Source organism: Streptosporangium sp. NPDC002607 (assembly GCF_053592655.1).
Map to the genome: position 1 here is coordinate 204,325 of NZ_JBSFWD010000008.1, position 56,994 is coordinate 261,318.

The window sequence follows — 56,994 nt, forward strand, 5'->3', positions numbered from 1 at the left end:
AGTGTGGCCGGTGAGGGGGGTTCCGATCAGGCGGCGCGTGCCCACATCCCACAACCGCACCATGTCGCCACTGGCACTGGCCAAGGTCTTGCCGTCCGGGCTGAACGCCACCGAGATCACGCTCTCAGTGTGGCCGGTGAGGGGGGTTCCGATCAGGCGGCGCGTGCCCACATCCCACAACCGCACCATGTCGCCACTGGCACTGGCCAAGGTCTTGCCGTCGGGACTGAACGCCACCGAGATCACGTTCTCGGTGTGGCCGGTGAGGGGGGTTCCGATCGGGCGGTGCGTGACCATGCCCCACAGTCGGACCGTCCTGTCTTCACTGGCGCTGGCCAGGGTCTTGCCGTCCGGGCTGAAGGCCACCCAGAAGACCTCGCCGATATGGCCGGTGAGGGGAGTTCCGATCGGACGGCGCGTGACCACGTCCCACAGCCGGACCGTCCTGTCGGTGCTGGCGCTGGCCAGGGTCTTGCCGTCCGGGCTGAAGGCCACCCAGAAGACCTCGCCGATATGGCCGGTGAGGGGAGTTCCGATCGGACGGCGCGTGACCACGTCCCACAGCCGGACCGTCCTGTCGGTGCTGGCGCTGGCCAGGATCTTGCCATCCGGGCTGAAGGCCACCGAGGTGGCGAAGCTGGTGTGGCCGGTGAGGGGGGTTCCGATCGGACGGCGCGTGACCGCGTCCCACAGTCGGACCGTCCTGTCTTCACTGACGCTGGCCAGGGTCTTGCCCTCCGGGCTGAAGGCCACCGAGAAGACGGACTCGGTGTGGCCGGTGAGGGGGGTTCCGATCGGACGGCGCGTGACCGCGTCCCACAGCCGGACCGTCCTGTCGGTGCTGGCGCTGGCCAGGGTCTTGCCGTCGAGGCTGAAGGCCACTGAGATCACGTCCTCGGTGTGGCCGGCGAGCGGGGTTCCGATCGGCCGGCGCGTGGCCATGTCCCACAACCGCACGGTGTCGTCCCAGCTGCTGCTGGCCAGGGTCTTGCCGTCGGGGCTGAAGGCCACCGAGGTAACGTCCTCGGTGTGGCCGGCGAGCGGGGTTCCGATCGGCCGGTGGGTGGCCGTATCCCATAGCCGCACGGTGGCGTCGCTGCTGGCGCTGGCCAGGGTCTTGCCGTCGGGGCTGAAGGCCACCGAGTAGACCTCACCGATATGGCCGTGGAGGACTCCACGGCCGGGCCTGCCAATTGCGGTGAGCAGGCCGACGCGGGTTTCGGGTGTGGGGGCGATGCGCCAGGCCGCTGCCGCCAGGAGTGTGGAAGTGACAGGATCTGCCGTGCCGAGGATTTCGCTCTGTGCCGCCAGCTGGCGGGATAGCGCCAGGGTGCGCTGGTGGTCAGCGTCGTTGGCGGCGTTGATCGCGGCGGCAGCGGCGATGATAGCGATGATGAGACAGCCGACCAGGGCGGCGAGCGCGGATTGGCGCAGGCGGGCGGTGCGCCGTGCGGCGTGAGTGCCGGCTTTGAGGAACTCGTGGGCGACCGTATCAAGGGGACGATACCGAATGGGGTCAGCGTCCCACTGTTGCTTGACCTCCTGGGCAGCGGTCAGCCGGGTGCCTTGGTAGAGGAACGCTAGATCGCGGCCGTGTCGTAGCCACTGGGCTGCGTCTTCGGTGAGCTGCTGGCGGAGGAGAAGACCGGCGCGGTCGGCGTCGATCCATTCACGCAGGCGGGGCCAGGCGCGGATCAGCGCCTCGTGGCTGATCTCGACGGCGTCGGCGTCGACGGTGAGCAGCCGAGCGTTGACGAAACGCTCCAGCGCCTGCCGGGTCTGCTCCCGATCGGAAACATCGGGAGCAGAGGTCAGTAACTCGGTCAGGGGAACCCGGGTGCGGGTGTCGTTGGCGCCTTCGCCCAGGCGTATCAGGCGGGGCAGAAACTGGCGGGCGGCGCGCTGGCCAGGCAGGTCCAGGCCGGTCAGGGTGGCATCGGCGGTGTTGGCCAGGGCCCGGTTGATGCCGCCGGTGGCCAGGTAGCCGGTCACGGTGAGCGTGGCGCCCTCGCGGCGCTGCCAGGTGGACAGCAGGACGTGCGACAGCAGCGGCAGCACACCGCTGGGCTCGGACGCCTCCAGGTCGGCGCCGAGGTCTTCCAGCAGCAGGTCGACCAGGCCGGGCTGCAGGGTGAGCCCGGCCAGGCGGGCGGGTCCTTCGATGGCCTGGCGTAACTGCGCGACGCTCATCGGAGTGACCACCACCGGATGTTCCAGGGCGGTGGCCAGTTCGCTGTAGCCGACGCACCGGCCGAAGAAGTCAGCGCGGATGCCGATGACGACCACCGCGACCGTACAGGCCGCATGCAGTGCGGCCAGGAAGGCCTGGCGCTCCGCCTCGTGCGGGCACAGGGTGAACAGCTCTTCGAACTGGTCCACGATGATGACCCGCTGCCCCGGCCCGGTGAGCACATCCCGCAGACGGCCAGGGTCGCTCATCAGTTGCTGCCGCAGGTCGGCCGGAGGGGAACCGTCCAGGGGCGCGAGCCGGTCGGCCAGGGTCGTGAGCGGGTCGCGGCCGGGGGTCATCACCAGCACGCCGACCCCGGCGGCACGCTCCAGGGCAGGCATCAGCCCAGCGCGCAGCAGCGAGGACTTGCCCGCCCCGGACGGCCCGACCACCATCAACGGTCGGGCGCCGGCCGGCTGCGCGGCGACCCGGTCGGCCAGGGTGCGGGTGAGCTCGGCGCGGCCGAAGAAGAACTCCGCATCGTCCGGGCCGAAGGAGGCCAGCCCACGGTAGGGGCTGACCTCCCCCACCTGCCCGGCCGCACCCCCGTGGTGGGCCGGGTTGACGGCCAGCAGTTGCCGGTCGCCGAACCCGGTGGCCTGCCGGCGCGGCGCGGCAAAGCCCTGCTCGGTCAACGTGCGCGACAGCGACCGGTAGAGGCCGTCCACGCTCAGATACGGCCCGGCCGCCGGGTCGCCGCCGGCCAGCACCGTGATCAACGCTCCGGAGAAGGCGGTGTGCCGCTGAGCGTCCGGCGCCCACGCCGCCTCATCCCGCCCGGCCGCGGCCAGCACGTAGCTGCCGTGCTGGGTGGCGGCGAACACCTCATCCAGCCCAGAGCGCCCTGCGCTTCGGGCTCGCCCGGAAAAGCAGCAGTCCAGCACGATCAGCACCAGCGGAGCCCGGCAGGTGGACAGCACCTCGTTCACCGTCGAGTACGGCAGCGCCTGGTGGCCGGCGATGCCCTGGGTCAAATCCACACTCGCGCGGGTGGCCAGATGCAGTTCCCCGCGCGGGCTGATCAGACCGTGGCCCACGTAGTAGAAGACCAGCACATCCTCGGCTTGATCGGCGGCCCGCACCAGCGCCGCGCCGAACTCCTGCGGATCCCTTGGATCCACCACCGTGGTGAGATGGGCCGCATCCAGCCCGGCCCGCTCGATCAGGCAGCGGCCCACGTCGGCGACCGTCCGCGCGACCGCGGGCACCGGGCCCAGCCGTGACCCGGCCACATGAGCACCCGATCCGACCAGCAGCACCCGGGCGCCGGGCCGGGCCAGCATCAGCTCCGGCGGCCCATCCGCTCCCATCAGGAACCCTGGGCGCCATCGGTGTCGGCAGCGGCGGCGTCGGTGAGGACCTGGGTGAGCTGCTCGGTGAGGGCCTTGGCCGCCGCCGCGTCCAGGTCCTTGACGCCCTTGGCGGTCACCTCCATGCTGGGCTGCCCCTCGCCACGGCTGAGCTTGACGCTCACCTCACCACGACGCGATCGCAACCACGCGACCAGCACGGTCGCCGTTGAGGCGAACGCCCCTCCGGCGCCCAGCGCCATCTGCAGCCCCTCGACGACCGGACCCAGCGCACCCGGCTCGGGGTCACCTTCGACGATCCGCACCCGCCCGCGCAACTCGGGCTCCTGCGACAGCCAGGCGTACAGATCCCGCACCGTGTCCGCAGAATTCTCGCCCTCGACACTCAGCCGAACGACCACGAGCACTCCCCTATTTTATTAATGGCCCCCCGCGCCGACTCCGCGCTGTATGCGACTGGTTTCATCCGCGTACAGCAGATATCCGGAATCTACTCTGATAGCCCGGAGCAGTACACGCTTCCGCTCTATCCGGCACACCGACCGGACACCGGCAGGCCCATAATTCGGCGCTGAGTTCTGACGCGTCCTTTCTGGCCGGCGAAGCTGACGGCGAAGAGCCCCGACCGGTGGTTCGGAAAAGCAGGCGGGCGTTGCGCCGCCGTACGGCCCACGCTCCCGCAGCGCGCTTAACCGCGCTCGGTGGGAACTCGATCGCGGCCACCTGCACCCACCGGCCCGCACCGGTCATGCCGGGACGGGGAGAACAGCCTCGACCACGGTGCCGCCGTGCTCGCCGTCACGGATCGAGCAGGTGCCGCCCACCTCGGCGGCCCGTTCGCGCATCGTCGACAGGCCGGAGCCCGAGCCCCGAGCCGGCGCGCCGACGCCCACCCCGTCGTCGGTGACCCGCACCCGCAGGTCGCCCGCCCGCTCCAGCGCCACGGTGATGACCTCCGCACCGGAATGACGCCGGGCATTGGTCAGCGCCTCCTGCACGATCCGGTACGCCGCGACCTCCACCGCGGGTGGCAGCCCCTCCAGGCTCCCCCCGACGGTGACCGGCACCTCCACCGCCAGCCGCCGGATCGACTGCTCCAGCCCGACCGCGTCCAGCGTGCGGGGCCGGAGGCCCTGCACCAGCTCCCGCATCTCCCCGTTCACGGCGTCCATCCCCACCCGGAGGTCGGACAGCAGCTGATAGGCCAGGTCGGGGGAGTGTCTCAGGGATCGCCGCGCCGCCTCCAGCCCGATCGTTATCCCGGTCAACCGGCTCCCCAGCCCGTCGTGCAGGTCCCGGTGCAGCCGCCGCCGCTCCTCCTCCCGCGCCCCGGCCGCCCGTTCCCATGAGCGCCGCAGGTCATGAGCCATCTGTACGGCATGCGCGACGTCGGCGACGATCGGCACCAGGACGGCCAGCATCCGCCGCTCGTACGCCCGGGGGAAGCGCCGCGCCCCGGGCGGGCCGAGGAGCAGCGTCCCGGCGGGTTCACCGTGCCACACCAGGGGGACCTTGCGAGGGTCGTCCCCGAGCTCGCCGACGATGTGGCTCTCCTCGGTCTCGACCGCCGCCCCGGTCACCGCCAGGCCGTCGGCCACCGCCCGCACCGCCGCCTCCAGCGCCTGGGCGGGACCGGCGTGCTGGATCTGCCGCCGCAGGGCTTCGGCGTGCACCTGCGGGTCGCCGCTCCTGCCGTACAGGAACCGGTCGAGCAGGCGCTGCAGGCGCCGCTGGACGGGCAGGAACGACAGACCCGCGAAGATCGCCGCGACCACGCCGAAGAGCTCGCCGTAGTCGGCCAGGAAGAGCCCGGTGAGCGCGCCGACGGCCAGGTACGCCGTGGCGACGAAGACCACCAGGGCGCCGCCGACCAGGGCCCGGCTGACAAGCGTGTCGATCGAGTAGAGCCGGTAACGGAGTACGGCGATGGCCACCGCGATCGGCACGGCCGCCTCGCCGATGGTGTCCAGCCAGAGGTAGTCCCAGCCGAGGATCTCGTTGAAGGCGAGGTTGTCGAACGCCACGACGGGCGCCAGCCAGGCGATCTGCCGCCGCACGTCCGGGTCGGCGCGCCAGAACCGGATGAGCAGCACGAGCAGGCTCACCCAGAGCAGCGGCCCGCAGATCGCGGCGGACACCTGGTACAGGCTCGCGAGCGGCCCGGCGGACTCGTGCAGCCGCGGGATGGCGATCACCAGCAGGAGCAGCTGCCACGAGATCAGCGCCAGGTAGACCCAGCGCCATCGGGGCCGCAGCAGGCCGGCGTCCGGATGCGCGAGCGGCAGCATGAGCGCCGTGCAGGTGGTGACGGCGCTACGGAAACAGAGGAGCCAGTAGAGCGGCGGCGGGAGCGGCACCGCCCCCTGCCCGTACACCTCGTACAGGGAGATGGCGAGCGTCACCCAGCCGTTGGCCGCCCCGACCAGCAGGAGCAGCCAGCCGACGATCAGCCCGGGACGGCGCAGCACGATCAGCATGCCCAGCGGGGTGCTGAGCAGTGCCTGGACGCGGGCGGTGTCGCCGATACCGGGCGGCCGGGGGTTGATCGCGAGCTCGATGACCACGTGCGCGGCCAGCGCCGCGAGGCCGAGCGCGCCCAGGGACAGGGCCACGACCCGCACCGCGTAGTCCGCTTTCCGCCCCATGGATCCCCCCAGAAGGGGATTCTGGGGCCTGTGCCGACCTGTCAGCAAACTCTGACGACCAGGTCAGGCCCCGAGTCGCGATCTTCGGCCGGCGGCAGTGACGAAACGTCTGGTAACCCGTGCTGCCCGGGTTCCTGCGCGACCACCTCCGGCACGTGGGGGAGATCGCCGTCCGCCAGGACTCCGGATTGGATCGTCTCCCCCGGCATCACACGATTCGGGGCGGCTATTCCTGGTCCCAGGTGACCTCGAGCCGGTGCACGCCATAGATGTTCATGTTGTGGCGCAACGGAACGTCCTTGGCCGGGACGGCCAGGCGGAGGGTCGGGAACCGGCCGAACAGCGCAGGCAGCGCGACCCGCATCTCGACCCGGGCCAGCTGCTGGCCGAGGCACTGGTGGATGCCATGGCCGAAGGCCAGATGCCCGGCGGCCTGCCGGCTCAGGTCGAGGGTGTCCGGGTCGGGGAACTTCTCCGGGTCGCGGTTGGCGGTCTGGACCGCGAGGGTGACCGTCTCGCCCGCCCTGATCAGGTGCCCGTCCAGCTCGACGTCCTCCAACGCCGCCCGGACGTTGGTGTGCGTGATGGTCAGGTAGCGCAGCAGTTCCTCCACCGCCCGGTCGACGCCGCTCGGGTCGGCGCGCAGTGCGGCGAGCTGGTCCGGGTGGTTCAGCAGGGCGAAGGTGCCGAGCGCGATCATGTTGGCGGTGGTGTCGAGCCCGGCACCGAGCAGGAACGCGCCGAGGCCGGCGACCTCCTCGTCGCTCAGGTCGCTCGCGGTCAGCTCGCTGAGCACGTCGTCGGTGGGGCTCGCGCGTTTGGCCTGCACCAGTCCACGCACGTACTCCTGCAGCGCGTTCCAGGCCGCGTACATCTCCTCCGGGGAGATGTACGAGGAGGTCAGCGCCTTCGCATGACGGTTGAAGGTCGCGCGGTCCTCGTACGGCACGCCGAGCAGTTCGCAGATCATCATCGCCGGGACGGGGTGGGCGAATGCCTCGACCAGATCCACGGACGGGCCGTGGTCCTCCATGGCGTCCAAGTGCTCGGCGGTGATCTGCTCGACGCGTTCGGTGAGCACCCGCATCCGGCGAACGGTGAACCTGCCGGTGAGCAGCCTGCGGTAGCGGGTGTGCTCGGGCGCGTCGATCCCGGTGAGATCGCCGACCGGCGCGGGCGGAAACTCGGTGACGCCCGGAATCGGCAGCGGGAAGTGCATGAGCTCGTACCGGGAGCTGAACCGGGTGTCGGCCAGGACCGCGCGAGTCAAGGCATGGCCGGTGACCAGCCGGCCGACGTGCCCGTCGGGATAGGTCATCCTGGTGATCGGGTTCGCCTCACGGATCCGGCCCAGTTCCTGTGGCGGATCGAACGGACACCCCTCGGGGCGGGTGATGGGCAGCGAGTCGACCGGCGAAATCCGTTGGTGCTGCATCGTTTCCCCTTGGCTCAAGTGCGGCTTAGCGGGTGGACTCGCGGTTGAACAGCTTCTTCGACCAGAGGTAGCCGCCGAGTGCGATGACGACGCACCAGCCGACCGCGATGACGGCGTTGTTCCCGATCGGCGTGCCCATCAGCAGGCCGCGCAGGGTCTCGATGAGCGGCGTGAACGGCTGGTACTCGGCGAACCAGCGCAGCACGGTGGGCATCGAGTCGGTCGGGACGAACCCGCTGCCCAGGAACGGCAGCAGCAGCAGCGGCATACCGACGTTGCTCGACGACTCGACGGTCTTGCTGGCCAGGCCGAATGCGACCGACAGCCAGATGAAGGCGAAGGCCATCATCACCAGGACACCGATGAGGGCGAGCCAGTCGCCGGGCCCCGCCGACGGCCGGAAGCCGATGAGCAGCGCGACGCCGACGACCGCCGCGATGCTGAGCATCGTCTGGATGAGGCTGCCGATGACGTGCCCGGTCAGGACGGACACGCGGGCGATGGCCATGGTGCGGAACCGGTCGACGATGCCCTCGGTCATGTCCATGGCGATCGAGATGGTGGTGCCCTGGACCGCGGCGGTGATCGTCATCAGGATGATCGCGGGGGTGACGTAGTTGACGTAATCCGCACGTCCGCCGGAGACGCCGCCGAGCCCGGCGCCGAGCGTGCCGCCGAAGACGTAGACGAACAGCAGCAGGAAGACGATCGGCATGCCGATGAGCTGCAGTGTCATGGACGGGTAGCGCACCATGCGCTTGAGGTTGCGGCGAAGCATCGTCGCCGAGTCGGTCAGGGCGTGCGACACGGTGCTCATCGTGCGGTCACCTTCTCCTTGTTGCCGGTGAGAGCGAGGAAGACGTCGTCGAGGTCGGGGGTGTGCACGCTCAGCGAGTCGACCTCGACCGCGTTCTGGTCAAGCCGGTCGAGCAGCGCCTTCAGTGACCTGAGGCTGCCGTCGTGCGGTACGCGCAGGGCGAGCGTGTCGCTGTCGCGAGATGCCTGGTCCACGACGCGCGCGGCGGATTCGAGGTCGCGCTCGTCGGCGAACCGCAGCAGGACGTGGCCGCCGGGAATGCGCCGCTTGAGCTCGTCCGCGGTGCCCTCGGCGACGATCTTCCCGTGGTCGAGCACCGCGATCCGGTCGGCGAGCTCGTCGGCCTCCTCCAGGTACTGGGTGGTGAGGAAGATGGTGACGCCACCCGCCACGAGCTCCCGCACGATCTGCCACATGGCGCGGCGGCTGCGCGGGTCCAGCCCGGTGGTCGGCTCGTCGAGGAAGATCACCTGCGGTGAGCCGACCAGCGTCATCGCGAGGTCGAGCCGCCGCCGCATCCCGCCGGAGTAGGTCGCCGCCGTCTTCTTGGCCGCATCGGCGAGGTCGAACTGTTCGAGCAGCCGGGCGGTCCTGCGCCTGCCCGCCTTCCGGCCCAGGTGGTGCAGATCCGCCATCAGGGTCAGGTTCTCCTGACCGGTCAGCAGGTTGTCGACCGCCGAGAACTGGCCGGTGACGCCGATCGCGGCACGCACCGCGTCCGGCTCGGCGAACAGGTCGTGACCCGCGATCCGCGCGCTGCCCCCGTCGGCGCGGATCAGGGTGGACAAGATCTTGACTGTGGTGGTCTTGCCGGCGCCGTTGGCGCCGAGCAACGAGAAAACGGTGCCACGCGGGACGTTCAGGTCGACGCCGTCGAGCACGACGTGCTCGCCGTAGGACCGGCGCAGTCCGGTCGCCGTGATCGCGGATTGGGATGGCATGGTCATTGTGAACCCCTTTCGAGATCTGGTCAGGAACGGCGGACGGTGATGTCGCCGAACGACGTGTGCGCGCGGACTTCGACGGTCTGCTCGGACTTCTGCGGTGCTTGGCCGAGGCCCTCCAGCGAGTTCTCCACCCGCCCGTAGGAGGTGTTCAGGTCGAGCCATGCGGCGGTGCCGGCGGCGACACCGATTTCGAGGTGGCCGGTCGAGGTGTGCAGCGTGACGGTGTCGCGCGTGACCTGGCCGATGCGAATGGTTCCGTTGGAGGTCTTGGCGTCCACCATGGCGTCGGCCCGGTCGACGGAGATGTCGCCGTTGGCCGAGCGCACCCGCAGTTCGCCGGTGACGGTGCCGATGTCGGTGTTGCCGTTGGAGTTCTTGATGACGGCGGTGCCGCCGATCTCGCCGATGTGCACGCGCCCGGTGCTGGTGGAGACATCGGCGTTACCCGCGACCGCTTCGACGGTGATGTCACCACCGGTGGTGTCCAGTCGAAGCGGCCCGGTCCCATCGAGGCGGAAATGCCCGACCGACGCCTTGAGCCGGCACTCCCCCAGCGTGCCGACGCCGCGCAGGTCGGCCACCGACAGGTCCGCGTGCACGTGCGAGCCGGTGGGAAGTTCGATCAGCACATCGACCGACCTGGTCTTCTTGGAGAAGTCGAGCATGCGGGCCTTTGGCCCGCGGACCGTCAACGTGCCGTTGGCGTACTCGACGCGCGTCTTGTGCGCGGCGTCCACATCGGACTCGTCGGACTCGTCGCTCGGCCGCACCTCGACGACGGTGTCGGTCCGGTCGCTCGCGATGATCTGCACGTCACCGACGGAGAGCTCGATCGTGGCGGAAATCGGTTCAGGCGTGGCGAAAACCGGCATGGCTGTCCCCTCAGAATGAGTCGGAAGAACATCCCCGCTGGTCGGAGATGTAGGAGGAAAGTGGTTCTGGGTGCCGGCGTGGGTTAGCGGGCCCAGCCGGTGTAGCGCTGCGCGTTGCGCTTGCCGCGCCGGTCGGAGCCGTGGTCGCTCTCCGGGGCACGCAGCGCGGTCGAGGCGGCCCGCACCAGCCAGGCGTTGAGTGAGCGGCCTTCCTTGCCCGCCGCCTCCTCGATCGCGGCCTTGAGCTGTTCCGGGAGGCGGACGTTGATCCGTGCCACCGGGCCGTCCTCGAAACTCGCCGCGGCGTCATCGGCCGACACCGCGCCCGGATCCGGGGTGTCGGCGAGTGGCTGCTCGGCCTGCCGAACCGTCACGACGAAGTCCGGGTCGCGTCCACGCAGGTGCACCTGGACCGAACCGGGGGCCAGGTCTCGGGTGATCTCGTCGGCGGCCGCCGACAACGCCTCGAGCAGGGTGAGCCGGATCGCCGACTCCATCGACACGGTCAACCGTTCGATCAGCGCGCTGGCGTCGCCATCACCGGTCTCGACGGCGGTCAGCAGTTCGCGACCGAGGGAGGCCACATATGGGGTCAGGTTCATGGCATCACTATGGCACACCATGGTGCCATCAGCAAGCCATATTGGCTCAGATTGGCACCACTCTGGCTCAGGCTGGATGTTCAACCGATCACGACACGACAGACCGACCCCGGAACTCGCACGTCAACTGCTGGAAAGCGGGGCTCCGCGAGAAGTCAGGTGTGAGTGAAGCACTTGCCGCTTGGCGACGCGGGCGTGACGGATAAACCTGGTGCGGCCGTGCCCTGCCCTCCAGCACGATGAGGTGATGAACGATCTGTCTGAACGGAGTGTGGACCGGTCGGCGTCCGCCCCCTGGCTCGACCGGATCCTGCGCGAGGGTGCCACCCCCGGGTTGCTGAGCGCCCTGGTCGAACGGCTCTCGCCGACCGACCTGCAGACGCTGCTACTGGAGGTCTACCGCCGCCGCGCCGCCGCCGTGACACCGGGTGGCCTGCTGCGGGCCTACGAGCGCAACCGTTTCACCGCGCCGTCGGCGCTGGACGCGGGCGAGCTGGCGCGCCTGGACGCGCTCGTGCACGGACGGCTGGCCCGGCATGGTTTCACCGGGCTGGCGCTGTCACCACTCTGCCCGCTGGGTACCAACTCGGCGGTGGCGACCGTGGACCAGCACAAGGTGGTCACCACCGTCCGCAACACCGAGGTCGTCGCGGACGCCACCAACGTCCTGGCCCTGGAATGCGCGGTACGCCGCCGGGAGTCGCTGCTGGCCGCCCCTCGGTCACGCCAACGGGTTCGGCTCGCCGCCGTCCATCGGGTGGTGCGCGCCCAGGCCTTCGCCGGGCCTGGCATGTCCGCGCACTTCGCGCTGCTGGCGCTGTGCACCGCCGGTCGCGCCGAGGGGTCGTTCACCTTCGAGACGGCGGCGCTGGCCGAGCAGATCGGCGTCCACCTCGACGTCCTGCGCGGTGCCCGCGAACTCGGCTACCAGATCTCCGCCGTACGGGTGCTCCTCACCGACCTGACCGAGGGACGGCATCGCCAGGCCCTACACGAACACGTCCTGAACCGGCTCGCACCGGCGCATCCCGACACCCCGTTCGCCTTCGACGACGACCGGGTGAGCGGCCGCGGCTACTACAGCGGCGCCTGCTTCGAGATCCGCGCCGCCACCCCCACCGGGGACGACCACAGCCTCGGCGACGGCGGATTCACCACCTGGACCGCCGACCTCCTCAGCGACGCCAAGGAACGCCTGCTCATCAGCGGCCTCGGCCTAGAACGCCTCTGCGGCCTGTTCCACCAGCACGCCGGATAGCCGCGATCGCCTTCCTGAGATCCCCGCATACGAGACACAGGCCGGTACGGCGCGGCTGAATCGCTCGCGGACGGCTTCCAGGACGAGATCGCGATGACAGCGGTGTTCGTCGGCCTCGAAGCACATGACCGCTACCGCCTGCCGCCGGGCTGCTTCCGCGATTCGGTCCAGGCATTCACCCGCGTCAGCGTTGACGAGCTGTCCGGCGGTCAGGTCAGGGCCAGTAGCCGGTCGCACTCCTGTAGCAGGCGTTGGCGGAGTGGAGCGGAGCGTTCGGTGAAGGCACGCTGGGCGGTCGCGTACTCCGCGCGACCTTCGGCGGTCTCCACCTGGATCGGCCGGTAGCCCAGGGCGCCCAGGTCGTACGGGCTGGCCCGCATGTCCACGGTCCTGATGTCGCGGGCGAGCGCGAAGCAGTCGGCGACCAGCTCACTGCCGATCAGCGGCGACAGCTTGTAGGCCCACTTGTAGAGGTCCATGTTGGCGTGCAGGCAACCCGGCTGCTCCAGTTCCCGCTGGCGTTCGCGGGTCGGCTGGATCACGTTGAGCGGGCGGGCGGGGGCGGTGAAGAAACGGAACGCGTCGAAGTGGCCGCACCGCACTCCGCGCTGGTCGACGATCTCCTCGATCCGCTCGGGGGAGAGCCGGAGCGGGAAGGAGGAGTGCCGGATCTCCGCCTCCGGCGTCCGGTAGACCATCGCCCACTCGTGCATCCCGAAGCAGCCCAGATAGGGCGGACGGCTCGCGGTGGCGGCCAGCAGCTCCCTCGTCCAGCCGATCGCTGCCGCGCGCTGCGGCAGGACCAGCTCAAGGTCCAGTACGGCGCCTTCCGCGCGGTCGCGGTAGTTCGGCCCGAAGGAACTCGCCCCCGCCAGGATCACCTCGGCCCCCGGATGCCATCGCAGCAGGCGTCCGGGCCGGAAGCTGTAGTAGGTGAACAGGAAGTCCTCGACCGGGTGGGCGACCCGCTCCCGGCCGCGGCGCAGATGCGGCTCGACCCAGGCCCCGACCCGGTCCCGATGCGCCGAGGCCCGGCCCCGCCACTCCCGCTCGCTCAGCACTTCCACCCCAGCATGGTAGGAAGCGCCGGCCGGTAAGTGGTAAACGGAGACTCTTCCCTCCCCGCAGTCGTAGATCATGGTTTGGCGGGGTCTGCCGCTCTCGCCCCGGAACCGGCGCCTGACTCCCACAGGTCACTCGTACCGGATGGACCGTCGCAGCCCGCACGGCCCGGAGCCGCCCGCCTCCTGACCTGATGCGGCCTCGAATCCGGCCTGTCGCGGGCGAGAGCCGCCGTGGCCTCGCCCGCGACAGGCGCCGCCGACGGCCCCGTTACGGGCGCGGGTCGGCCCTCGCCTCGCCGATGTCCGTACCGACATCGGGGAACGAGTGATGTTCGTGGGCGACGATCCAGCGGCCGTGCTCCTTGCGCAGGCCGAGCGTGAGCCTCAGGCGGTTCTCAGGCCGGTCGGCGAGATCCTCCCGCGTTCCGCAGCGCAGCAGGGCGTGCGCGTAGGCGATGTCGTCACCGGCGGTGACGTCCAGCGAGTCGATCTGGAACAGGGCTCCCTGTCTCTGCCAGTCGAAGAAGGGCGGCCACGACTCGCGGTAGGCGTCGATACCGCGTACACCCTCGTACGGTGGCGGCACGTCGAACATCACGATGTCCTCAGAGTGGTCCGCGAGGACGCCGCTCATGTCGCCCCTGTGGACCGCCTCGGCCCAGTTCTCGACCAGAATCCGGATCTGTTCCTCGTCAGCAGGCATTCTTCGGCCCGGTCCTTTCCGGTTGGTGATCCCGTCAGGACTACAACCCGCGCCGACCCGGAAAGTCATCGCGCGCCGCCGGATCGCCCTCAGCCAATCGGCCGAAACCGGTCAGCCGGGCAGCTCCGCCGGGAGGCCGAACACCGGAAACTCCGCGTCCAGGAAGGCGACCACCTCGGCGACCCTCGTACCGTTCAGGACGAGAAGGTCCAGGCCCGCCGCGACGTGAACGCCCCTGTCCTCGTCCCACAGGTAGGTGCCGAACGCGAGCTGCCCGTTCGCCCGCGTCGGCAGGAAGCGCCACCGCCGGTTCGACATCGCCTCGGCCAGGAACGTCCGGATGCCGTCGTGGCCCTCGTACCAGGCCGTCAACGGTGGCATCGAGTACCTCGCGTCGTCTGTCAGCATCGCCACGACGGCCTCGATGTCCCCGGCCTCCCACGCGGCCGCGTACCGCCGGGCCACTTCCCGCCGCGTCGTCTCGCCCATCGCGTCCAGGGTTGCCCGCTGGGTGGTCGCCGGAAGCAGGCCGTCGAGGACCTTTCTGGCCCGTTGCAGCGCGCTGTTGACCGCCGCGACCGTGGTGTCCAGCAGGTCGGCGACCTCGCGGGCCGCGAACCCGAGGACGTCGCGCAGCAGCAGGACAGCTCGCTGCAGGGCCGACAGGTGCTGCAGCGAGGCGACGAACGCGAGCTCCACGCTCTCCAGAACCACCACTCGAGCCTCCGGGCTCAGCTCCGCCGTCCAGCTCAGCCGGTGGTCGGGGTAGGGTTCGAGCCACATCGCCTCGACCGACGGCGCGCCTTCCGGGCTCAGATCGGTGGGAAGCTCGCGGCGCCCCCTGCGCTCGATCAGGGTCAGGCACCTGTTGGTCGCGATCCGGTACAGCCACGGCCGGATCGACCCCCGGTCCTCGAACCGCTCCAGGCTGTTCCAAGCCCGGACCAGGGTCTCCTGTACGGCGTCCTCGGCGTCATGGACGGACCCCAGCATCAGGTAGCAGTGCGCGTGCAGCTGATCCCGCAGCGGTCCGACCAGACGTCCGAAGGCGTCGCCGTCACCGGCCTGGGCCGCGATCAGGAGTTCCGCCGCAGTGGACCTGTCCGTCCAGCCGTGATTCATCCGTGCTGATCCCCCGTTCTGGCCCACCGGAGCCAGGGTATGGCAGGAAAACCAAGGTGGAGTGGTGTGATCGCAGCCGACAATCCGCCCCTGAGAACCAGACCGGGAACTCACGGCCTTCACAGGGATCATCTGTCTCCCCGCCTTCTGGTTCAGACCCTCCGATAGCTGCGACCGAATAAACCAGTCGAAGTCGGATCGAACCAGCCGGGATCATGACTCCCATGACGTTCCGCAAGGACAAGGACAGAGACCGGTCCCGCCGAGAGATCCTCGCCGAGTTGCACGGCTCGCTGGATCGGCGGTACCGGCCCGAGGACGTCGCCGACCTGGTGCTGCGAGCACTGGACGGGCAGTTGTCGCGGCGCGAGCGTGTGGTGCTGGAGCGTGCGGCCAAGCACTCCTCCCGCCGCGAGGGCTGGTTCTCCTCGATGTCCACCGATTACGCGAGGCCGGTAGGTGGTGCCCGGCAGGTCGCGGCGGCGAGCCGCCTGTTCGAACGGTCGGTGGAGGTCGACCCCGACGATCCCGAATCGCTGCTGGAGTTCGCGGCGAACGTGGGGCGCGAGATCCGGTGGACGCCGGACCGCAGTGACTTCCTGGCCGACCGGCTCAACCGGGACGCCCGGAAGGCGGCAGGCATGGATCTGTCCAAGCGGCAGTACAACCGCCGGTTCAGGTTGCTGGGCCGGGTCGCCGCCAAGGCGGGCACGCTGAGCACCGAGCAGGACAAGCGGCGCCTGCTCATGGTGGGTGTCACCGGCTTCGGCGCGGACATCCCAGTGGAGCGGTTCATCACCGACGTCGACGCCGCGTGCTTCGTGGCGTACTACACCGCGCGGCGCAAGGTGCGCCGGGAGTTCAGCCTGTCCGGGCGGGAGAACCCGTTCGACGAGATCGCCCAGGTCCTGCTCAACCGATGCACGGACCGGAGCGACTGGTGGATGATCGCCCAGGCACGGACGACTCCTGACGTCCTGGAACGCCTGACCGACGAGGAGCGTGGACGGCTGCTTGGCCAGTGGTCGGCCGCCATGCGGCACAGCGCCGACGTACTACGCGCCCGCTGGAACCCCGGCACCGACCGCACCACGATGATCGTACGGCCCGGCGACGACTCCACCACATGGAACAACCTGGCGGTCGCCTACAACGCGGCTCGGGCCGGCTGGCTGGCCTGCCTGGCATCGCTGGACGCGCTGGAGTTGCTGGAGGTGGCCTGTCCGGGCAAGGTGATGCGCCTGATGGCCGCCGACCTGGCCGCCTGGCATCGCGGCACCGGCGGCGACGTCGACCCCAACACCGCGGTGTGGGCGGCGCTGCCGCCGCCCTGGGAGGTGCTGGACGGCACCGCGGCCTGCACGCGTGCCGTCGTGGAGGCGGCCTGCCGTACGGCCGGGCTGGACCCGGCGCGGACGGGCTGGACCGCGCCCGCGGCTCGACGTGGAGTGGCGGTGTTCCGGCCGACGCCCGAACTGGTGCACGGAGTGAGCATCGCCGATCCGGTGTGGGCGGCCCTGCTGCGGCGTGCCGGGATGTTCAGCGGCAGGAGTGTGAAGCCCGAACTGGCCGCCGACGTCCGCCACGGGCTGGCCTCCGGGGTGGTGGTCAGCGATCTGCCCGCCGCGGACCTTCCGGAAAAATAGGCCGGCGGCCCTGCCGTAGGTAAGCGGTGGCGCCGCCGGGCTTCAGATCGGATGAACGCCGGTGCTAGCCCGTCGACGACGCCGCCGTTATTTGGTGGCGTCCGCCACGCGGTATCGAGCACACTGGGGTGCGGCCCGCTGTAGTTCAGTGGTAGAACGCCTGGCTCTTCATCCAGGTGGGCGCCGGTTCGAGCCCGGCCGGCGGTGCCGTACACGATGGACATGGCCTCGCTGTAGCTCAGAGGTAGAGCGCCCGGCTCGGGACCGGGTGGACGCCGGTTCGAGCCCGGTCAGCGAGGCCCTCCAACGAACATTCCAGGTGGCCGGAGGGCTCGTCGCCAGGTTGGCCGGCAAACGAAGAAAGCCCAGGCCGACGATGCCGGCCTGGGCTTCTTGCAAGTGCGCCGCCAGGGACTCGAACCCCGGACCCGCTGATTAAGAGTCAGCTGCTCTAACCAACTGAGCTAGCGGCGCTTGCGACGGGGGTAACTCTAGCAGCAGCTCCGGCGCGACCGCACCTCGGTTGACCGCCACCCGGCTCCCCGCGCGAGGCTCGGGGCCGGGCCGTTCTCGGCTGTCCGGCCCCGTACACAGACTCGGGGCCGGACAGTCCCTCAACCGTCCGACCACGATCTTCTCGTGGGCTTCGCCATCGTCTTCCCCAAGACTCCGGCGGCCGTCCTGCTCCGGAATAGACTCGGGGCCGGACAGTCCCCCAACTGTCCGGCCCCGATCTCCTCGCGGGCTTTGCCATCGTCTCCCCCAAGACTCCGGCGGCTCCGCTCAGGAACGCGATCCCCCTCGCGTCCTTTTTCCGGTGAAAAGTCTCTGCAACGCTCCCCCCGGGCTTCGCAGACCCCTTGACCTGCAATAACACTACCTGGCTAAATGTAACGGGCGCGTCATCCAAAGGTTGATTTTGCGCCTACACCCAACCTTGACCCGGTATCACCGAAGCCTCCGTCAACCCCCGTCGGATACCCGAAAATCCGGCTTCCCGGAGGTAGATCGGCCTGCTTCGGACTCGGACCGGGAGCCGATCGGCCACCTCGGGCCTGGGTCAGGGGAGTTCGAGGCCGACCTCGGTCTCCTCCCGCAGTGCCCGGCTCACCGTGCAGTACCTCTCCTCGACGCGGTGGGCCACCGCGCGGAGCACCTCGGCGGCCTTCTCGTCGCCCTCGGGCAGCTCCACGTCGTAGCTGATGGTGATCGGCCCCAGCCTGCTCGCCTCGATCTTCTCCGCCTGAACGGTCATCGCCAGGCGGACCATGCGGTGGCCACGCTGGGCCGTCAGCGGCTCCACGGTGACGATGTTGCAGCCGCCGAGCGCCGCGAGCAGTAGTTCGACCGGGGTGAAAGTCCCCTGCTCGTCGCCACTGCCCATGGCGACCTCGGCTCCGCGGTCGTTGCGTGCCACGAACCCGTCCTCGGTCCGCTCCACCCTCACCTGCGCCATGACGCTCCTCCCCGGCCTTCCTCGATCTGCGGATCACCCTACAGAGGGAGGACGGCCGCCTCAGGCATCGGGATGTTTGGACAGGTATTCGATGTAGAACGGGCGCAGCGCGTCACCCAGCTCCCCGTGACCCGAGACCATGGCGTCACTGAGCAGGGCCGAGATCCGGCTGAGGTCGTTGGTCGTCTCGTCCTCGTGCCCCGATGACGCCTCCGCCGCCGGGATCAAGGAGAGCAACTCCCACAGAAAGCCGAGATCTCCGTGATGCACGGCGTAGTGGACCGCGCGATCATGCAGTTCCTGGGCCGATAGCGACTCAAGCTCATCCGTTTCCAACAGACCCACCCCCTCACGCCCCTTCTGCCCCGAGATTGTGACCATCATGCGCAATCGACGGTACGCGCAGTCAGCGCACCAGCCTGACCAGCATTTTTCCGGTGTTCGCGCCGCGGAGCATGTCGATGAACGCCCGCGGGGCGTTCTCCAGGCCGTCGACGACGGTCTCCATCGAGACGAGCCTGCCCTCGCGGAGCCAGGTGCCCACCTCGGCGACCATGTCGGGCAGCCGCGCCTGGTGGTCGGAGACGATGAATCCGCGCAGGGTGAGCCGTTTCCCCACGGCCAGGAAGAGGTTGTTCGGGCCCGGTACCGGCTCGGTGGCGTTGTAGACCGAGATCGCGCCGCACATCGCGACCCTGCCGTACGTCCTCAGCTCGTCGATGGCCGCCTGCAGGTGGTCACCGCCGACGTTGTCGAAGTAGACGTCGATCCCGCCGGGGGCCGCCTCGGCGAGCTGCTCACCGATCCGGCCGTCGCGGTAGTTGAAGGCGGCGTCGAAGCCGAGATCGCGGATCAGGTACGCGACCTTCTCCGGCGACCCGGCGCTGCCCACCACGCGCGAGGCGCCCTTCAGCCTGGCGATCTGCCCGGCCAGGCTGCCCACGGACCCGGCCGCGCCGGACACGAACACCGCCTCGCCCTCCTTGAATCGCGCGATGTCGAGCAGGCCCACGTACGCGGTGAGGCCGGTCATGCCCAGTGCTCCAAGGTAGGCGGAGAGCGGGACGCCCGGGACCTCCTCGACCTTGCGGGCCTGCCCCGCGTCGAACACGGCGTACTCGCGCCAGCCGTACCCGTGGGTGACGATGTCGCCGGGGGCGAGGTCCGGCGAGCGCGACACGACGACCTCGCCGACGGCCCCGCCGTCGAGGGGGGCGCCGATCCGGAAGGGCGGGGTGTAGGACTCGGCGTCGTTCATACGTCCCCGCATGTACGGGTCGACGCTCATGAAGAGGTTGCGGACGCCGATCTCCCCCTCCCCTGGAGAGGGCGACTCGACCTCGGCCAGCTCGAAGTTCTCCGGGACCGGCCAGCCCGAGGGCCGCGACGCCAGCCGGATCTCCCGCGACACCGTACGGCCGGCGGCACGCGCCGACGTCCCGTTCACGGCGGCGGTTCTCCCGGCGCCGGTGCCACCCCCGGCCCTCGTCCCGGCTCCCGTCTCCGGGACGGCTCCGGATCCGCCCCCGGTCCCGGCTCCGGGGGCGGGGCCGGGTCTGGGACCTGGCTTGGGGACGGGGCCGGGCTTGGGGCCTGGCTTGGGGACGGGGCCGGGTTTGGGAGCCGGGCCGGGGCTGGATCCGGGACCGGGCTTGGGACCTGGCTTGGGACCAGGGCCAGGCTTGGGAGCCGAACCTGGGCCGGCCCCGGGGCCAGGCTTGGGGCCAGGGCCGGGTTTGGGAGCCGGGCCGGGTTTAGGGGCGGGACCGGGCCTCGGACCCGGCTTGGGGACGGGCCGGCTTCCGGGTTCCGTCCCGCCTCCGGTGGGCTGATCTCCTGATCGGCCGCTGGATGGTCGGTCGTCCGACATGATGAGGCCCCCCTCGGCGATTCGCGCTTCTCATCTGGGACTTTCCCATCCGGTAGCGGTCCTCCTCGCGAGACGGCGACGCACCTGACAAGATCTCGCCACTTTCGTGACCGCATCTGGTCATGGATGCGAAACTTTACACGGAAGCCGGGACGCGGTCCGCCGCCCCGGGCGCCATCACCACCGTGCCCGTGGCGCTCGGTATCGATCGGATCAGCAGGCACTCAGCCGACCAGCAAAGTGTCTAGTGTCCGTATATATCCGCTTCGGGCGGCAGATCTGCCGCCCGCCCGACCATCCATGCGAGGATGCCCAAACGTGAAGATAATCATCAAAATACTGGTGGTGGCCGCCGCCCTGTGGGCGGCGACCCGGCTCGTGGACGGCATCACGGTGTCCGCGCAGACCCCCGTCAAGGAGATCGGCACGCTCCTCGCCGTCGCCCTGGTGTTCGGGATCGTCAACACCGTTCTCAAGCCCATCATCAAGACGCTCGGCTGCGCCTTCTACATCCTCACGCTGGGCCTGTTCGCCCTGGTCGTCAACGCCGGGCTGCTCCTGCTGACCAGCTGGATCGCCAAGGAGCTCAGCCTGCCCTTCCACGTGGAGGGCTTCTGGCCCGCGTTCTGGGGCGCGATCGTCATCGGCCTGGTCAGCTGGATCCTCGACCTGATCCTCGACGCGATCGTCGGCGACTGAGCCGATGGTCGTCCTCCTTGACGGCACCCACCTGACCTGCGAGCAGGTCGATCGGGCGGCTCACGGCTCCGGGGTCGCGCTGGGCTCCACGGCCCGCGCGCGGGCGGCATGGCGGACGGCCACCCTGCTCGAAGGGCCGGTGTACGGCCGGACCACCGGTGTGGGCGCCAACAAGGACGTGGAGACCGAGGCCGCCGGTCTCGGCCTGCTCCGCAGCCACGCGGGCGGCGCGGGACCGCGGATCGAGGAGTTCCGTGCCCGCGCCACCCTCGTCGTCCGCCTCAACCAGTTGCTCGCCGGTGGCTCGGGGGTCGACCCCGCACTCCTGCCGGTACTCGCCGCCGCCGTCAACCGGGGCCTGACCCCGCCGATCCGCACCTACGGCGCCATCGGCACCGGCGACCTCACCGCCCTGGCCACCACCGCGCTCTGCCTGGTGGGCGAGCTTGCCTGGAGACCTCCCTCCAGGAGCGCACAGACCGAGGGCGCACGAACCGAGGGCGCACAGACCGGGCCCCCCGCCGGAACGCGGGCCGACGAGCCCGTACCCCGGTTCGCGCTCGCCGCCGGTGACGCGCTGCCGTTCATCAGCTCGGGTGCGGCGACCCTGGCGGACGCGGCACTGGCCTGCCATCGCCTGGGAGTCCTGCTGTCCGCCGCCACCGCGGTCGCGGCCCGCTCCTTCCTGGCCGTCGAGGCCTCGCTGGAACCGCTCTCCCCCGTCGTGCAGCGCGGCCCCGAGCAGACCTCGATCGCGGCCGAGCTGCGCGACCTGGTCGGCGCCACCAGCCCGCGCCGCGTGCAGGACCCGTACGGCTACCGCGCCTTCCCGCAGGTCCACGGGGCCGCACTCGACGCTCTTCGCCACGCGGAGCGGACCGTCGCCGAGGAGATGAACGCGGCCCCGGAGAACCCGTTGATCGCCGACGGCCGGGCCTGGCACAACGGCAACTTCCACTCGGCGCGGGTCGCGCTCGCCCTCGACGCCCTGCGGGCCGCGCTCGTGCAGACCGCGACGGTGAGCGCCGCCAGGCTCGCCACCCTGAACGACCCGGCCCACACGGGGCTGCTCCCCTTCCTCGCCGAGCGCCCCGGCGGCTCCGGGGTGATGATCCTCGAATACGTCGCGCACTCCGCCCTGGCCGAGCTGCGCCATCTGGCCGCCCCCGTCACCCTGGGCGGCGCCGTGCTCTCCCTGGGAACCGAGGACCACGCGAGCTTCACCCCGCAGGCGGCCCGCTCCGCGCTCGCCGCCGTCGAGCCGCTGGAGATCGTCCTGGCCTGCGAGCTGGTGGCCTCCGTACGGACCCTGCGCCTGCGCGGCGTCCCCTGCGACCTGCCCCTCGATCCCGCGCTGGACGACCGCCCGCTGGACGCCGACCTCGATGTGGCACGCGGGCTCCTGCCCGGCCTTGCCGTTCGCTGACTCCCCGCCGGTCAGCCGACCGAGCCGCGCTCGTGGAGCTGGGGGGCCTGGACGATGCGGCGGCGGCGCGGGTTGCCGTCGGCGGCGGCCACCACCATCCGGACGGCGGCGCGGACGATGCCGTCGATGTCCCAGTCGACGGTGGTCAGGCCGGGGGTGAGCAGACCCGACATGGGGTGGTCGTCGTAGCCCATCACCGACACCTCCGACGGGATGACCAGCCCCCGTTCGGCCGAGGCCGCGTAGACGCCGTAGGCGATCGAGTCGGCGAAGCAGAAGAACGCCCGGTGCCCGGCGTCGAGCATCTCGCCGGCGACCCTGGTGGCGGATGCCGGCGACTGCGGGGCGGTGACCAGCTCGATGTCCAGATCCAGCCGCCCGGCCTCGGCCATGACGTGCACGTCGGCGGGTCTGTCGGGGGTGCTGGCCCTGGTCGAGGTGAGGACGGCCAGGCGCCGGTGCCCCCGCTCGCGCAGGTGTTCCAGGGCCAGGGTCACCCCGGCCCTGTTGTCGAAGACGACCTCGCCCGCGGCGCGCGCTCCGGCCAGCGCGTCACCGATCGACACCACCGGCAGCCCCTCGCACAGCTCGGCCCAGAGCGGTGCCGCGGGGTCGACCGGCTGCACGATCAGCGCGTCCACCCGCTGGTCGCGGAGCTGCCTGGCGAGCGTGTGCTCCCTGGCGGGGTCACCCGCGGCGTCCAGGATCAGGGCGTAGCGGTCGTTGTCCTTGAGCGCGCGGCCGATGCCGACGGCCAGCGCCTGCTGCCAGAGATCCTCCAGCGAGCCGCAGAGCAGGCCGATCATGCCGGTTCTGCCGCTGGCCAGCGCGCGGGCGATGGGATCGGCCTCGTAGCCGAGCTCGGCCGCGGCCTGGCGCACCCGCTCGATGGTCTCCTCCGAGACCTGCATGCCGCGCAGCGCGTACGAGACGGCGGCGGGTGACAGGCCGGTGGCCTTCGCCACCTCACGTATGGTCGCTCGTTTCCGAGGCTGGGGCATCGGACCAGCCTATTCCTCAGGACCTCTGGGAGCGCGCTCCAGGGCGGATCACATCTTTCCGGAGGTATTGACACAATAGTAGGTGAAACGGTTCACTGAAACGGTTCACTGAACCGTGTCACTGTTGGATGTACCATGGTGAGAGCGGTTACCTATATTGTAGGTAGGGAATACCTCGATAGTCCGGGAGGAGGACGGTTGTGACCGTCGACGTTCACCAGCATTTGTGGACGCCCGCGTTCGTCGACGCGCTCAGGCGCCGCACGGCCGCCCCCCGCCTCGACGGCTGGACCCTCCACACGGACGGCGAGCCCCCCTACCAGGTCAACCCCGCGGACCACGACCTCGCCGCGCGCCTCGCGCTGAACTCGGACCTCGCCCTGGCCCTGGTGTCGCTGTCCAGCCCGCTCGGCATCGAGTCGCTGCCGCCCGAGGACGCCTGGCCGATCATCGACGCCTACCACGAGGACGCCCTCGCCCTGCCCGCGCCGTTCGGCGCCTGGGCGGCGACCTGCCTCAGCGAGATCGATCCGGACAGGCTCGCCAGAAGCCTCGACACCCGGCATGCGGGGCGGAGGTTCGCCGGGCTCCAGCTGCCCGCGACCGCCGTGCGCGACGCCGCGGGCCTGGCCAGGGTCGCCCCGCTGCTCGACGCGCTCACCGAGCGCGACCTGCCGCTCTTCGTGCACCCCGGCCCCGCCCCCGAGGCCGAGGAGCCCGAGGGGGCCGGGGTGCCCGGCTGGTGGCCCGCCGTCGTGCCGTACGTGCAGCAGATGCACGCCGCCTGGTACGCCTTCGCCGCCTTCGGCCGGGCCCGTCACCCCCGCCTGCGGGTCTGCTTCTCGCTGCTCGCCGGGCTGGCCCCGCTCCACTCCGAGCGCCTGGCCAACCGCGGCGGGGAGGGCCGGGGGCAGGTCGACCCCGGCATCTTCCTGGAGACCTCCTCCTACGGCCCGCGCGCCATCGACGCGATCATCCGCGAACTCGGCGTCGACGTCGTGGTCAGCGGTTCCGACCAGCCCTATGCCGCCGCCCCGGACCCGGGACTCGGCGACGCCGCCTGGCACGCCATCGCGGTCACCAATCCCAACCGTCTGCTGAATCGAAAGGAGTCGCGTTAGTGAACCAGTCCCAGGGCCGTGAGAGCTGTGCGCTCCCGGCGACGACGGCCCCGAACGGCGAGATCGCCAGGCGAGTGGACAGCCACGGCTCCAAGCCGTCCGGCGGTGAGTCCTCATGAGCTACGAGGCCCTGCCCGCCCGCGCCCTCGACCGGCGCGAGCTGCTCGACCTGGTCAACGAGCTGGCCGCCGACCCCTCCCGGTGGGAGGACCAGGTCGAGTTCCCCGAGGAGGGGGGCCGCCACTACGCCTCCCTCTACCGTGACTCCCACGTCGACATCTGGCTGCTGTGCTGGCGGCCCGAGGACGACACCGGCTGGCACGACCACGACACCTCCTCCGGCGCGGTCCGGGTGGTGGCCGGGACGCTTCTGGAGTGCAACCCCCGGATCGGCGGCGAGCACCTGGAGACCATGATCTCCGAGGGCGAGTCCTTCTCCTTCGGCCCCGACCACATCCACCGGCTGAACGGCGCGGTGCACGGCAGCGTCTCGATCCACGCCTACTCGCCGCCGCTCTGGCGCCTGGGCCAGTACTCGATCAGCGACAGCGGCGTGATGCGCCGCGTCTCGGTCAGCTACGCCGACGAGCTGCGCCCGCTGGACGACGTCGAGCAGATGGTCGAGGTCGCCTGAGGCCGATGACACGGTCCGTCACCGGCCGACCGGTGACGGACCGATGTGGATCGTGTCAGAACACCCGCGCCCGCACCACCCTGGCCATGCCCGGGTCGTCGGCGAAGACGCCGTCCAGGCCGAGCCGGTAGAGCCTCTCCAGCCAGCCCATCACGTCGCCGGTGGCCCGGGGGAAGACCGGGCTGGCCGGGTTGCCCAGCCGGAAGTCCAGCGGAAGGTGTGAGTTCTCGTTCCTGACGGTCCAGGCGTGGACCTTCAGTCCCGCCTGGTGGGCGTCCCGGATGAACGTGGTGGGCGGCAGCAGGCGGCCGTCGGGTCCCGCCGGCACGATCCGCCGGGTGTCGACGCCGACGCCGTCCGCGTAACCGGCCACCTCACGCAGCCCCGCGGGGGTGACCATGGTGTCGTAGGTGCGCGGGTCTCCGGCCGCGATCCAGTCGTACGGGGCGCCGCCGGCGGCGATCAGCTGGATCAGCGGCAGCTCCGTCCGCTTGCTCAGCTCGCGCAGGTTGGCGGTCTCGAAGGACTGGATGAAGACCGGGGCGCCGCTCCCGCTCCAGCCGTGCCGGTCGAGCACCTCCAGCAGCGGCTCCTCCAGGGAGAGACCGATGGAGTCGAAGTAGCTCGGGCTCTTGGTCTCCGGGTAGACCCCGACCCCGTGCCGCCGTGCCAGCTCGACCACCTCGTCGAAGGTGGGAATCTGCGCGAGGCCGTTGAAGACGGCGTTCTCCGGGCGCAGGTCGGGGATGCGCTCCTCGGCCCTGAGGGTCTTCAGCTCGGCGAGCGTGAAGTCCTCGGTGAACCAGCCGGTGATGGACCTGCCGTTGACGGTCTTGGTGGTGCGGCGGTCCGCGAACTCGGGATGGTTCTCGACGTCCGTGGTGGCGCCGATCTCGTTCTCGTGCCTGGCGACCAGCACGTGGTCCTTGGTCGCGACCAGGTCGGGCTCGATGTAGTCGGCGCCGAGCGCGATGGCGGCCTCGTAGGAGAGCAGGGTGTGCTCGGGCCGGTGCGCACTGGCACCCCGGTGGCCGATGACGATGGGTTCGCGGACACGGGGCTCGGCGATCGCGAGTTCGGATTGTGGCAACACGAAGGCGACGGTACCGGTCACGAGGACCGCCAGCACCGCGACCTGAAACCTACGGATCATGCTGGGGACCGTAGGAGGCCCGGATGACCATCGGGACAACGACTCGCAAAGGAAGTCAGCCACAAGGACAGCGAGTCACAAAGACAACGGCCTCGGGGGCCTGGGGACGCGACCGCGGCGGCACCGGCCTGACGATCCTCCTGAAGCCCGCCATGAGATGCGGTGGCCTGATCCCAGGTAGGCACCGGTCACACGGGGTTGCCAAGCATGCGGCGCCCGAAGGCGCCATCCCCTCGTGCCCGCCTCGGATCCGAGTCGTGGAACGGGAGTCCGGAGGGGTCCGTGAGCGGGAGCCGCAGCACGAAACACGCGCCGCCGATGGGTGAGTCCTCGGCCCGGAGGGTCCCCCGATGGCCCTCGGCGATCTCGCGAGCGATCGCCAGGCCAAGGCCGGTGCCGCCGCGGTCGCGGCTGCGGGCCGCGTCCAGACGGGTGAACCGTTCGAAGATCCGTTCCCGGTCGGCCTCGACGATCCCCGCTCCGTCGTCGGAGACCGCCAGTTCCGCGGTGTGCGCGTCACGGGTGACCTCGACCCGCACCACGCGCTCCGCGTGCCTCTGGGCGTTGTCCAGCAGGTTGGTGAGCACCCGGGCAAGCTGGAGACGGACCGTGTTGACGTTCACCCCGGGTGCGAGCCGCAGCTGGACGTCGAGCCGGTCCGCCCGCCGGAAGACCTCCGTCCGGACCAGCTGTGCCAGGTCCACCGGCTCCCACTCGATCGGCGTGTTCTCCCCGGCCCTGGAGAGCACGAGCAGATCGGTGATGATCGCCTCAAGTCGATCGACGTCGCTCAGCGCGCGCCCGAGCACCTCCCCCAGGTCATGATCGCCGGGATGCAGTTGAGCCTCCTCAAGCTCCACGCGCAGCGCGGCGACGGGGCTGCGCAGCTCGTGCGAGGCGTCGGAGGCGAACCGACGCTGCTGCTGCAGCGCCTGCCTGAGTCGTTTCAGCGTGCGGGCGATGGTCTGGGCGACCTCGACACCGTCGGAGGGGTCGGGAGTCTCGTGGCACCCGTGCCCGAGGTCCGAAGACACGTCGAAATCATCGACGTGGTCACACAGACCGACCATATCCCTCATGTCAGTTTTTCCTTCCCGCAACCAGACCTTGGCAGTGTGCGGTGCGTGGTCACCACGCTAGGAGGGCGGCCGGCGGACCCGCCACCCCCAGGTGGGCCGATGACCACCCCCAGGTGGGCCGGATCGGCGACCCCGGCCGGACGGGACGCCTGCGCCTCGGGCCGCCCCCGCGGCTCGGCCGTACGCCTACCGGCCGGGCAGGAGACCCGTCCGGGTGGCCACGACGACCGCCTCAAGCTGACTGTGCACGCCCAGCTTCGCCATGACGTTCTTGACATGGCCGCGAGCGGTGTGCAGGCTCACGACGAGCCGTTCGGCGATCGCCCGGGGATCGAGCCCCTCCCCCATCAGCCCGAGGACCTCCAGTTCGCGTGCGGTGAGCCCCGCCCGGTTCTCACGGCCGTCTCGGGGTGGCGTGCCGGGTGAGGGGGTCCGCAGGAGCACTTCGAGCGTCTCGCCCTCAACCATGATGATCTTCTCGTCGACCGAAGCCCGGATCACTCTGAGGATGGCCGGGAACGTCGTGTCCTTGGCAAGGAATCCGGCGGCGCCCACCGCCGCGGCGGCCGTGAAGAGATCAGGAGTGGCGTCTCCCGTCAGAATGAGGACGCGGGTCTCCGGGTAAGCCGCCTTGATCCGCCTCGTGCCCTCGATTCCGTCGACGTCGGGCAGGTGGATGTCCATGAGCACGACGTCGGGGTGGTGTGCCTTCATGAGGGGTACGGCATCCTCAACCGTTCCAACGGCTCCCACACAGTCCAGATCCGGCTGGGCGTCGATCGCGATCTCAAGAGCGCCGGCAAGCGCCCGCTGGTCCTCGACCACGAGGACTCGGGTCATCGGATGCTCCTGCTCACTTGGACCGCGAACGCCTCCCGGCTCGTGGGCGGCCCCCCGCCGCCATAAGGTCTGCCGATCATGACCGGACCCGGGCCCATGGCCCCGCGGGCGAGTCAGGGGTCAAGGGCCGGGAACAGGCTGAACGGCCGACACATCCTGTTCAAAGGCCCTGCTCACGACGCTACTCGCGGCGCGGGGCGATGGGCAAGGCCGCCGGACCCGGTCACGGGGGTCTTCGTGCGGCGGGTGTGACCGCGGGGACTTATGAGTACGCGAGGTACCGGGGAAGGTCATGCTCACCTGATCCGGGTACGCACCCCGGCCTTTCCTCACCCCGATGGGGCACGGGCGGCTGCACATCCCGCGGGGCGCCGTTTGGGATCCGCGCAGGCTGGAGACGAGTTCCCAGGTGACCACCTACTCGTTCAGGCTGTATGTGGCCGGGAACACGGAACGGTCCAAGGCGGCGGAGGTGAACCTGCGGTTCCTCTGCAACGCCCGCCTGTCCGGCACGTACGAGGTCGAGGTCATCGACGCCGCCGAACGGCCCGACCTGGCGGAGGAGGGACGGATCCTGGCCACCCCGACGGTGATCAGACTCGCGCCGCCACCGCAGCGACGGGTGATCGGGGACCTGTCCGACCACGACCGCGCCGCAGTCGCCCTCGGCCTCCCGGTTCTGGAAAAACCGCCCTCGGAAAGGCCACGACGATGAGCGGCGGCGGAACGATCGAGCGGATGCCCACGGGGATCAACGGCTTCGACCATGTCGCCCTGGGCGGGCTGCCCGCCAACCGGTCCACGCTCGTGAGCGGCACGACCGGCAGCGGTAAGACACTGTTCGCCGTCGAGTTCCTCGCTCGCGGGATCATGCGTTTCAACGAGCCGGGGGTGTTTGTCACCTTCGAGGAGACATCCAGCCATATCCGGCGTAACTCGGCCTCGCTGGGCTTCCCCATCGAGCAGTGGGAGGACGAGGGGAAGTGGGCCTTCGTCGACGCGTCAATGGGCATCGGCGAGGAGGAGCAGGCCGTCGGGTCCTACGACCTCGGCGCGCTGGTGGCCCGCATCCAGCACGCGGTCCGCCAGACCGGAGCCCGCCGTGTCGCGCTCGACTCACTCGGCGCGATCTTCACCCGCTTCACCGGCGTCGAGACCATCCGCCACGAACTGGTCCGGATCGCCTCCATCCTCGAAACGCTCGGGGTCACCTCGGTGCTCACCGCGGAGCGGCCCGCGGAGTATGACGGCGTGACCCGCTACGGGGTCGAACAGTTCGTGCTGGACAACGTCATCATCCTGCGCAACGTCCTGCGGCAGGGGCGGCGGAGCCGTACCGTCGAGATCGTCAAGTTCCGCGGCGCCCCGCACCGTTCCGGGGAATGGCTCTTCACCATCGACCCGCAGGACGGGATCGTGGTCATTCCCCTCGCGTTCCTGGCGTCCTCCGGCCGCGCGTCACCGGACCGCGTCTCGTCGGGCAACGCCGAGTTGGACAAGATGTGCGGCGGCGGCTTCTACCGGGACGCGATCGTCCTGATGTCCGGCCCGACCGGCACGGGCAAGACGCTGGCGGGTCTGCGTTTCGCCGCCACCGCGTTCGAGGCGGGCGAGCGCAGCCTGCTCTGCACCTTCGACGAGACCCGTGAGCAACTTTTCCGCAACGCCGACGGCTGGGGCCTGGACATCAGGTCCATGCAGGCATCGGGCCTGCTCCGGGTCATCTCCGACTACCCGGAGGTGGCGTCGCCAGAGGATCACTTTCTCCAGCTCAGGCGGGCCATCGAGGAGTTCGGGCCCCGTCGGCTGGTCATCGACACGCTGTCCGCGCTCGAACGCGTCGTCACGCCACGGGCCCTGCTCGACTTCGTCATCGCGCTGGGAGCGGTCCTCCGCCAGAACGAGATCACGACACTTCTCACAGCGAGACCCACGGGGCGGCTCATGGCAACGGGCACGCCGACGACCGCGGAGATCGCCGGCTTCACCGACGTCTGGGTCCTGCTCCAGTACGTCGAGCGCGTCGGAGAGGTCCAGCGTGCGATCACCGTACTCCAGACGCGGGGTTCCGCCCACGACCAAGGCATCCGCGAGGTGACGATCGACGACACCGGCATGCACATCGGTGAGCCCTTGCGGGGCATCTCCCAGATCCTCACCGGGGACATCAGCCCCGCGACCCTGTGGGCACCCGGATCCGAGAGGACAGAAGGGCCGTCGGAGTGAGGATCGAAGGGGATCCCTCAGCCGAGGGCAGGTCCGCCGCGGGCTCCGAGCCGGGGCGGCCCGACGACGCGGGATCTCCGGGCAACATCAACCAGGTGATCGTGTCGGCCTCGGCGGACGGGATCATCGCGGTCGACGAGCAGGGAGTCATCCGGCTCTGCAACCCGGCCGCCGCGGAGCTCTTCGCCCGCCCGGCGGAGGAACTCATCGGCACCTTGTTCGGCTTCCCCCTCGTCGCCGGCGCGGCGACCGGGATCGACCTGATGCTGCCCGGCGGAGGCAGGCGGGTGGTCGAGATGCGGATCACCGCCACGACCCTGGAGGGCGAGCACCTCTACGTGGCGACACTCCGCGACGTCACACGCCAGAGGCACGAAGAGCGGGAGATGGAAGCGGCCCTGGATCGCCAGAACGTCGCCGTGGCGATCGCGGCCCACGAACTCCACAATCCCCTGGCGGCGATCAGCGTGCTGGTGGACGTGCTGCGTGACCGCCTGGTCGCGCTGGCCGAGGAGCAGAGGGCCGAGATCGTCGAGCGCATCGCCGATCGCACGGCTCGCCTCCAAGGGCTGGTCCGGAAGCTCCTCACCGCGTCGACGATCGACGCGAGGGGTGCGTCCGCCTCCCTGGAACGCGTCCCCGTGCTCGAATTCATCCTCGAGCGGCTGGGCGAGGTGGACGGGCGGCCCCAGGACGTGCACCTGTCCTGCAGTCCCGAGCTGGTGGCCAGGGTCGATCGCAAGGAGTTCGCGGCGATGCTGGAGAACTACCTGGAGAACGCCTTCGCCTATGGGCACCCGCCGATCGAGGTGTCCGCGTTCGGGCGGCCTGGCTGGGTCCAGGTCCGGGTGTGTGACCGGGGGGCGGGTGTGCCGGAGGATTTCGTGCCCCGGCTGTTCGAGCGCTTCAGCCGCGCGCCGACGGTCGAGCAGGAAACGGAGGGAACCGGGCTGGGGCTCTGGATCGTCCGCAACCTCGCCCGGGGCAACGGCGGCGACGCCTGGTACGAACCCGGCAAGGACGGGGGCGCCTGTTTCTGTCTCCGCCTGCGCCGAGAGCCGATGTCCTGAGCCGCTCCGCCGACCCCGAGGGGCGACGGGTCAGGCCAGGGAGGGGGAATCCTCGGCCGGCCGGGTTCCCGGCGGGGCGCCCGTACCGGCCTGCGTGACCGGTCGCCCCGCCAGGAACCCGGCCGCCAGTTGCAGGCCGCACGCGCCGAGCCCGGCCAGCAGCGGCAGCGTCCAGCCACCGGAGAACTGGTGGAGCGCGCCGACCAGGAGCGGCCCGAGCGCGGCCAGCACATACCCGACGGACTGGGCGACGGCCGAGAGCGCGGTCACCGAGACCGGGTCGGGGGCGCGGAGCGCGATGATGAGCAGGGCCAGCGCGATCGAGGCGCCCTGTCCCACACCGAGGACGATCATCCAGAGCCACGGGAGGGTGGCCGGGGCGAACAGCACACCGAGGTATCCGGCCACCGTGAGGAGGGTCGCGGCGGTGACGTACGGCACCTGCGACCGTGCGCGCCCGGCGAGGATCGGGACCGTGAACGTGGCCGCCACCTGGGCCAGGTTGGTGAGGCTGAGCAGGTATCCGGCCTGGTCGGCGGGGAGTCCCGCGTCCTTGAAGATCGTCGGTAGCCAGGCCAGCATGACGTAGAAGGTCAGCGACTGCAGGCCCATGTAGACGGTGACGTACCAGGTCACCCGGGTGCGGAGCAGCTGTGCGAACGGTCTGGGCGCGACCTCGGAGCGGGCGGGGCGGCGCAGTGCCTGGGGCAGCCAGAACACCGCGGCGGCCAGCGCCGGGATCGCGGTCATCGCGGTCACCTCGCGCCAGCCGTACCCGGTGGCACGCTCCAGCGGGATCATCAGCCCGGACGCCGCGGCGGCGCCCAGCACCAGTCCGGAGACGTAGATCCCGGTGAACAGGCCGACCCGCGAGGGGAAGTGCTGCTTGACCACGCCGGGCATCGCGACGTTCATGACGGCGATGGCCATGCCGGCGACGGCCGCTCCCGCGTAGAGCGCGGGGACGCTTCCCGCGCTGCGCAGCATCACCCCGGCGGCCAGGATCAGCAGCCCGGCCATGAGCGTGCGGTCCAGGCCGAAGCGGCGGGCGAGCAGCGGGGCGAGCGGGCCCAGCACGCCCAGGCAGACCACCATGGCCGTGGTGATCGCTCCTCCCCCGGCGGCGCTCAGCCCGAGGTCGCCCATGATCTCGTCCAGCACCGGGGAGACGCTCGCCAGCGCGGGCCGCAGGTTGAGCGAGGCGAGCACGAAGCCCGCGATGAGCACCACCCACGACACCCGCGACACACCGACCCCCCGCTCGACCATTGGCCAACTTTCCCACAGCCCGCTCGGTGAAGCGCTTCGAGGGGTGGGGCCCGGCACCCGTGCCGGGCACGCACCGATGAAGCCGCCACGGCAACGCGGTGGCTCACCGATCCTCGCATCGTCACCCAGCGGGTCTCGGTGAACGCCTCTATGTCAAGGAACGGTGGCCACCGGTTTGACCATCCGGACGGTGAGTCAGTATGTTCACTCAAAGAACATTCGTTCGTATGCCGAACATGCGTTAAGGGGGCGCGATGGCCACGGTGGTTCCGCTCGCCGAGGCGGTGGCCGATCTCGTGCACGACGGCGACAGCGTGGCGATGGAGGGCTTCACCCACCTCATCCCCTACGCGGCCGGGCACGAGATCATCAGGCAGGGGCGCCGCGATCTCACCCTGATCAGGATGACCCCCGACCTGATCTACGACCAGATGATCGGGATGGGCTGTGCCGGCAGGCTGGTCTTCTCCTGGGGCGGCAACCCCGGGGTGGGCTCGCTGCACCGCTTCCGCGACGCGGTGCAGAACCACTGGCCAGGCCCCCTGGAGATCGAGGAGCACAGCCACGCGGGCATCGCGAACGCCTACGTCGCCGGGGCCTCCGGGCTGCCCTTCGCGGTGCTGCGCGGTTACCGGGGCACCGACCTGCCCGGCAGGACCGCCAACATCAGGCCGATCACCTGCCCGTTCACCGGCGAGGAGCTGACCGCGGTCCCCGCGATCAATCCGGACGTCGCCGTGATCCACGCGCAGCGTGCCGACCGGCGGGGCAACGTGCAGCTCTGGGGCATCACCGGCGTGCAGAAGGAGGCGGTCCTGGCCGCCCGCCGCTCGCTGGTCACCGTGGAGGAGGTCGTCGACGAGCTGGAGCCGCGCCCCGGCGCGATCGTGCTGCCCGGCTGGGCGATCACCTACGTCTCCGAGGCCCCCGGCGGCTCCCACCCCTCCTACAGCGCCGGGTACTCCAGCCGCGACAACGACTTCTACCTCGCCTGGGACGAGATCAGCCGCGACCGGGAGACCTTCGCGGCCTGGATGAGAGAGCACGTGCTTTGACGACCGCCCCCTCCCACAGCGCCGGCTACACCTCCGACGAGATGATGACCGTGGCCGCGGCCCGGCGGCTGCGGGACGGCGGCTCGTGCTTCGTCGGCATCGGCCTGCCCAGCGTCGCCGCCAACCTCGCCCGCCGTACGCACGCCCCCGGCCTGGTCCTCGTCTACGAGTCCGGCACCATCGGCGCCAAGCCCGACCGGCCGCCCCTGTCGATCGGGGACGGCGTGCTGGCCGACACCGCCGACGCCGTCGTCAGCGTGCCGGAGATCTTCAACTACTGGCTCCAGCCGGGCCGGATCGACGTCGGATTCCTGGGCGCCGCCCAGATCGACCGGTTCGCCAACATCAACACGACGGTGATCGGCCCCTACAACGACCCGAAGGTCCGGCTGCCCGGCGCGGGCGGGGCCCCCGAGATCGCCACCTCCTGCCGCGAGGTGACGGTGGTCGTGCGGCAGAGCCGCCGCACGTTCGTCGACCGGGTGGACTTCGTGACCTCCGTGGGCTTCGGCTCGGGGCCCGGCGACCGCGAGCGCCTCGGCCTGCGCGGCAGCGGCCCCCGCACGGTCATCACCGACCTGGGCATCCTGGAGCCCGACCCGGACACCTGCGAGCTGGTCCTCACCCACCTGCACCCCGGCGTCACCCTCGACGAGGCCCGCGCCGCCACCGGCTGGGCGCTGGCCGCCGCCCCCGGCCTCCGCGAGACCGCGCCCCCGGCCCCGGAGGAGCTCGCCGCCCTCCGCGGGCTCACCGGCGGACGGCCGTGAAGAAGGCGGCGCCGGGTAGGTCAGCATTGCCCCCGGGGGCGCTGACTCCCGGGCCGCCGTGAACGACATTCGAGCCATCCGGAGGTGACCATGACCGCTCCCGCCACCGCCGGGCTGTTCTCCGGGATGTTCGCCAGGGGCGGGGCCGCCGCGCAGGTGTCGGACGTCGCGTGGCTGGCCGCCATGCTGGACGTCGAGTCCGCGCTGGCCACCGCGCAGGCCGGGATCGGACTGGTCCCCACCGAGGTGCCCCCGGCAGTGGCCGCGGCCTGCCGTCCCGAGCTCTACGACCTCGCCGAACTGGGCGCCGAGGCGGCTCGGAGCGGCAACCCCGTCATCGGCCTGGTCGCCGCCCTGCGGGCGCGGATCGAGCCCGGCCTGCGGCGGTTCGTGCACTACGGCGCCACCAGCCAGGACATCAACGACACCGCGGCGATGCTGCTCTCCCGCCGCGCCCTGGCCCCGGTCCTGGCCGACCTGTCCGCCTGCGCCGGGGCCTGCGCGCGGCTGTCGTCCGAGCACCGCGGCAGCGTCATGGCCGGGCGTACGGTCGGCCAGCACGCCGTACCGATCACGTTCGGGCTGAAGGCGGCGGGCTGGCTGAGCGCGCTGGACCGCTCCCGGACCGAGCTGGCGCGGGTGCCGCTGCCGGCCCAGTACGGCGGGGCGGCGGGCACCCTGTCGGTCCTCGGCGAGCGGGGCCACGAGGTGCCGCCGCTGCTCGCGGCCGAGCTCGGGCTGGCCGAACCGGTCGTTCCCTGGCACACCGACCGGACCCCGGTCGTCCGGCTCGCCTGCGCGCTCGGCACCGCCGCGGGGACGCTCGGCAAGATCGCGAACGATGTGAAGCTGCTGGCCCAGACCGAGGTGGCGGAGGTCGCCGAGCCCACCGGACCCGGGCGGGGCACCTCCAGCGCGATGCCGCACAAGCGGAACCCGGTGGGTTCGATGTCGGTACTCGCCTGCGTCCAGCGCGTACCCGGGCTGGTCGCCTCCCTCCTCGGCGGCATGGTCGCCGAGCACGAGCGCGCGGCCGGGCCCTGGCAGGCCGAGTGGGAGACGCTGGGCGAGTTGCTCCGGCTCACCGGCAGCGCCGCCTCCTGGCTGCGCGAGGTGCTGGAGGGCCTGACCGTGGACACCGCCAGGATGCGCGCCAACCTCGACGCGACCCGGGGGCTGCTGATGGCCGAGCAGGTGGTCGTCCGGCTCGGCGGCACCCCGCAGGACCGGCGGCTGGTGGACGCCGCCTGCGCCCGCGCCGCCGCCGGGGGCCTGACGCTGCGGGAGGTCCTGCTCGCCGATCCCGGTGTCCCCCTGACCGCCGAGGAGGTCGACGCGGCCCTCGACCCGTCGGGTGCCCTGGGCTCCGCCTTCACCTTCGTCGACCGGGCACTCGCCGCCCACCGGAACCTCGCGGAACCCGGCACGTGAGCGCGGGGAAGACCGGCGGACGAGCACGAGAGGAACCAGGGACATGAGCGCGGAGGAGAGCAGGGACATGAGCGGGTGGGAGACCGGGGACGCGACGCGCCGGGCCGTACTCGGTGACGAGCACGTGGACCGCGCCACCGCGAGCGCCACCCCGTTCACCGCCGACTTCCAGGAGTTCATCACCAGGTACGCCTGGGGGGAGATCTGGACCCGTCCCGGCCTGGACCGGCGCACCCGCAGCTGCATCACCCTCGCCATGCTGGCCACGCTCGGGCAGGAGCACGAGCTGGCCATGCACGTGCGGGCCGCGCTCCGCGTCGGTCTCACCGAGGAGGAGATCAAGGAGGTGCTGCTGCAGACCGCGATCTACGCGGGCGTACCCGCCGCGAACCGGGCGTTCGCGGTGGCACGGGCGGCGCTAGAGTTCGATCGGAACGAGGAGGACGGCGATGATCGAACCGGTTGACCGCGGCTCCGACCACGTGCAGTCGCTGGCGCGCGGGCTCTCGGTGATCAAGGCGTTCAGCGCGACGAGCCCCGAGCTGACGCTCAGCGAGGTCGCCCGCGCGACCGGCCTGACCAGGGCGGCGGCCCGCCGGTTCCTGCTGACGCTCGTCGACCTCGGCTACGTCAGGACCGACGGGCGGCTGTTCGCGCTCTCCCCCCGCGTCCTGGACCTCGGGTACGCCTACCTGTCCAGCCTCTCCCTGCCCGAGATGGCCGAGCCGCACCTCGAACGGCTGGTCGCCGAGGTGCACGAGTCGGCGTCGGTGGCCGTGCTCGACGGCGAGGACGTCGTCTACGTGGCCCGGGTGGCCACCACCCGGATCATGCGGGTGACCATCAACATCGGCACCCGCTTCCCGGCCCACTGCACCTCGATGGGCCGGGTGCTGCTCGCCTGGCTGCCCCCGGACGAGCTGGACGCCTACCTGGAGCGTGCCGCACTGCGCAGGTTCACCCCGAAGACCGTCACGACCTCCGAGGCACTCCGAGCCGAGCTGGAGCGGGTCCGCTCCCAGGGCTGGGCGATGGTCGACCAGGAGCTGGAGGAGGGGCTGCGCTCGATCGCCGTGCCGATTCGTGATCGCTCCGGCCGGGTGGCCGCCGCGATGAACATCTCCTCCCACGCGAGCCGTACCACCCCCGAGTCCGCCCGCCGCGACCTGCTGCCGCCGCTGCTCGCGGCGGCGGCCCGCGTCGAGGCCGACCTGCACGCGGCCGGGACCGCGGGAGGCACCACCCGGGCCTCCTGGAGAGAGTCCTCCTGAGCCGTTCCCACCCGCGGTCACGCCTGGCGGCTGTCGTACGCCTCGCGCGCCGCACCGATCTCGTCCACGGAGCCTTCGAGTAGATCGGCGAGACCGCGCAGACGCTCGGCGACGCGGGCGCCGAGCGGGGTCAGGGAGTACTCCACCCGGGCGGGTATCACCGTCAGCACCTCGCGGGTGACCATGCCGTCTCGCTCAAGGGTCTGCAGGGTCTGCGCCAGCATCTTCTCGCTCACGCCCGCCACCCGTCGCCGCAGGGCGTTGAACCGGTAACCGGACTCACCGAGGGCGAGCAGCGCGAGGATTCCCCACTTGCCGGCCACATCCTCCAGCGCCGCCCGGGAGGTGCAGTCGCGGGCGAACACGTCGCTGACGAGTTCGTCGGTGGGTTCACCGGTGTCGGGATCGGGGGCACACGCGTTCGGCATACCCCAAGGGTACAGAGTTCACAAAACAACCAGTACTGTATAAAAGTTAGTACTGCTGGCCGGTAATCACGGGCGACCCCCAGGAGAGATCATGACCACCTACGCCATCACCGGCGCCACCGGCCCCCTCGGCCGTCTCGTCATCGACGCGCTGCTCGCCGAGGGCGTCCCCGCCACCGACGTCGTCGCCATCGCCCGCACCCCGTCCAAGGCCGCCGACCTCGCCGCCAGGGGTGTCGTGGTACGCGAGGGCGACTACTCCCGGCCCGAGACGCTGCCCGCCGCACTGCGGGACGTCACCAACCTGCTGCTCATCTCGGGCAACGAGGTCGGCCGGCGGGTGCCCCAGCACACGGCCGTGATCGAGGCCGCCAGGGCCGCCGGAGTCGCACGCATCGCCTACACCAGCATCCTGCGCGCGGACACCGCCGAACTCTCCCTCGCCGCGGAGCACAAGGCCACCGAGATCGTGCTGCGCGAGTCCGGCATCCCGTTCACCCTGCTGCGCAACAGCTGGTACACCGAGAACCACACCGACCAGCTCGGCCAGTACCTTGAGCGCGGCGAGATCCTCGGCGCCGCCGGCGACGGGCGGATCGCCGCCGCCACCCGGGCCGACTACGCCGCCGCCGCTGCCGCCGCGCTGACCGGCGAGGGCCACGACAACGCCGTCTACGAGCTGGGCGGCACGCCGTTCACACTGACGGAACTCGCCACGACGATCACCGAGGTGACCGGGACGAAGGTCGTGTACCGCGACGTCACGGTCTCCGAGCTGGCCGGCGTCCTCCAGTCCGCCGGTCTCGACGAGGGCACCGCCCACTTCGTCGCCGGCCTGGACGGGGCCATCGCGCGTGGCGACCTCGACACCCCCGGCGACGACCTCAGCCGCCTGATCGGCCGGCCCGGCACACCGCCGGCCGACGCGGTACGGGCCGCCGCCTCCTGATCCGGGCGTGGGGTCCGGACGTGGGGTCCGGACGTGGCCGGACCCCACGGACCAGCCCGCAACGGACGACGGCTCGGACGCGAGTTCACCCGATCACTGTTGACAACGTTGTCAGTACGCTGTGCATGGGCGATGATCGAGTCGTGACAGAGAGTGTGCGAGGCCGTCCCACCATGAAGGACGTCGCGGAGGCGGCCGGGGTGGCGCTGAAGACCGTCTCCCGGGTCGTCAACGAGGAGCCGGGGGTCAACCCCGCCACGGCCGCACGGGTCACGGCCGCCATCGAGCGGCTCGGCTACCGGCGCAACGAGAGCGCCCGGGTGCTGCGCCAGGGCAGGACCGCGACCATCGGCCTGGTGATCGAGGACGTGGCCGACCCCTTCTACTCGGGGCTCAGCCGCGCGGTCGAGGACGTGGCGCTCCGGCACGGCTCGCTGGTGCTCAGCGGCTCCTCGGGAGAGGACCCCCGGCGCGAGCGGGAGCTGATCCTCGCCTTCTGCTCGCGCAGGGTCGACGGCCTGGTCATCGTGCCCGCCGGGACCGACCACGACTACCTGCGGCCCGAACTCGACGCGGGCATCGCCGCCGTCTTCGCCGACCGGCCGGGAGGGCTGGACGCCGACACCGTGCTCTGCGACAACGCGGGCGGCGCGTACGCGGGGGTGAGCCACCTGATCCGGCACGGTCACCGCCGCATCGCCTTCATCGGCGACAGCGCGTCCATCTTCACCGCGGGCGAGCGGCTGCACGGCTACCGCCGTGCCCTCCGCGAGGCGGGCCTGTCCTTCGACCCGTCACTGGTCGCGACCGGCCCGGCCGAGCAGGCGGGTCCGGCGTTGAACCGGATGCTCTCCGGCGATGCCCCGCCCACCGCGGTGTTCACCGGCAACGGCCGGATCACCGTGGCCGTGCTGCGTACCGGACACCGGCCGGCCCTGGTGGGCTTCGACGACTTCGAGCTGGCCGACCTGCTGGTCCCCGGCGTGACCGTGGTGGCCCAGGACCCGGTGCGACTCGGCAGGACCGCCGCCGAGCTGCTGTTCCGCCGCCTGTCGGGCGAACAGGGCACCCCCGAGCGGGTCGAGCTGCCGACCCGGCTCATTCCCCGGGGCTCGGGAGAGCTCCCCGGATGAGGCACCACCAGAGCCGGTGGGCTCGGCGTCTCACCTGGCTGTCAGCTTCTCGGCCCTGAAGGGGGCGAGCTCGCGGCACCTCGTCGACGGCCTTGGGGCGTTCGTCCCCGTGACCGTCGAACCACCGCCGATGACAGGATGCCCCGTCGTTGCCGCAATCAGTGGGCTACCGCCGCCAGCATGCGGTGGTGCTTCGCCGTCTCGACCTCGTCCACAAGCGCGACCGCCAGGTCGGCGTAGGAGAACGTGGCGGCGTCGTCATCGGCCGGCAGAACCTGGCCACCACCGATCCGGTACCGGCCGGTGCGTGGCGCGTCATTGTCGAGGACGACCGGCGGCGGGGCGAGGACCAGCCAGTCGATCTCCGTGTCCGCCGCACGGAGCACGTCGAGTTCCGCCGCATGCCCGAGGGAGAACGCGCGGCCCTCCGCCGGAAAATCGGGCGCGTCATGGACGGGCACCCCAGGCGCGATCTCCAGCGTGGTGCCGATCCCGATCAGCAGCAGCCGGACCACCCCGGACCGTGCCAGGCCATCGAGCAGGGCATGGGCCGCGCCCGCGAAGAACTCCTCTGACGACATGTCGAGCCGGGCGGCGGCGCTGATCGCCGCGTCGTGCCCCGCTGCCACCGCCGCGATGCTGTCCGCGCTGGTGACATCACCGGCGGCCAGCACCACGCCGTCACCTGCCAGGTCCTGGTGCCTGGCCGGATCCCGCACTACCGCCGTGACCTGGTGACCGCGGGTGACAGCCTCGGCGACCACACGTCGACCCGCACGCCCACCGGCACCGAAGACAACGATCCTGCTCATGAGACGACGCTCCGTTCGACAAGGCCGACCTGAATCGGTGGCCGATGCCACGGACACTATTGGGCGCCCCCTTGGTTTCCGCAACGATAGTTACGTACGCTTGCCGGCGTGAGCGAGCCACTTGATCCCGACATGTTCCACGGATGCGCGCACGTCACCTCCCCGGTCCGGATCGGCGACAAATGGACAGGGAAGATCATCCGGTGCCTGGAGGCGGGCCCTCGACGGTTTTCCGAACTGCAGGTGCCTCTACGCGGCATCACGCCAAAGGTCCTCACCGAGTCACTGCGGGCGATGGAGCGCGACGGATTGATCACACGCACCGCCTACGCCGAGATCCCCCCACGAGTCGAGTACGAACTGGCTCCGCTTGGAATCACGCTCCTCAAGCCCATGGCCGCCTGCTGCGAATGGGCCGAGGCGCACCTGCCCGCACTGCTCGACGCCCGCGAGGCCCACCAGGGTCGTTGAACCTGGAGCGCTACCAGTGCGCGGGGCGGGTGAGCGCGGCGGGCAGCGTGGTCGCGGCGTCTCCCCTGGCCGCGTTGACCTGGGCCTGGGTGAGGAAGATGCTCCCGGTGAGGTCGGCACCGCGCAGGTCGGCGTCCCGGAAGTCCACCCCGATGAGGTCGGCCGTACGCAGGTCGGCGTTTCGCAGGTCGGCCGCGATGAGGTAGGCCCCGCGCAGGTTGGCCCCGCGCAGGTTGGCGCCCTTGAGCCTGGCCCCGATGAGATCGGCTCCCCGGTGGTTCTTCTTGCGGCCGGGCACCTCGGCCCGTACCAGCTCGCTGGTGCGGAGCAGCAGGGCGTTGACGCCCTGACGGACCGTCGCCACGTCCGTTTCCACGAGCGTTTCGGCACTGCCACGGGTGAGGCGCTCGGTGTCGTCCAGCGCGTGACGGAGATCATCGTGGATGGGGCGGGCCTGCGGCAGCGCCAGCGCCTCGGTCAGGTACCAGAGCAGCTCGTGGAGCTGCCGCATGACGGGAAACACCTCGAACATCTGCCCGGCGGTGCCCGGAGCCTGCCGCCAGTCCTGCCCGCCGAAGGTGACCTGGGAGACCTGCTGCCCCGCGCCGAAGCAGTCGAAGACGGTGCAGCCGGGAAAGCCCCGCTCGCGGAGGTTCGCGTGGATGCCGCAGCGGAAGTCCGCCCGCAGGTTCACGCACGGCTTCCCCGCGTCCTTGTCGATCGCGAAATCGGCCGAGGCGGCGAAGGGCAGCGCGACACAGCACAGCCCGAAGCAGTTCGCACAGTCGGCCCGCAGACCGGGACGGTCTCCGCCCGCCAGGGGGACTTCGCGCTTCTGGGACAACGTAGGTGATCTCCTGCCGCGAGGTGGAACGTTCTGCACGAACCTCCATTCTCGCCGACCGTACGAGGAGGTCCGGTCAGGAAGGCTCCGGCCGCAGGGAGCGGTGCAGGGCGAGTGAGCAGCAGACGACCGTGGCCCCCGCCAGGACGATCGCCATGTGCGGGGAGGTCAGCTCGGCGGCCACGCCCACCAGGGCCGCGCCGAGCGCCTGGCCGGACATCATCCCGGCCGAGGCCAGGCCGAACGCCTGCCCCCTGATCGACTCGGGCACCGCCTCCACGAACCGCCGCTGCAACCCGAGCTCGTAGGCGGTCGACGCCACCGTGGCGAGCAGTACGAGCAGCGCGGCTCCCCCGAGCCCCGGTTGGAAGGCGAACACCAGCAGCGGAAGGCCCGACGCCACCGCCATGGGAAACGCCAGCCGCTCCCTGCCCGAGGGCGAGACCAGCCGGCCGACGACGAAGCTTCCCACCGCCAGGCCCGCGGAGGCCGCGGCGAGCGCGTACCCGGCGGTGCTCCCCAGGTAGGGGACCAGCACCGCCTCACCACCCGTCACGAACGCCACCGGCAGCCACTGCGCGAGAAGCAGGCCGCGTATCCGCGTATCCGCCAGCAGCACCCGGTTGACCCGCAGGGTCTCCCAGACGGCACCCCTGCCTCTCGCCTGCTCGGTGCGCACGCCCCCGCGTTCCGCCTCCCCGGTGGGAGACGCGGGAGAACCGCCGTCCCACACAGCGCCATCACCGGCAGGGCGGCCGCCCTCCGCGCCGTTGGGGGCGTCGTCGTCCTCCGCCCGGCCACCGGCCTCCGCGTTCCTGGCCGGAAAGTCGGGCAGGCCGAAGCGGAGCACCACGGCGGCCAGCACGGACAGCGCGGCGGTGGCGGCCAGCGCCCCCGAGGGTCCGGTGGCGGCGAGGATGCCGCCGCCCACGGCCAGCCCGCCGATCTGCGCTCCCGCCGACGTCACGGTCAGCACCGACCTGCCCAGCACGAACGCGTCCCCCGGCAGCAGGTCGGGCAGCAGGGCTATCCGCGCGGCCCCGAAGACCGGTGAGAACAGGCCGGTGACCAGGACCAGGGCGAGCATCGCCCAGACGGACAGTCCGGCGAAGGCGATCAGCAGGCAGGTCACCACCCGCAGCAGCTCCCCCATGATCATCAGCGCGCGCGGCCGGATCCGGTCGGCCAGCGAGAGCAGGAACGTCGCGCCGACGGCGTAGGGCAGGAAGCCCAGCATGTACGCCGCCGCCGACAGCCCCGGCGAGCCGGTCCGCGCGTAGACCAGCGCCGACAGGGCCAGCATCTTGACCTGGTCACCGGCCACCAGAAGGGTGAAGCTTCCGAACAGGACACGGAACTCACCGCTCGCGAAGACCTCCGTGTAGGTCGCGCCGCGTTCTTGTGTGGTCATGGAGACGATGCTGAACGGCACCCGGACCGCTGGCTAATCTTTCGGATATATCCGAAAGGTTGCTCAGTGGTCTATCGCATCGAGGTCACCCCGCACGACATCATGGCCAGCAGGTTCGCCATCTCCCCGCTCATCGTGACCAAGCATGCCCTCTGGATCCTGTCCGGGGCCAGGGGGTCCGGCCAGTGGCGGTCGTGGGCGGACCGGATGCGGGAGCCGTACAAGAGACTGCTGCTCACGCAGCCGGGACTGGCCCCTTTGGTGGCGCTCTTCCGCGAGCGGCACTACAACGCCGACTTCCCCGCACCGCCGCCGACCGGAGTGGACACCCCGTTCGAGGCGGAGCTCGCGGTGGTACGGGCCACCCCGGTGGCGCAGGCGCACGACGAGATCGCCAGGAACCTGGAGGGGATGCCGCGCCCTTCCGCGCCTGTCAGGGAGGTGCTGTTCTCCCCCGACGTCGTACGGCTCTTCGCCGAGGCGCTCCAGGCGATCTGGGAGGAGATCGTCTCCCCCGCGTGGCCGCGCTTCCACGCGATCCTGGAGCGGGACGTGATCCAGCGGGCGGGCCGCCTGGCGACCTACGGCTGGGCGGCGGCGCTCGACGACCTCACCCCGCGGATCCGGTGGCATCCCGACGGTGTCATCGAGGTGCCGGCCGGGGGCACGGACGAGACCCACCGGCTCAACGGGCGCGGGCTGCTCTTCGTGCCGACCGTGTTCCCCATCAAGATGGGCTCCTACCTGGAGGACGACTGGCCGTACGCGATCAGCTATCCGGCCAGGGGCGTCGGTATCCCGGCCGAGGCGGCGGACGGCCTGGTCCACCTGATCGGCAGGACCAGGACCCGCCTGCTGCTGGAACTCGCGACCCCTGCCACCACCACCCAGCTCGTCACCCTGCTGGGCCTGAGCCTCGGTACCGTGGGCGGCCACATCGCCGCCCTGCGCAACGCGGGCCTGATCACCGGCAACCGCACCGGCCGCACCGTCCTTTACCACCGCACCCCCCTGGGCGACTCCCTGGTCAGCCGCTCACCGGCCCTCGACGCTTCCCGGTGAGACCGTTCACCGGTCGGCCCTTACTGCGGGCGGCTGATCAATCGGGAAGGTCAGGGCGGCTGACGGGCGTTCGGGAATCGTTCACGGAAGCCGAGTGCGGGCTTCCGCCTGTGGTGGAGGTGGTCACTGTCCTTGGTGGCCGGCGGCGCGTAGGCGGGTGGCGATGCCGTCCAGGCCGCAGGGATCGGCCCAGCGAGAGGCCGGGTTGATCTCCTCCATGCCGCCGATCACCGTCAGGCCCCGGCCGAGAAGCACGCCCTGCGGATGGGCCGAGTAGATCGGCGTTCCGGCCGGGAGCGCGGCGCGGTCCTTGATGACGGTTCCCTCGCGGGTGTCCGGATAGACGAACAGCAGGACCCGGGTGCCCCGGGGCACCGCCCGGCGGAAATCTGCCACCGAAAGGGCCGGGCTCTCGTTTCTTCGCGCACCCTGGTAGAACTTCACGTGGACCAGGCGGGCGACCGGCCCCTTGAACCGCTCGGTCACCCGCACCGGCATCAGCACGTAGTGCGTGCGGTCACCGGGGATCCCCTCCTCCACGATCTGCCCCGGCAGGAAGTCCTCGACGGTGCCCGCGACGACCAGTGGGGCCTTCGCCGCGAGTTCCTCCGGGGAGTTGAGCGGGTCGTAGTCGAAGGCCGTCTGCCGGAGCAGCCTGAGGTTCAGTGCTCTGGCCGGGACCGGGGCGCACGCGGATCGGGGCGTCGGCCCCGTCGAGGCCGGGGACACCGATGTTTTCGGTGCGGCCCCCGTCTCCGGTGCTTCCCGCGTAGGGGGTGTGGATGCCGTTGCCAAGGCGTCCGAGGTTCGAGCCGTGGTCGCGGGGGCGCCGCAAGCGGTCAGCGCGACAAGAAACAGCAGGACGGACAGTCGCATGATCGTGAGACGTTGACGGGACCCATTCGGTTCATCTCTTCAGGGCTCCGGCCGTAAGACCTCGAAACCAATGAAGTTCCAACTCGGCCCGGGATTCGACGCTCACCTCGTCACTCAGGGCGAGCTTGCCGGCGCCTCAGCCGACCACACGAAGATCGAGGATAGGCCACCGGTATGTTACGACCCCATCTTCCGTTCCGCTGGGCACATGAAAGATCAAGACTAATCGATCTCATATTTACAGCCAGAAATCTGTTCGATCGAGTAGCGCGGGCGAGCGGAATCAATCATTTTGAATGACACCAAATAACAGCGAGCGAATGGAGTTACTCCAAACAGTGTTCCCCTGCTGGAAAACGCACTTATTGATACAACAAGAGTGTCGGATTTCTGCGTGGACGCAAATACAGAGACCTCGGCCAGGGAATCGTCAATCCGTCGTATCGAAGAGTGGTCGTAATTCCGATCAGTCATGACCTTGCCGGCAAATATATTGGCCACCCTTAAGGCTGACCGCTCAGCCGAGCTCGTCATACTCAAATTATAGAAACAGTAAGCGGCAAGGGGGGCCACCAGAAGCAGTATGGCGGCCGCCGCAGAGATGAACAGGCATCCACGCAGCCTCTTTTCGGAGGCCGAGGTATTCATGTCACTCTCCACTCACTCTGCACACACGCTCGTTGCATTCCCGGGAACCCCTAGGCCCGATGTGTAATTAATCACAGTCCTCCCTAGACAACAGGATCGCCCAGCCAGGATAGGCAGGCGGTTTCAGGTGTCGCTTGACATCAGGCCTTCTCGATTGCCGCCTCCAACAAACTCGACTTCTTCCTCATGGCTCACTAAACCTTTGCGCGCATTGATCAACTTAGAAGATCATGCCCCACGATCAACATCCACACAAGGAGAAATACGATACTTATTTATGGGCCGACTGAAATTCCATGCCGAGGCGACCTAAATAATATCGACTCTAGATTTTTTCTTGATGCCACCAGGAAGGCGTCTAAAGACATGAGTCAGGGGGGACAAAAATGCCCCTGAAATAGATATGGAGCTCTCCACAAAAAAGGTCTCACCACAAACAAGTCTTCTTCGGTCCAAAAAGCCCCACGTGGTCACCTGTCGTGTCGCACTCGATGTTCCTCGGGAACTGGTTCACCATTTCTACCGACGGCCGAACGCCGCCGGCTGTGGACCCTCAAGGTTCCAGTGCACTGACCTGCTTTGAACAGACGGCGATGGGACTGCGCTGGTTTCGCGACCGCACCGGCCGGGCCGCCCTCGGCCGCGACCACGACATCTCCCGCGCCGCCGCCCACCGCTACCTCGACGAGGTCATCGACGTCCTGACCGACCAGGTACCCGACCTGCACCAGGCGCTGCGGCGCGCCACCGACATCGTCAAGATGTCAGCCCTTCAATGCTCCGGCCATGAGGCCGCGCATGAAGAAGCGGCCGAGGAGGACGTAGATGATCATTGTGGGGATGGAGGCGAGCAGGGCCGCGGCCATCTGCTGGCTGTAGGGGACGGTCTGGGCTCCGGCGATGTTGTTGAGCATGACCGTGGTGGGCCAGCTCTGCGGGCCGGTCAGGAAGACCGCGAACAGGAAGTCGTTCCACATTGAGGTGAACTGCCAGATGATCACAACCGCGAAGGCGGGACCCGAGACGGGCAGCACCACCGACCAGTAGGTCCGCAGCATCCCCGCGCCGTCCACCCTGGACGCCTCGATCAGCTCGTCGGGGATGGTGACGTAGTAGTTGCGGAAGATCAGGGTGCAGATCGGGATGCCGTAGACCACGTGCGCCAGCAGCAGCCCGGGGATCGCTCCGTAGAAGACACCCGGCACGCCGGTGACCGCCAGGGTGACCTCGTTGAGCTTCACCAGCAGCTGCACCAGCGGGATCATGACGCCCTGGTACGGGATGAACATGCCGAACAGGAACAGCGTGAACAGCACATCGGAGCCGGGGAAGCGCCACTTCGACAGCACGTAGCCGTTCATCGAGCCGAGCACCGCCGAGATCAGCGAGCCGGGTACGGCCAGCAGCACGCTGTTCCAGATGCCGGGCGCGAGCTTCTCCCAGGCCACCCGCCACGGCTCGACCGTCCACACCTCGGGCAGCGCCCAGGCCCGGCCGGGATCGGCCTCGGTCAGCGGCTTGAAGCTGGTGACCAGCAGCACGTAGATCGGGATCAGGAAGACGAGCAGGAAGGCGACCAGCAGCGTCAGCCGGACGCCGCGCGACAGCCGCGCCCGCCGCCTGGCCCGCCCGCCGGGGTTCCCGTCCCGTACGGGGGCGGCGGGGGTGTCGGTCACGGTGGAGGTCATGAGCGCCGCTCCCTGCGGAGGGTCCAGACGAGGTAGGGGATGACGAAGACGCTGACCGCGAGCACGATGTACGACGCGATGGTGGCGCCCTTGGCCGGGTCGTGGGAGTCGAAGACCGCGACCCACATGAAGACGGCGGGCACGTCGGTGATGATCTGCTTGCCGGAGACCGCGACGATCAGGTCGAAGACCTTGAGCGAGATGTGGCCGAGGATGATCAGGGCGGAGAGGGTGACCGGGCGGAGCATCGGCAGCACGATGTGCCGGTAGACCTGCCACTCGCCGCACCCGTCGACCCGGGCCGCCTCCCGGAGGTCCTCGGGGACCCCCCGGAACCCCGCCAGGAACAACGCCATGACATATCCCGACATTTGCCATATAGCGGGGATGGCCATGGCGGCCATCCCCCAGTCGGGATCGCGGAACCACTGCCACTGCAGGAACTCCAGCCCGAGGCTGTCGAACAGCCGGTTCAGCCCGACCGCCCGCTCGCCCTGACCGGAGTTCATCAGCCAGCGCCAGACCACCCCGGTCGCCACGAAGGAGATCGCCATCGGGAACAGGTAGACCGCCCGGAAGGTCCCCTCGCCCCTGATCCCCTTCTCCATCAGGAACGCCAGCAGCCAGCCGAGCAGCAGCGCCCCGAACACGAAGACCACGGTGAAGACGATGGCGTGGTTGACCGAGATGCCCCAGCGTTTCTGGTCCCAGAGGGTGAAGAAGTTCTCCAGACCGACGAAACTCCCCTCGGACACCTCGTCGTGCCTGTCGGTCATCGCCAACTGGAAGTTCCAGCCGAGCATGCCGTAGACGAAGACCGCGATCGCGATGATCGACGGTGTGACCAGCAGCAGCCCCGGCAGCCACCTGCGTACCCGTGTCACGGACACCCCTTCCGCGAGGTACGGCCCGCGCCTTCGCGGGCCGTACCGAAAATCACTGCCCGGAGTTCTTCGCGGCCTCGGCCAGCGCCTTCTGCAGCGCGGCCACGTCCTTGTCTCCGTGGAACAGGCCGACCGCCTCGTTGATCGCGACGCGCCAGGCGTCGTTCACGACCACGCCGTGCTGGATGGAACCGGCGAGCTTGCCGCCGCCCCAGTCCTTCAGCGCGTCCGCGAGGTAGTCGGTGTAGAGGGCGGTGTCGGCGTCCTTGCGGGCCGGGATGGAGCCCTTCTTCGGGTTGAAGGCGTCCTGGCCCTCCTTGCTCGCGGCCACCTTCAGCCAGGCCACCGCCCCGTCGCGGTTCGGCGCGCCCTTGGGCAGGGTGAAGCTGTCGGAGAGCCACATGAACGTGCCGCCGGTGCCCGGCGAGGGCGCCCAGTCGAAGTCGGTCTTGGAGGTCTTGCCCAGGCCGCCGTCCGGCGGGTTGTGGAAGTAGCCGTACGCCCAGTCGCCCATGATGTTGAACGCGGCCTCGCCGTCGGCCACCTGCTTGGCCGCGGGCTGCCAGTCGTCGGCCGGGTCACCGGCGTAGGACAGGATCGTCTTGAAGTCGTCGAGCGCCTTGGTCATCGCCGGGCCCGACCAGTCGGAGCCCGCGGTCCAGAGCTGGTTGTAGGCGTCGGTGCCGAGCGAGCCGAGCAGCACGCTCTCCAGCAGGTGGACCATGGTCCACTCCGAGCCGATCGAGAGCGGGATCTTGCCCTTCTGCTTGACCTTCTCCAGCGCCGCGACGAAGTCGGGGATCGTCTTCGGCACCTCGGTGACGCCCGCCTCCTTCAGCACCGCCGGGTTGAACCACATCACGTTGGAGCGGTGGATGTTGACCGGCACCGAGTAGACCTGGCCCTCGACGCTGATCTGGTCGATCAGCTGCTGGGGGAAGACCTCCTTCAGCTTGAGCTCGTCGTAGAGGAAGTTGAGCGGTTCGAGCTGCCCGGCCTTGATGTAGCCCTGAAGTTCGGCGCCCGCGTGCCCCTGGAAGGTGTCCGGCGGGGTCTGGGCCTGCAGCTTGGTGGTCAGCAGGGCCCGCGCCTTGTCCCCGGACCCGCCCGCCACGGCCGCGTCGAAGAACTCAAGCCCGGCGTTCTGCTTCTCGAAGATCTCCTTCATGGCCTTCAGGCCGTCGGCCTCGCCGGGTCCCGTCCACCAGGAGAAGACCTCGACCTTCTTCTTCGCGTCGGCCTGCGGGCTCTGCGTGGCACCGTCACCGCCGCCGTCACCACAGGCGGTCAGGGCGAGCAGGCCCACCACGGTGACCGCGACGGCTGCCATCCACTGTCGTCGCACAGCTCTCCGTCCCTTCGGGGTTTGGGGTGCACAAAACCCCCGAAAATATGACAACGTTGTCAGTACGGCAATCAAGCCACTCCGCACCAAGCGCCGTCAAGGTCGCGCGGATAACAGCTCAATATCCCGGGATATGAGCACCAGATGACACCCTCCGGTGACAGTGGACCGGTCGGACACACGCCCACGCGAAACCACAGCGCACCGCATAGGTGGAGAAGTGCGAAATAGCACTCCAGGAGGAAACAAAGCGGTCATATTGGGCACCGGCTCCCCCGGATTCGGCTGCTCGTACGCCATGTTCGTGGACGCAACCCGGTCTTGGCGCTCGATGCCGCCGCGGGAAGAGGAGCTCGTAAGGATCCGTGGGCGGGCTCAGACGCGCTGGACCGCACCGTCGGAGAGCGCGACGACGGTGACGCCGAAGTCATGGATGGTCGCCGCCAGGTCCTCGGACGAGAGGCCCGGGGCCACGACGACCAGGGAGCCGCGCATCAACGCCAGCCCGATCAGGGTGGTCAGGGCCAGGCTGCACCTCAGTGGCCAGGTCACCAGGAGGACGTCGGACTTCCCCAGCTCGGCGCCCCTGTCGAGCAGGCTCATCCTCGTGATCAGGTCCTGGTGGGTGAGCACCCCTCCGTCCTCGATCAGCAGGGCGGGCTGCACCGCGGGGTCGAGGAAGGGCAGCGGGACGGGCTCCAGGAGCAGCAGGTCGGCGAAGTCGACGGTGTCGCGGGCCTGGCCGAACGCGATCACCTGCCGGACCCGCGAGTCCTCCACGGCCCGCAACGAGGCGTCCGCCAGGCGCGGAGTGGTGATGAGCAGCCGTGCCTCCCACTCGGCCAGCAGATCGGCCATCTCCGCACACCCCGAGGTGATCGGCGCCGCCACCCCTCCGGCCGCGATGACCGTGTGCACCGCCAACGTCTGGGCCACCGCGCTGTCCACGTGGATTCCGGCCACCTGACGCCGCCGTGCCCCCCGCCGCACCAGGCCCGAGGCTCCTCGGGTCACCTCCGCGGCCAGCCTGCGGTAGCCGTACACCATTCCGGCGCCGAGGTCGATCAGGGCCGGCCGATCACCTCGCCCGTGCGCGTAGCCGAACACCGCCTCGGTGAGTGTGCAGCTGGTGGACGGCGAGGTGGGTCTCATTCCGATGAGGGTAGGGTCGCCTGTCCACAGGGGCATCGACAGATGTATGTAGATGACTGTGTATTCGGCCCCGTGACGTCCTTTCATGTCTTGAAAGCCGGGGATTCCAGCACCCGACCTGCCGGTCGGGTCCGCCGGTTCGCGATTCGCCGGCCCGGGCAATCCCGAAGCCTCCCCGCGCGAACACGGGCGCGCCCCGCCGCGTTCGGATGAACATGCCTCACCTGGTCATCGCGGAACACCCCGACCCCACCGAGGCACACCCGCACACCAAGCGAAAAACGAGCAGTGCTTCCCCCTCCCCGAAGGACGGGGCATCCGCCCCAGATGTCCAGTGATCCCCCCGAGCCGCAGTCCCCCGAATCAGGCCCCGAAAGCAGCGCCCCGAGCGGTCCCCCACAACGGAAGGCGGGCTCGAGCCCTGCGCGACTCGAGCCCGCTGCCGCGTGCGGCCCTTGGCTCCGGCCCCCACCCCTCCGAGGGGACCTCGCCGTCTACCGGGACACGCGACGACCGCGACGTGCTCGACCGAGACGCCCGGGATGGTGTGGACCCGCCGTTCCGGACCGGAACTGTGACCGGCACGGTGCGGAAGGCTGGACGTCATCGGTCGAACACCAGGAAAACGTACGGCGGGCGGCGGCCCCGGAACATACTCCGGACTAGGTATCCCGAGATGTATCTTCACGCCCGCACATGTGTAGCCAGGAGTGTGTAGAGCCCGAGCGGCCGACCCGGTGACCGCGGATTCTCGCCGGCTCCGGGCCGGCCACCCCGCAGCCGAGCCCACGACCGGTGACCGCTCCCGGCCCGCGTGTCAGGAACGATTCTGCTCGACGACCCAGGTGGCGACCTGCGTGCGTGAGGAGAAGCCGAGCTTGGCCAGGATGTTGGCGACGTGCCTGGCCGCGGTGGCGGGGCTGATCACCAGCTCGTCGGCGATGGCCCTGTTGCTCATTCCCCTGGCGATCAGTTCGGCGATCTCCGCCTCCCTGCAGGTGAGCGTGGTCAGCGGGGCGATGACCGGAGGCCTGCCGAGCAGCACCGGCGTCTCGCACGGCTCGTCGAGCTGAAGTGCGTAGCGGACCGCCTGCTCCTGGGACATCTCCTGGCCGTGCGCCCACAGCTGGGCGACCAGCGCGTCACCGAGGCGTACCCGGGCGGGCTGGAGCAGCTCCTCCATCCGTGCCCCGAACCCGGGCGGCAGCACGGCGCCGCTCATCGCGCTCCTGATCGCGGCGGAGGCGCCGGCCAGGCGGACCGCCCTGCGGTCGTCCTCCTCGGCGAGGGCGAGCTGGGCGAGCGTCTCGATCCGGCGGGCCACGCCGAGCCGCTGGCCGGTCCCGGTGCAGAGCCGCAGGCTCTCGATCAGCCTGGCCCGCGCGGTGACGAGGTCTCCCTGGGCCAGGGCGATCCGGCCAAGACCTGACAGGCAGGTGATGGACTGCCAGTGGGCGGTGATGTCCTGGAGCATGTCGAGGGCGCGCTCGTAGTGGGCGCGGGCCTCCGCCAGGTCGCCGCGGAGCCAGGCGACCTGGGCCAGACCGATGAGGGCCACCGGCGCCGCCCAGTGATTGTCCAGCTCGTGGGCGATGGCCAGCGCGGCCTCGAAGGAGCGCTGCGACTCCTTCGCCCTGCCCTCCGACAGTGCGAAAGTGCCCTCCATGGAGCGGATGACCGTCTCGTGCCACGGGTCGTCGACGGTGTGCACGGCCTCCAGCGCCTCGTCCAGCAGGGACCTGGCCCGCTCCGGGCGGCGCTGGTAGATCGCCACCCAGGCGAGGATGGCCAGCGCGCCGCTGAGCGGGCCGGGCAGGCCCGTCTCGCGGCACAGTTCGACCGCCGCGGTGCAGGCGATCTGCGCGGTGTCCGGGTCGCCCTGCCCGAAGGCCACCTGCCCGCGCAGCGCGAGGGCGTCGCCGCGCACGTACGGCGCCAGTTCCTCGGGGGCGGTGTCGAGCAGGCGGTCCAGCCACTTGTCGGTCGGAGTGAACCTCCCCCCGGCGATGATCGGCCAGCGGAGCAGCACCAGGAGGCGGAGCGCGCTCTCCGGGTCGCTCGCGGCCTCGACCGACCAGCGCACCGCCGCCCAGACGTTGGCCTGGAGCTCGTCCAGCATGACCAGCATCGGGCAGATCTCGGCCCAGGTGGGCCGGGGCCGCCGGACTATCGTCTGGTGGATCCGGGCGGCGAGCTCGATCATGTGGTCGCGGTGCAGCCGCCGGAACTCGGGTTCCTCTCCGGAGGCTTCGAGCTGCTCCGCGGCGTACTCGCGGATCGTCTCCAGCATGCGGTAGCGCGTCTCACCCGCGACCTCGGCGTCGGCCAGGACCAGCGACTTGTCGACCAGGTCGCAGAGCACCCCCAGAACGTCCTCGGCCCACAGGGCGTTGCCCGCGCAGACCTGCTCGGCCATGTCGAGCGTCCAGCCGCCGGTGAAGACCGCCAGCCGCCGCAGCAGGATCCGCTCGGGCTCGTTGAGCAACTGGTAGCTCCAGTCGACCGTCGCCCTGAGCGTCCGCTGCCTGGCCGGGGCCGTTCTGTCGCCCGCCGACAGCAGCCGGAACCGGTCCCGGATCCTGGCGTTGATCTGCTCCACGGTCAGCACCCTGCACAGGGCGGCGGCGAGTTCGATGGCGAGCGGCATCCCGTCGAGCGCCTCGCAGAGCCCGGCGATGTCCGCCGCGTTCTGCTCGGTCATGGCGAAGCCCCGCGAGGCGGCGGTGGCGCGGTCGACGAAGAGTCGCACCGCCTCGCTGGCGCCGACGTCGTGGCCCTCGCTCCTGGGCAGGCTGAGCGGCGGCACCCGCCACACGGTCTCCCCTGCCACCCGCAGGGGCTCGCGACTGGTCGTGAGCACGCGTACGTCCGGGCAGACGGTGAGCACGGCGCGGCAGAACCTGGCGGACTCCTCGATGAGCGACTCGCAGTTGTCCATGACCAGCAGCAGCCGCCGTTCGCCGAGCGCGTCGATCAGGGTGTCGGCCAGCGCGCGGGACGGCTCGGCCTTGACCCCGAGCACGGCGGCCACCCGGGGCTCGATCAGGTCACCCGGCACCGCGTCGGCCAGCTCGACCAGCCAGACACCGCCGGGGAACTCCTCCGCCAGCTGGGTCGCGACCCGGATCGCCAGCCTGCTCTTGCCGATGCCGCCCGCCCCGCAGAGGGTCACCACCCGGGCGACGCCCAGTAGGTCTGCGAGTTCTTCCACGTCGGCTTCACGCCCCACGAAGCCGTTGGGTTCGAGAGGCAGGTTGCCTCCGGTGAGGGAAGCGTGTGCGGTTTCCTGGGTCATCGGCTCTTAAAGAGGTCGCGGGTAGAACCGTCACAGAAAGTGTGACATCAATTACCGAACCATGCCCAGTCTTAGACCATTTCCGGCCCACAGATCATCCCGTCCCGGCATGTTCCGCCTCCCCGCCACCCGGCCGCGACCGCTCGCACCGTCTCGGAGCGGCGATCCGTCGCGGATCATGACAGTCCGCGCGCGAGGCGCAGCCGACCGTAACCGGCCATCCGATGGCCATCGCCGGTGCGGCGGCTCACACTGCTCGCATGGCAGACTCTCCCACCGATCCGGCCCCCGAGCTTGGCGAGCTCAGCCTCTCCGACTGGTACGCGCACACCGACAAGATGGCGAAGGTCGGTTTCCTGACCATCGCCCGCAGGCTTCCCGCGCTGGTGTCGCAGGCCGTCAGGCTGGCGTGGCTGGCCAGTCCCCGCGACACCGCCGTCGCGATCACTCTGAACCTGTTCGGCGGAGTGTTCACCGCGTTCGGGCTGCTCGCCACGACCGGGGTGCTGTCGGCGCTGTTCGAGGCGGGCCCGACTCCCGAGCGGGTGCGGGCCGCCCTGCCGAGCCTGATCCTGGTGGGCGTGGCCGCGGCCCTGCGTACCCTCACCCAGGCGGGCGCGGGCTGGGCTCAGTCGCGGTTAGAGCCCCAGGTCGGCCGGATCGCCGAGGAGCGCCTGTACGGGCTGACCAGCCAGGTCGGCCTGGCGGCCTTCGACGACCCCGACTTCCACGACACGCTCCAGCGGGCCAGGGCTCGCGGGGTGTCCATGGCGGACGAGGTGGTGGTCACGGCCATCAACGCGCTGACCGCGATCATCGGCATCGCCGCCGCGGCGGGCGTGCTGGGGGTGCTCCACCCGGTCCTGCTGCCGCTGCTGGTGCTGGCGGTGCTGCCCGACGCCTGGGCGGCGGTCCGCTCCGCGCGCATGCGCTACACCACCATGTACGCACTGATCCCCGCCCGCCGCCGAAAATGGATCATCGCGGAGCTGCTCGCGGAGCGCGAACCGGCCGCCGAGGTGCGCTCGTTCACCATGCGCGGCTTCCTGATGCGGATGTACGACGCGGTGGCCACCGCCGAGCAGACGGTCATGCTCGGCCTGGCCCGGCGGCAGGTGCTCGCGAAGGTCGTCGGCGAGGCGCTGGGCGGGGTCGGCACCGCCGTGGTCTACGTGGCCCTGGGCGTGCTGCTCGCGATGGGCGCGGTCCCCCTGGCGGTGGCGGGCACCGCCGTGCTGGCGATCCGCTCGGGCCAGACCTACCTGGCCAACCTGATGTTCGCCACGAACCGGCTCTACGAGGAGGGGCTGTACTTCACCGACTTCCTCGACTTCTGCGCGGAGGCGGAGCGCAGGCTGCCCGCCGGGCGGCCGGCGCGGGCGCCGGAGAGCTTCGAGCGGATCATCGCCGAGGACGTCGTCTTCGCCTATCCGGGTTCCACCGTCCCCGCGCTCCAGGGACTCACGATGCGCATCGACAGGGGCGAGGTGATCGCCCTCGTCGGGGAGAACGGCTCGGGCAAGACCACGCTGGCCAAACTCCTCTCCGGGCTGTACGAACCGGACGGCGGCCGGGTCAGCTGGGACGACACCGATCTGGCCGGGGTCGATCCCGACGAGCTGCGCCACCGCATCGCGGTCATCGCCCAGGACCACACCCGCTGGCCGCTGACCGCCCGCTACAACATCAGCATGGGCACCGACAAGGGGGAACCCGCGCTCGTCGCGGCGGCCGAGGTCGCGGGCGCCGACCAGGTGGTCGCCGAGCTGCCACACGGTTACAGCACGCTGCTCGACCGGCGTTTCAAGGACGGCCAGGAGCTGTCCGGCGGTCAGTGGCAGCGGATCGCGGTGGCCCGCGGCTTTCACAGGGATGCCCCGCTGCTGATCTGCGACGAGCCCACCGCGGCCCTGGACGCCCGTGCCGAGCACGCCCTGTTCGAACGCATCCGGCAGCACGCCGACGGGCGCACCGTCCTGCTGATCACCCACCGGCTGGCCAGCGTCCGCTACGCCGACCGGATCTATGTCCTGGACCACGGCAAGGTCGTCGAGCACGGCACCCACGACGAGCTCATGGGCCTCGACGGCCTGTACGCCGACCTCTACGGCCTCCAGGCCAGGGCCTACTCCACCTGACCACCCAGAAACGCCGCCATGACGGCTTTGGCGATAACGGTTCCGGCAACAGAGACCGCCACCCGTCCCCCGAACCCACCACCTACTCCGCCTGACCACCCAAAAACGCCGCCATGACGGCTTTTGCTATGGGAGCCGCCACCCGTCCTCCGGATCCGCCGCCCTCGACCAGGACCCCCACGGCGATCCGGGGGGAGACGGCCGGGGCGAAGCCGGTGAAGAGCGCGTGGGCCCTGCCCTTGGCGGCGTTCTCCGCGGTACCGGTCTTGCCGGCGACCTTCACCCCCCGGATGGCCGCGGCGGAACCGGTCCCCCCCTTCCCGGTGGCGGCGACCATCATCACGGTGAGCCGTTCGGCCTCCTCCGTGTCGAGCACCCGGCGGTACGCCGACGGCTCGGTCTCGTCGATCATCGTGCCGTCGGCGAGACGTACGTCCTTCACGAGGTGGGGGCGCATCAGCGAGCCGTCGTTGGCCACCGCCGCCGCGATCATCGCGATCATGAGCGGGGTGGCCCGGACGTCGAACTGGCCAAGCGCCGACATCGCGGTCTGCGCGTCGTCCAGCACGGGAGGGTAGACGCTCCTGGCCACCGGCATGGGGACCTCCAGATCGTCCGTGTCGAACCCGAACGCCTCGGCCTGCTCGCGCAGCGCGTCCTGGCCGAGGTCGACCCCGATCTTCGCGAAGGGGGTGTTGCACGAGAGCTTGAACGCCTGGAGCAGCGGCGGGTTTCCGTTGCCGCAGGTATCACCGCCGAAGTTGCGCAGGTAGGTGCTGGTGCCGGGGAGGCGCAGGGACGCCGGGGCGCTGACGTGGGTGCCGAGGCCGTACCGC

General features: G+C 70.3%; 50 protein-coding genes and 3 tRNA genes (1 of these 53 only partly in view). 21 read left to right on the forward strand and 32 right to left on the reverse strand.

The annotated features are described in order from the left end of the window. From ACWD3H_RS12425 to ACWD3H_RS12460, 8 genes are all read right to left on the reverse strand, one after another. The coding region (locus ACWD3H_RS12425) for a caspase, EACC1-associated type (protein ID WP_451955003.1) at nt 1-3,540 on the reverse strand (3,540 nt) is incomplete at its 3' end. Further along, nucleotides 3,540-3,947 (reverse strand): effector-associated constant component EACC1, encoded by a 408-nt coding sequence (locus ACWD3H_RS12430; RefSeq protein WP_451955004.1) that lies wholly within the window; start codon nt 3,945-3,947, stop codon nt 3,540-3,542. The genes ACWD3H_RS12430 and ACWD3H_RS12425, both read right to left, overlap by 1 nt. 339 nt (nt 3,948-4,286) lie before the next feature. Then, nucleotides 4,287-6,185: a sensor histidine kinase gene (locus ACWD3H_RS12435; protein WP_451955005.1), complete on the reverse strand. Its 1,899-nt coding sequence runs from the start codon at nt 6,183-6,185 to the stop codon at nt 4,287-4,289. A gap of 226 nt (nt 6,186-6,411) precedes the next feature. Continuing rightward, on the reverse strand, nt 6,412-7,620 hold the full coding sequence (locus tag ACWD3H_RS12440) for a cytochrome P450 (RefSeq protein WP_451955006.1): 1,209 nt from the start codon (nt 7,618-7,620) through the stop codon (nt 6,412-6,414). A gap of 25 nt (nt 7,621-7,645) precedes the next feature. Continuing rightward, nucleotides 7,646-8,437 carry an ABC transporter permease gene (locus ACWD3H_RS12445; protein WP_451955007.1) on the reverse strand — a complete coding sequence of 264 codons (792 nt, stop codon included), beginning with the start codon at nt 8,435-8,437 and terminating at the stop codon, nt 7,646-7,648. After that, nucleotides 8,434-9,384, reverse strand: a complete 951-nt coding sequence (locus tag ACWD3H_RS12450) for an ATP-binding cassette domain-containing protein (RefSeq protein ID WP_451955008.1) — start codon at nt 9,382-9,384, stop codon at nt 8,434-8,436. The genes ACWD3H_RS12445 and ACWD3H_RS12450 overlap by 4 nt, the downstream gene beginning before the upstream one ends. A 23-nt stretch (nt 9,385-9,407) precedes the next feature. Beyond that, nucleotides 9,408-10,256, reverse strand: coding sequence for a DUF4097 family beta strand repeat-containing protein (locus tag ACWD3H_RS12455; RefSeq protein WP_451955009.1), 849 nt, complete (start codon nt 10,254-10,256; stop codon nt 9,408-9,410). An 83-nt stretch (nt 10,257-10,339) separates the two neighbouring features. Beyond that, nucleotides 10,340-10,858, reverse strand: a complete 519-nt coding sequence (locus ACWD3H_RS12460) for a toxin-antitoxin system HicB family antitoxin (protein WP_355560692.1) — start codon at nt 10,856-10,858, stop codon at nt 10,340-10,342. 247 nt (nt 10,859-11,105) lie between these two features. On the opposite strand from ACWD3H_RS12460, the gene ACWD3H_RS12465 reads away from it, so the two are divergent. After that, the gene (locus ACWD3H_RS12465) at nt 11,106-12,116 is read left to right on the forward strand and encodes a hypothetical protein (protein WP_451955010.1); all 1,011 of its coding nucleotides are present in this window, start codon (nt 11,106-11,108) and stop codon (nt 12,114-12,116) included. Here the strand turns inward: ACWD3H_RS12465 and ACWD3H_RS12470 are convergent. The 4 genes from ACWD3H_RS12470 to ACWD3H_RS12485 form a co-directional block, all read right to left on the reverse strand. After that, nucleotides 12,075-12,353, reverse strand: a complete 279-nt coding sequence (locus ACWD3H_RS12470; protein ID WP_451955011.1) for a DUF488 family protein — start codon at nt 12,351-12,353, stop codon at nt 12,075-12,077. The two genes, ACWD3H_RS12465 and ACWD3H_RS12470, sit on opposite strands and share 42 nt — an antisense overlap. After that, entirely contained in the window at nt 12,326-13,183 is an 858-nt protein-coding gene (locus ACWD3H_RS12475; protein ID WP_451955012.1) for a 3-methyladenine DNA glycosylase, read from the reverse strand. The genes ACWD3H_RS12470 and ACWD3H_RS12475 overlap by 28 nt, the downstream gene beginning before the upstream one ends. A gap of 265 nt (nt 13,184-13,448) precedes the next feature. Then, nucleotides 13,449-13,883 (reverse strand): YybH family protein, encoded by a 435-nt coding sequence (locus ACWD3H_RS12480; protein ID WP_451955013.1) that lies wholly within the window; start codon nt 13,881-13,883, stop codon nt 13,449-13,451. 111 nt (nt 13,884-13,994) lie between these two features. Next, on the reverse strand, nt 13,995-15,005 hold the full coding sequence (locus tag ACWD3H_RS12485; protein ID WP_451955014.1) for a sigma-70 family RNA polymerase sigma factor: 1,011 nt from the start codon (nt 15,003-15,005) through the stop codon (nt 13,995-13,997). A gap of 224 nt (nt 15,006-15,229) precedes the next feature. Between ACWD3H_RS12485 and ACWD3H_RS12490 the strand changes: the two genes are divergently transcribed. From ACWD3H_RS12490 to ACWD3H_RS12500, 3 genes are all read left to right on the forward strand, one after another. After that, nucleotides 15,230-16,651: a hypothetical protein gene (locus ACWD3H_RS12490; RefSeq protein ID WP_451955015.1), complete on the forward strand. Its 1,422-nt coding sequence runs from the start codon at nt 15,230-15,232 to the stop codon at nt 16,649-16,651. A gap of 134 nt (nt 16,652-16,785) precedes the next feature. Continuing rightward, nucleotides 16,786-16,858: transfer RNA gene (locus tag ACWD3H_RS12495), tRNA-Lys, on the forward strand. A gap of 20 nt (nt 16,859-16,878) precedes the next feature. Further along, a tRNA-Pro gene (locus ACWD3H_RS12500) sits at nt 16,879-16,950 on the forward strand. A 101-nt stretch (nt 16,951-17,051) separates the two neighbouring features. Here ACWD3H_RS12500 and ACWD3H_RS12505 read toward each other — a convergent pair. From ACWD3H_RS12505 to ACWD3H_RS12520, 4 genes are all read right to left on the reverse strand, one after another. Continuing rightward, nucleotides 17,052-17,125 (reverse strand) — tRNA-Lys (locus ACWD3H_RS12505). 586 nt (nt 17,126-17,711) lie between these two features. Then, nucleotides 17,712-18,107 (reverse strand): OsmC family protein, encoded by a 396-nt coding sequence (locus ACWD3H_RS12510; RefSeq protein ID WP_030913025.1) that lies wholly within the window; start codon nt 18,105-18,107, stop codon nt 17,712-17,714. A gap of 60 nt (nt 18,108-18,167) precedes the next feature. Then, a complete protein-coding gene (locus ACWD3H_RS12515; RefSeq protein WP_355569441.1) occupies nt 18,168-18,452 on the reverse strand; it encodes a hypothetical protein in 285 nt (94 codons plus the stop codon). Nucleotides 18,453-18,513: 61 nt separating this feature from the next. Continuing rightward, nucleotides 18,514-19,554: an NADP-dependent oxidoreductase gene (locus ACWD3H_RS12520; protein ID WP_451955016.1), complete on the reverse strand. Its 1,041-nt coding sequence runs from the start codon at nt 19,552-19,554 to the stop codon at nt 18,514-18,516. A gap of 741 nt (nt 19,555-20,295) precedes the next feature. On the opposite strand from ACWD3H_RS12520, the gene ACWD3H_RS12525 reads away from it, so the two are divergent. Further along, entirely contained in the window at nt 20,296-20,676 is a 381-nt protein-coding gene (locus tag ACWD3H_RS12525) for a phage holin family protein (protein WP_350962804.1), read from the forward strand. 4 nt (nt 20,677-20,680) lie between these two features. Beyond that, a complete protein-coding gene (locus ACWD3H_RS12530) occupies nt 20,681-22,102 on the forward strand; it encodes an aromatic amino acid lyase (protein WP_451955017.1) in 1,422 nt (473 codons plus the stop codon). Nucleotides 22,103-22,113: 11 nt separating this feature from the next. Here the strand turns inward: ACWD3H_RS12530 and ACWD3H_RS12535 are convergent, their stop codons facing one another. Next, complete coding sequence (locus ACWD3H_RS12535; RefSeq protein ID WP_350912172.1) at nt 22,114-23,067, reverse strand: LacI family DNA-binding transcriptional regulator; 954 nt, start codon at nt 23,065-23,067, stop codon at nt 22,114-22,116. Nucleotides 23,068-23,303: 236 nt separating this feature from the next. On the opposite strand from ACWD3H_RS12535, the gene ACWD3H_RS12540 reads away from it, so the two are divergent. Continuing rightward, nucleotides 23,304-24,224: an amidohydrolase family protein gene (locus ACWD3H_RS12540; protein WP_451955018.1), complete on the forward strand. Its 921-nt coding sequence runs from the start codon at nt 23,304-23,306 to the stop codon at nt 24,222-24,224. A gap of 115 nt (nt 24,225-24,339) precedes the next feature. Continuing rightward, on the forward strand, nt 24,340-24,858 hold the full coding sequence (locus ACWD3H_RS12545) for a cysteine dioxygenase (RefSeq protein ID WP_451955019.1): 519 nt from the start codon (nt 24,340-24,342) through the stop codon (nt 24,856-24,858). A gap of 55 nt (nt 24,859-24,913) precedes the next feature. Here the strand turns inward: ACWD3H_RS12545 and ACWD3H_RS12550 are convergent, their stop codons facing one another. From ACWD3H_RS12550 to ACWD3H_RS12560, 3 genes are all read right to left on the reverse strand, one after another. Further along, nucleotides 24,914-26,011 (reverse strand): glycerophosphodiester phosphodiesterase, encoded by a 1,098-nt coding sequence (locus tag ACWD3H_RS12550; protein WP_451955020.1) that lies wholly within the window; start codon nt 26,009-26,011, stop codon nt 24,914-24,916. A gap of 188 nt (nt 26,012-26,199) precedes the next feature. Continuing rightward, nucleotides 26,200-27,045 (reverse strand): sensor histidine kinase, encoded by an 846-nt coding sequence (locus ACWD3H_RS12555; protein WP_451955021.1) that lies wholly within the window; start codon nt 27,043-27,045, stop codon nt 26,200-26,202. Nucleotides 27,046-27,276: 231 nt separating this feature from the next. Continuing rightward, entirely contained in the window at nt 27,277-27,930 is a 654-nt protein-coding gene (locus ACWD3H_RS12560; protein WP_355565869.1) for a response regulator transcription factor, read from the reverse strand. Between the two features lie 337 nt (nt 27,931-28,267). Here ACWD3H_RS12560 and ACWD3H_RS12565 point away from each other — a divergent pair, with 337 nt between their 5' ends. The 3 genes from ACWD3H_RS12565 to ACWD3H_RS12575 are packed head-to-tail and all read left to right on the forward strand — an operon-like array spanning nt 28,268 to nt 31,226. Continuing rightward, nucleotides 28,268-28,645, forward strand: a complete 378-nt coding sequence (locus ACWD3H_RS12565) for a circadian clock KaiB family protein (protein WP_451955022.1) — start codon at nt 28,268-28,270, stop codon at nt 28,643-28,645. Then, complete coding sequence (kaiC, locus tag ACWD3H_RS12570; protein WP_451955023.1) at nt 28,642-30,156, forward strand: circadian clock protein KaiC; 1,515 nt, start codon at nt 28,642-28,644, stop codon at nt 30,154-30,156. The genes ACWD3H_RS12565 and kaiC overlap by 4 nt, the downstream gene beginning before the upstream one ends. Further along, the gene (locus ACWD3H_RS12575; RefSeq protein WP_451955024.1) at nt 30,153-31,226 is read left to right on the forward strand and encodes an ATP-binding protein; all 1,074 of its coding nucleotides are present in this window, start codon (nt 30,153-30,155) and stop codon (nt 31,224-31,226) included. The genes kaiC and ACWD3H_RS12575 overlap by 4 nt, the downstream gene beginning before the upstream one ends. Before the next feature lie 30 nt (nt 31,227-31,256). Here ACWD3H_RS12575 and ACWD3H_RS12580 read toward each other — a convergent pair whose 3' ends face one another. Beyond that, nucleotides 31,257-32,495 (reverse strand): CynX/NimT family MFS transporter, encoded by a 1,239-nt coding sequence (locus ACWD3H_RS12580; protein ID WP_451955025.1) that lies wholly within the window; start codon nt 32,493-32,495, stop codon nt 31,257-31,259. 254 nt (nt 32,496-32,749) lie between these two features. On the opposite strand from ACWD3H_RS12580, the gene ACWD3H_RS12585 reads away from it, so the two are divergent. The 5 genes from ACWD3H_RS12585 (at nt 32,750) to ACWD3H_RS12605 (ending at nt 37,022) form a co-directional block, all read left to right on the forward strand. Further along, nucleotides 32,750-33,550, forward strand: a complete 801-nt coding sequence (locus ACWD3H_RS12585) for a CoA transferase subunit A (RefSeq protein ID WP_350912144.1) — start codon at nt 32,750-32,752, stop codon at nt 33,548-33,550. A 41-nt stretch (nt 33,551-33,591) separates the two neighbouring features. Further along, nucleotides 33,592-34,320 carry a CoA-transferase subunit beta gene (locus ACWD3H_RS12590; RefSeq protein WP_451955067.1) on the forward strand — a complete coding sequence of 243 codons (729 nt, stop codon included), beginning with the start codon at nt 33,592-33,594 and terminating at the stop codon, nt 34,318-34,320. Between the two features lie 90 nt (nt 34,321-34,410). Beyond that, nucleotides 34,411-35,751: a 3-carboxy-cis,cis-muconate cycloisomerase gene (gene pcaB / locus ACWD3H_RS12595; RefSeq protein WP_451955026.1), complete on the forward strand. Its 1,341-nt coding sequence runs from the start codon at nt 34,411-34,413 to the stop codon at nt 35,749-35,751. A 43-nt stretch (nt 35,752-35,794) separates the two neighbouring features. Further along, nucleotides 35,795-36,217 carry a 4-carboxymuconolactone decarboxylase gene (pcaC, locus tag ACWD3H_RS12600; RefSeq protein WP_451955027.1) on the forward strand — a complete coding sequence of 141 codons (423 nt, stop codon included), beginning with the start codon at nt 35,795-35,797 and terminating at the stop codon, nt 36,215-36,217. Continuing rightward, entirely contained in the window at nt 36,201-37,022 is an 822-nt protein-coding gene (locus ACWD3H_RS12605; RefSeq protein ID WP_451955028.1) for an IclR family transcriptional regulator domain-containing protein, read from the forward strand. Before pcaC ends, ACWD3H_RS12605 begins: the two co-directional genes overlap by 17 nt. A gap of 17 nt (nt 37,023-37,039) precedes the next feature. Here ACWD3H_RS12605 and ACWD3H_RS12610 read toward each other — a convergent pair whose 3' ends face one another. After that, a complete protein-coding gene (locus ACWD3H_RS12610; RefSeq protein ID WP_355565892.1) occupies nt 37,040-37,450 on the reverse strand; it encodes a winged helix-turn-helix transcriptional regulator in 411 nt (136 codons plus the stop codon). Between the two features lie 91 nt (nt 37,451-37,541). Between ACWD3H_RS12610 and ACWD3H_RS12615 the strand changes: the two genes are divergently transcribed. Together ACWD3H_RS12615 and ACWD3H_RS12620 are read left to right on the forward strand one after the other, a co-directional pair. After that, the gene (locus ACWD3H_RS12615) at nt 37,542-38,399 is read left to right on the forward strand and encodes an SDR family oxidoreductase (protein WP_451955029.1); all 858 of its coding nucleotides are present in this window, start codon (nt 37,542-37,544) and stop codon (nt 38,397-38,399) included. A 143-nt stretch (nt 38,400-38,542) separates the two neighbouring features. Continuing rightward, entirely contained in the window at nt 38,543-39,532 is a 990-nt protein-coding gene (locus tag ACWD3H_RS12620; RefSeq protein ID WP_451955030.1) for a LacI family DNA-binding transcriptional regulator, read from the forward strand. 158 nt (nt 39,533-39,690) lie between these two features. Here the strand turns inward: ACWD3H_RS12620 and ACWD3H_RS12625 are convergent, their stop codons facing one another. Continuing rightward, nucleotides 39,691-40,344 carry an NAD(P)-dependent oxidoreductase gene (locus ACWD3H_RS12625; RefSeq protein ID WP_355554267.1) on the reverse strand — a complete coding sequence of 218 codons (654 nt, stop codon included), beginning with the start codon at nt 40,342-40,344 and terminating at the stop codon, nt 39,691-39,693. Between the two features lie 108 nt (nt 40,345-40,452). Between ACWD3H_RS12625 and ACWD3H_RS12630 the strand changes: the two genes are divergently transcribed. Further along, nucleotides 40,453-40,815 (forward strand): winged helix-turn-helix transcriptional regulator, encoded by a 363-nt coding sequence (locus ACWD3H_RS12630; RefSeq protein WP_355554269.1) that lies wholly within the window; start codon nt 40,453-40,455, stop codon nt 40,813-40,815. Between the two features lie 10 nt (nt 40,816-40,825). Here the strand turns inward: ACWD3H_RS12630 and ACWD3H_RS12635 are convergent, their stop codons facing one another. Both ACWD3H_RS12635 and ACWD3H_RS12640 read right to left on the reverse strand, forming a co-directional pair. Continuing rightward, complete coding sequence (locus tag ACWD3H_RS12635) at nt 40,826-41,659, reverse strand: pentapeptide repeat-containing protein (RefSeq protein WP_451955031.1); 834 nt, start codon at nt 41,657-41,659, stop codon at nt 40,826-40,828. A gap of 76 nt (nt 41,660-41,735) precedes the next feature. Further along, entirely contained in the window at nt 41,736-43,070 is a 1,335-nt protein-coding gene (locus tag ACWD3H_RS12640) for an MFS transporter (protein WP_451955032.1), read from the reverse strand. Between the two features lie 66 nt (nt 43,071-43,136). On the opposite strand from ACWD3H_RS12640, the gene ACWD3H_RS12645 reads away from it, so the two are divergent. Beyond that, on the forward strand, nt 43,137-44,132 hold the full coding sequence (locus ACWD3H_RS12645) for an ArsR/SmtB family transcription factor (RefSeq protein ID WP_451955033.1): 996 nt from the start codon (nt 43,137-43,139) through the stop codon (nt 44,130-44,132). A gap of 123 nt (nt 44,133-44,255) precedes the next feature. Here ACWD3H_RS12645 and ACWD3H_RS12650 read toward each other — a convergent pair whose 3' ends face one another. From ACWD3H_RS12650 to ACWD3H_RS12675, 6 genes are all read right to left on the reverse strand, one after another. Further along, the gene (locus ACWD3H_RS12650) at nt 44,256-44,861 is read right to left on the reverse strand and encodes a hypothetical protein (protein ID WP_451955034.1); all 606 of its coding nucleotides are present in this window, start codon (nt 44,859-44,861) and stop codon (nt 44,256-44,258) included. Between the two features lie 1,559 nt (nt 44,862-46,420). Continuing rightward, nucleotides 46,421-47,344 (reverse strand): carbohydrate ABC transporter permease, encoded by a 924-nt coding sequence (locus tag ACWD3H_RS12655; protein ID WP_355554281.1) that lies wholly within the window; start codon nt 47,342-47,344, stop codon nt 46,421-46,423. Further along, complete coding sequence (locus tag ACWD3H_RS12660; RefSeq protein WP_355554283.1) at nt 47,341-48,228, reverse strand: carbohydrate ABC transporter permease; 888 nt, start codon at nt 48,226-48,228, stop codon at nt 47,341-47,343. Before ACWD3H_RS12660 ends, ACWD3H_RS12655 begins: the two co-directional genes overlap by 4 nt. A 52-nt stretch (nt 48,229-48,280) precedes the next feature. Then, entirely contained in the window at nt 48,281-49,573 is a 1,293-nt protein-coding gene (locus ACWD3H_RS12665) for an ABC transporter substrate-binding protein (protein ID WP_451955035.1), read from the reverse strand. A gap of 375 nt (nt 49,574-49,948) precedes the next feature. Beyond that, complete coding sequence (locus tag ACWD3H_RS12670; RefSeq protein WP_355554286.1) at nt 49,949-50,725, reverse strand: AMP-binding protein; 777 nt, start codon at nt 50,723-50,725, stop codon at nt 49,949-49,951. A gap of 817 nt (nt 50,726-51,542) precedes the next feature. Then, nucleotides 51,543-53,936: an ATP-binding protein gene (locus tag ACWD3H_RS12675; protein WP_355554288.1), complete on the reverse strand. Its 2,394-nt coding sequence runs from the start codon at nt 53,934-53,936 to the stop codon at nt 51,543-51,545. Between the two features lie 344 nt (nt 53,937-54,280). Here ACWD3H_RS12675 and ACWD3H_RS12680 point away from each other — a divergent pair, with 344 nt between their 5' ends. After that, a complete protein-coding gene (locus tag ACWD3H_RS12680) occupies nt 54,281-56,158 on the forward strand; it encodes an ABC transporter ATP-binding protein (protein ID WP_451955036.1) in 1,878 nt (625 codons plus the stop codon). An 82-nt stretch (nt 56,159-56,240) separates the two neighbouring features. Here the strand turns inward: ACWD3H_RS12680 and ACWD3H_RS12685 are convergent, their stop codons facing one another. Next, nucleotides 56,241-56,994, reverse strand: the 3' portion of a protein-coding gene (locus tag ACWD3H_RS12685; RefSeq protein ID WP_451955037.1) for a peptidoglycan D,D-transpeptidase FtsI family protein. Its footprint extends 713 nt past the window's final position; the window shows 754 of its 1,467 coding nt (coding positions 714-1,467); its start codon lies beyond the right edge, outside the window; its stop codon occupies nt 56,241-56,243.

What these genes read in the sequence shown, in the direction of transcription:
- ACWD3H_RS12460 (WP_355560692.1), bottom strand. Translation starts at nt 10,858, where the DNA reads ATGAACCTGACCCCATATGTGGCCTCCCTCGGTCGCGAACTGCTGACC.
- ACWD3H_RS12480 (WP_451955013.1), bottom strand. Translation starts at nt 13,883, where the DNA reads ATGCCTGCTGACGAGGAACAGATCCGGATTCTGGTCGAGAACTGGGCC.
- ACWD3H_RS12580 (WP_451955025.1), bottom strand. Translation starts at nt 32,495, where the DNA reads ATGGTCGAGCGGGGGGTCGGTGTGTCGCGGGTGTCGTGGGTGGTGCTC.
- ACWD3H_RS12545 (WP_451955019.1), top strand. Translation starts at nt 24,340, where the DNA reads ATGAGCTACGAGGCCCTGCCCGCCCGCGCCCTCGACCGGCGCGAGCTG.
- ACWD3H_RS12450 (WP_451955008.1), bottom strand. Translation starts at nt 9,384, where the DNA reads ATGACCATGCCATCCCAATCCGCGATCACGGCGACCGGACTGCGCCGG.
- ACWD3H_RS12485 (WP_451955014.1), bottom strand. Translation starts at nt 15,005, where the DNA reads ATGAATCACGGCTGGACGGACAGGTCCACTGCGGCGGAACTCCTGATC.
- kaiC (WP_451955023.1), top strand. Translation starts at nt 28,642, where the DNA reads ATGAGCGGCGGCGGAACGATCGAGCGGATGCCCACGGGGATCAACGGC.
- ACWD3H_RS12435 (WP_451955005.1), bottom strand. Translation starts at nt 6,185, where the DNA reads ATGGGGCGGAAAGCGGACTACGCGGTGCGGGTCGTGGCCCTGTCCCTG.
- ACWD3H_RS12445 (WP_451955007.1), bottom strand. Translation starts at nt 8,437, where the DNA reads ATGAGCACCGTGTCGCACGCCCTGACCGACTCGGCGACGATGCTTCGC.
- ACWD3H_RS12490 (WP_451955015.1), top strand. Translation starts at nt 15,230, where the DNA reads ATGACGTTCCGCAAGGACAAGGACAGAGACCGGTCCCGCCGAGAGATC.
- ACWD3H_RS12640 (WP_451955032.1), bottom strand. Translation starts at nt 43,070, where the DNA reads ATGACCACACAAGAACGCGGCGCGACCTACACGGAGGTCTTCGCGAGC.
- ACWD3H_RS12590 (WP_451955067.1), top strand. Translation starts at nt 33,592, where the DNA reads ATGATGACCGTGGCCGCGGCCCGGCGGCTGCGGGACGGCGGCTCGTGC.
- ACWD3H_RS12465 (WP_451955010.1), top strand. Translation starts at nt 11,106, where the DNA reads ATGAACGATCTGTCTGAACGGAGTGTGGACCGGTCGGCGTCCGCCCCC.
- ACWD3H_RS12615 (WP_451955029.1), top strand. Translation starts at nt 37,542, where the DNA reads ATGACCACCTACGCCATCACCGGCGCCACCGGCCCCCTCGGCCGTCTC.
- ACWD3H_RS12440 (WP_451955006.1), bottom strand. Translation starts at nt 7,620, where the DNA reads ATGCAGCACCAACGGATTTCGCCGGTCGACTCGCTGCCCATCACCCGC.
- ACWD3H_RS12550 (WP_451955020.1), bottom strand. Translation starts at nt 26,011, where the DNA reads ATGATCCGTAGGTTTCAGGTCGCGGTGCTGGCGGTCCTCGTGACCGGT.
- pcaB (WP_451955026.1), top strand. Translation starts at nt 34,411, where the DNA reads ATGACCGCTCCCGCCACCGCCGGGCTGTTCTCCGGGATGTTCGCCAGG.
- ACWD3H_RS12625 (WP_355554267.1), bottom strand. Translation starts at nt 40,344, where the DNA reads ATGAGCAGGATCGTTGTCTTCGGTGCCGGTGGGCGTGCGGGTCGACGT.
- ACWD3H_RS12670 (WP_355554286.1), bottom strand. Translation starts at nt 50,725, where the DNA reads ATGAGACCCACCTCGCCGTCCACCAGCTGCACACTCACCGAGGCGGTG.
- ACWD3H_RS12530 (WP_451955017.1), top strand. Translation starts at nt 20,681, where the DNA reads ATGGTCGTCCTCCTTGACGGCACCCACCTGACCTGCGAGCAGGTCGAT.
- pcaC (WP_451955027.1), top strand. Translation starts at nt 35,795, where the DNA reads ATGAGCGCGGAGGAGAGCAGGGACATGAGCGGGTGGGAGACCGGGGAC.
- ACWD3H_RS12510 (WP_030913025.1), bottom strand. Translation starts at nt 18,107, where the DNA reads ATGGCGCAGGTGAGGGTGGAGCGGACCGAGGACGGGTTCGTGGCACGC.
- ACWD3H_RS12610 (WP_355565892.1), bottom strand. Translation starts at nt 37,450, where the DNA reads ATGCCGAACGCGTGTGCCCCCGATCCCGACACCGGTGAACCCACCGAC.
- ACWD3H_RS12455 (WP_451955009.1), bottom strand. Translation starts at nt 10,256, where the DNA reads ATGCCGGTTTTCGCCACGCCTGAACCGATTTCCGCCACGATCGAGCTC.
- ACWD3H_RS12565 (WP_451955022.1), top strand. Translation starts at nt 28,268, where the DNA reads ATGGGGCACGGGCGGCTGCACATCCCGCGGGGCGCCGTTTGGGATCCG.
- ACWD3H_RS12655 (WP_355554281.1), bottom strand. Translation starts at nt 47,344, where the DNA reads ATGACCTCCACCGTGACCGACACCCCCGCCGCCCCCGTACGGGACGGG.
- ACWD3H_RS12605 (WP_451955028.1), top strand. Translation starts at nt 36,201, where the DNA reads ATGATCGAACCGGTTGACCGCGGCTCCGACCACGTGCAGTCGCTGGCG.
- ACWD3H_RS12585 (WP_350912144.1), top strand. Translation starts at nt 32,750, where the DNA reads ATGGCCACGGTGGTTCCGCTCGCCGAGGCGGTGGCCGATCTCGTGCAC.
- ACWD3H_RS12560 (WP_355565869.1), bottom strand. Translation starts at nt 27,930, where the DNA reads ATGACCCGAGTCCTCGTGGTCGAGGACCAGCGGGCGCTTGCCGGCGCT.
- ACWD3H_RS12680 (WP_451955036.1), top strand. Translation starts at nt 54,281, where the DNA reads ATGGCAGACTCTCCCACCGATCCGGCCCCCGAGCTTGGCGAGCTCAGC.